Below are 40,469 nucleotides of genomic sequence, written 5' to 3'. Positions count from 1 at the left end.
GTTCATGCGCATCGGGCCTGCGCGGCGAGCTGGGCGCAGGCCCGATGCGCATGAACCGCTCGGTCGTCATCCGCGCGGCGGCGGGCCTCGCCGCGTACCTGAGGAAGAACGACCAGACCGGCGGCCTCGTCGTCGTCGGCTACGACGCCCGCCACAAGTCCGCCGACTTCGCCCGCGACACCGCCGCCGTGATGACGGGCGCGGGCCTGCGCGCGGCCGTCCTGCCCCGCCCCCTCCCCACCCCCGTCCTCGCCTACGCCATACGGCACCTGGGCGCGGTCGCCGGTGTGGAGGTCACCGCCAGCCACAACCCGCCCCGCGACAACGGCTACAAGGTGTACCTCGGCGACGGCTCGCAGATCGTCCCGCCGGCGGACGCGGAGATCGCGGCCGAGATCGACGCGATCGCCGCCCTCGCCGATGTCCCCCGCCCCGACTCCGGCTGGCAGACGCTCGACGACGCCGTCCTCGACGCCTATCTCGCCCGCACGGACGCCGTCCTGACCGCCGGTTCCCCGCGCACCGCCCGCACCGTCTACACGGCGATGCACGGCGTCGGCAAGGACGTCCTGCTGGCCGCGTTCGCCCGCGCCGGCTTCCCCCAGCCGGTGCTCGTCGCCGAGCAGGCCGAGCCCGACCCGGACTTCCCGACCGTCGCCTTCCCCAACCCGGAAGAGCCCGGCGCGATGGACCTGGCCTTCGCCAAGGCCCGCGAGACCGAGCCGGACCTGATCATCGCCAACGACCCCGACGCCGACCGCTGCGCGGTGGCCGTCAAGGACGGCGCCGACTGGCGCATGCTCCGCGGCGACGAGGTCGGCTCCCTCCTCGCCGCCCACCTCGTCCGACGCGGCGCACACGGCACGTTCGCCGAGTCGATCGTGTCGTCGTCCCTGCTCGGGCGGATCGCCGAGAAGGCGGGACTGCCGTACGAGGAGACGCTCACCGGCTTCAAGTGGATCGCCCGCGTGGACGGTCTGCGCTACGGCTACGAAGAGGCCCTCGGCTACTGCGTCGACCCCGACGGCGTACGCGACAAGGACGGCATCACCGCGGCCCTCCTGATCACCGAGCTGGCGTCCGAGCTGAAGGAGCAGGGCCGCACGCTCCTGGACCTGCTCGACGACCTCGCCGTGGAGCACGGCCTGCATGCCACCGACCAGCTCTCCGTCCGCGTGGAGGACCTGTCGGTCATCGCGGACGCCATGCGGCGCCTGCGTGAGCAGCCGCCGACCGAGCTGGCGGGACTGGCCATCACCGACGCCGAGGACCTGACGCGGGGCACGGACAGGCTGCCGCCCACGGACGGCCTGCGCTACACGCTCGACGGCGCCCGGGTCGTCGTACGCCCCAGCGGCACGGAGCCGAAGCTGAAGTGCTACCTGGAGGTCGTGGTGCCGGTCGCCGCGCACGACGGGCTGCCTGCGGCACGCGCGACGGCCGCCGAGCTGCTGGCCGCGATCAAGCGGGACCTTTCCGCGGCGGCCGGCATCTGAGCCGTAGACACCCCTGGTTCACCGGGAGTTGGGCTGTCGCTTGCTCCTCGGATGCCCGCTGAGGCAGCAGTCGCCGCAGGCTGTAACCGCGGTATGGATGCTCTCCTACCCCCTTGGAGGCATCCGCCCCCAGGCGTTCCGCCGCCCCCAACACACAGGCGGGACTCCGACATACCGCGTATCAGGGCCCGGCACGGGGTTCAGACCCACATGAGTCAGCTGAACCCCGTGCCGGGTCCCAAGGTCACGTCTCCACCCGCGTGAGATAGCTGAAGCCCGTGTTCGGGCCGACGCAGGACTGGAGCGTCAGGTCGCCCCAGTAGAGGCCGTGGGAGGGGGTACCGCGGCCGGGGGAGACGTAGGTGGCGTAGACGCGGTACTTGAAGGTGCCGCGCGGGGTCGTGGCGGTGACCGTCGTGCCCACCGGCAGCTTGGCGAACTGCGCGAAGCCGCAGTAGTCGTGGCCGACGATCACGGCGGTGCGCAGCGCAGGCCCGTCCTCCGTCCCCAGGTCGGGTCCGGTCCACTGCACGGCGTCGTGGCAGGCGTCCACCGCGTCCTGCCCGCCGCGGACGACCTCGGTGGACCAGGAGCCCACCCGCAGGGTGGTCGAGCCGTCCTCGCTGCGCCCGCCGAACGCCTCCGCGCGGGGCATGGCGGAGGGCTTCGGCGAGGGCTTCGCGGGCGTGCTGCGGGGGTGGGAGGGGGCGGACGGGGGTGCTGTGGCGGACAGGTCCGGGAGCTTCGCCTTCGGGGAGGCGGAGGGCTTGCCGGGGGACGGTGAGAGGTGGGGGGTGGATGCCGTGGGAGCGGGTTCAGGCGTGGCCGTCGGGGTCGGGGTGCCGTGGCGGGTCGGCTCGGTCGGGGCCGCTGGCACCTGATCGGGAGACGGGACGGTGGCCGGGGCGCTCGCGGGCGGACCCGCCAACGGCTTGTCGTCGACACCGGGAGCGGCACATCCCGCCAGGGCGGCGGACGCGACCACGGCCAGGGTCATGAGGGCGGTGGTACGGGCGCACGTACGGCCGGATCGTCCCGTGGTCGTCACGCTCAGAACCTCCTGTTTCAGGGCCGCTCCCTCAGCCGAAGCGGCCGTTCACGTAGTCCGTGGTGCGCGGGTCCTGCGGGCTGTTGAACATCGCGTCCGTGGTGCCGTGTTCGACGATCACGCCGGGGGTGCCCTGTTCGGCGAGGAAGAAGGCGCACTGGTGGGAGACGCGGGCCGCCTGCTGCATGTTGTGAGTGACGATGACGATGGTGACCTCGCCGGAGAGCTCGTGGATCGTCTCCTCGATGCGTCGCGTGGAGGTCGGGTCCAGGGCGGAGCACGGTTCGTCCATCAGCAGGACCCTCGGCCGTACCGCCAGCGAGCGCGCGATGCACAGGCGTTGCTGCTGGCCGCCGGAGAGTGCGCCGCCGGGCTGGCGGAGGCGGTCGCGGACCTCCTTCCAGAGGCCCGCCTTGGTGAGGCACTCCTCGACCAGCCAGTCCTTGTCCTCGCGGCCCGCCTTGATGCCGGCGAGCTTCAGGCCGGCGGTGACGTTGTCGTAGATCGACATCGCGGGGAAGGGGTTGGGCTTCTGGAAGACCATGCCGATCTGGCGGCGGGCGTGGGTGATGCGGCGGCCACGGTCGTAGATGTCGTCGCCGTCGAGGAGCACCCGGCCGGCGAGGGAGGCGGAACCGACCAGTTCGTGCATGCGGTTGAGGATCCGCAGGAACGTCGACTTGCCGCAGCCGGACGGGCCGATGAGCGCGGTGACCTTGCGGGCCGGCATGGTGAGGGAGACCTGTTCGAGGACCTTGTGGTTGCCGAACCAGGCCGAGATGGCGTCGGCCTCAAGGGTGGCCGGGTTGCTGTCCGCGGTGGCCGCGCCGAGCTCGGGCGGCCTGACGGCCGTCATCTTCCTCGTCGGGTCGAGGATCTCGTCGACGAGGGTGTTGTTCGTGTCGGTGGTGTCGGACATGGTGCTGAACTCCTCGTCGGTCAGAGCAGGTTGGGCAGCAGGCGGGTGGCGGCGCTGGAGACGGCGAGGCCGAAGGCGGCCAGTACGGGTACGCCGACGATCCACGTCTGCCAGCGGCCCCACGCGCGGTACGCGGCCATGGTGAGCAGGGCCGCCAGGAGCAGCCCCTGCGACCAGAGGAAGACCGGGAGCCAGGCGCCGTCCTCACCGCCCAGGGACTGCTCGGAGTCGTCGATCCAGCCGGGTGCGAGCGGGCGCGGCGGGGCGGGCTGTGCGTCGCTGGTCAGCGTCGCGTCGACGCGGATCGTGCCGGAGGGGGTGTACGGCCTGCCCTCGGCGGTGATGAGCGTGAGCCTGCCCTCGTTCTCCTTCAGGACGGGCGGCAGCGGGTCGCCCTCGCGACGGATGGCCGTGACCTCGTAGGTGGCCGTGCCCTGACCGGTCGTCACCCGGATCTCGGTACCTACGGGCAGCTCGTGCAGGCTGTTGAACGGACTGCCGTATCCCCACTGACGGCCCATGATCACGCTGGTGCCGGCCTGTCCCGGCAGCGGGGTGTCCCGGCGGTGGCCGGGGCCCGACATCAGCACACCGGAGGTCGTGCCCTCCGCCACGACCTCCTTGAAGCCCAGCGCCGGAATGCGCAGCAGCGCGACGGGCGCGCCCGGATCCAGCAGCTTGCCGTCGTACGTCTGCTGGCCCACCGGCGCGATACCGAGGGCGAGTTGACGGCGGAACTCGTCGTACGCGGTCTGCTGGTCGCGGGAGTGCTGGAGGTGGCCGACGATCGTGAGATTGGCGGCGAAGCCGAGCAGCAGGGCGGCGAGCACGCACAGCGCGGCCCCGGCGAACGCGAAGCCGGCGCGTTCCGCCCGCGGCGCCCCGGAGCTGGGCTCGGGCTCGGGTGAAGGCTCCGGCGCCGGCGGCGCCACGGCCGGCGGGGGCGGGGACAGCACGGTCACGGGGTGCGCTCCTGTGGAGAAGGGTGGGGTGGAGAAACGGGGGCGCGGGCGGCGGGGTGGGGCCCGCCGCCCGTGCTCCGTCGGCGTGTTACGCGTTCGGGTCGCCGAAGTTCAGCAGCCCGTTGCGGCGGCCGTAGCGCACGAAGGCGATGCCGGCGGCGGTGAGGACGATGGCGCCGATGCCGGAGAAGAGGGCGATCTGGCTGCCGGTGGAGGCGAGGCCGCCCTGCGGGGACGTGCCACCGGAGTCGCCGCCGGTGCCGCTGCTGTCGCCTGCGGTGGTGCCGGAGGTGGTGCCTGAGGTGTCGCCCGACGGGTCGTCGGTCGGGTCACCGGACGGGTCGTCCGAGGGGGCACCCGAGGGGTCGTCGGTCGGGTCACCGGAGGGGTCGTCCGTGGGGTCTCCACTGGGAGAACCGGAGGGCTCGGGGATCGTGAAGTTGATCTGGCCTTGTGCTCCGGGTGCCAGGCAGTCCGGATCCCAGTCCCACGCGGTGGCCCCTGCCACGGCGTCCTCGGGCACGGTCAGCTTGGGCCAGGTCACCGTGCCGTCCCCGTCAGCCTTGGCATCAGGGAATTCGGAGTCGTTGTTCTTCATGGTCATCGAGTGGGTGGAACCAGGCTCACATCCGCGGACGATGACCGAGACCGTCTGGCCGCGCTGCAACTCGGGGGTGCCGGTGAGCAGCTGCCCCGACTCGTCCCGTATCTCCTGACGGGCCGACTGCACGGTCACCGTGAAGGGCTCGGATTCCGAGGCCGTGAACTTCGTGTCGTTCTCCGGAGTGAAACGGGCGGTGAAACTGTGCTGCCCCACGGCCAGGGTCGGCGTCGTGAGCTCGGCCTTCCCCTCGGCGGCCGGGGCCTTGCCCAGCTCCGTCGCACCCTCGAAGAACGTGACCGTACCGGTCGCGTTCCCCGGCGACACCGTCGCGGTCAGCTTGGCCGTCTTGTCGGGCTCGATCACCGGGGGTTCGGCGATGAGGCTGGTGCTGGTGACCTCGGCGCCGTTTCCGATCACCCACTTGGTGCCGGTGACGGTGACGGTCTGGGTCCAGTAGTTACCGGCCGGGTGCTCGCCCCCGAAGTCGTCGTAGCACTTCAGCCTGAGTTCGTAGGTGCCGTCGGCCGTGAAGACCTTGGTCAGGTCCTGAGTGACCAGATCGGGATTGTCCGCCTTGGTCAGGGAAACCGTCTTGGCCGCATTGAACGGCGACCCGTTCGTGATCGAACCAAGCACTGGCTGGACCCCGCTTCCGGGCGTGAACACCGAAAGGTCCAGCATGTAGTTGATGGGGATCGAGTTGAAGTCGGGGCAGGCCGCCGGGGTGGTGAGGGAGGCCCCGAAGGGTTCCGGGTCGGTCAGGCTGCCGCTGGTGGCCGAGAAGGTGAACTCGCCGATGGATTCCGCCGCCCGGGCAGGCTGGGACTGGGACGCGACGAGGGCCACGAGACCCGCGGCGATTGCGGCAAGAGCGGCCACGAGCGCGAACACTCTTCGTATCGGTTGATGCAACGTCATTTCTGCTGCCCCCCGGGGGACGGTCGATGGACTGGTACTGGCTCAGCACGTGGGGCCGGGCACCTGGGGTGCCCGGCCTTTACGCGGGTTTCAGTGACGGACCAGCGATTTAGCGCTCGCCCTTGAGCGTGGTGTCACCGCAGTTGTTGATCACACCGAAGCCGTAGGTCGAGACGACGGTGTCACCCGCGGCGCCGCACACCTTCGAAGTGGCACCGACGAAGGTGTCGGCGATCACCGCGTTGGTGAGCTGGGTGCTGCGGACGACGTTGTAGACGTCACGGGTGAACTCGGTGACGAAGTTCGGGTTGAGCGCGAGCGCGGAGCCCGAGCCCGTGGTGGGGGCCACGCTGTTGATGCTGCGCAGACGGGTCTCGCCACGGCGGTTCGGGACGCCCGGGAGGCTCTTGCCCTGGGAGATCCACTGAGCGACCGAGTACGGCATGAGCTGGTTGGGCTCGGTGATCCCGGCGCCGTTGTGCTCCTGGACGCCCTGGACGACACAGCTGCCGACCTGCGCCTCGGTGATGCCGAGAGCCGTCAGCCAGAACGACCGGGTGCCGGAGTTGGCCTGCGGCAGCAGCGGCTCGATGCCCGGGAGGCGGTCGGTGTCACAGGTGTAGAGGTCGATCAGCTGCTGCTTCGTCAGGTTCGTCGGCACGGTGGACTCGGTGCCCAGGTCGGTGGCGTACGTGACGGCGTCCTTGGCGAACGGGATCCAGGTCAGGTCCGCCGTGGTGGTGTTCGCCGGCTTGCGCGAGGAGCGGGCGAAGTCGAGGCAGCCCGCGGTGTCGGCGTTCAGGGCGTCGATACCGGCCGAGGAGCCGTTCGGCCGGGTGATGCTGCAGCCGTTGGCCTTGGTCTTGATCGTGGTGGTGGAGCCCTCCGGCGGGAGGGCGTCCCACGACGCGATGATCTTGCCATTGGCGTTCGTGAGGTCACCCAGGCCGTTCACGACGTACTGGGTGGTGTCCGAGCCGACACCCGCCAGCTGACGGTAGTCGGTGGCGGGGACCGGGTCGGCCGACGCGGGGGCGGCCAGGATGCCGAGACCGAGAGCCGCGGCACCGAAAGCAGCACCGACCTTGGCGTAAGACTTGACGTTCACTTCTGAACCCCTTGTTTTCTGGATTTTCGAAGGCTGGACGTTCAAGCTGAATCCGGATTTTCGCGCTGCCGACCCGTCGGCCGGCCACCGCATACACTTCCAGCATTTCCGCGCGGTGACCAACGAATTCCCAACGAGGGAAAGGTTACGGGCAGGCTTCCTAGGCGTCTCCTAGGGAGTCCGCCGATGCGCGAACCGAAGCATCGCGGGACCCGCCAATCCTGCCGCCCCGCCCATGAATAGGACGGCGAGAAGAACCCATCGGATGATTCCGAGAATATCTCCGGGAGTAATACCTCCCTTGGCTTCCGCAACATTCTGCACGGGCCCTGAGGAAGGAGGCGGCGACCCATTCGGACCGGGAGATTCCGATGCCGACGTATCGGTGCCGCCGGTGTCGCCGCCCGCTGCACCACCGGATGCTCCGCCGCCGTCCGAACCGGAGGAGGTTCCCCCGGAGTCGGCTCCGCCCGCGAGTCCTCCCCCGGAACCGTTCCGCTCCGGATCGGGCGAGGGATTCTGCCCGGGGACGCCCCGCTCCAGGGCTGCGGCGGCGTTCCGGGCCTGGGTACGCAGCTTCGCCGGCAACGGCGCGTAGCCGGGCGGGAGTTCGCCCGCCGACAGGCCAGGGGTCTGGCCCGGTCCCGACGCGTACCGGATGAACTGCGCGTAAGCCTTCCGGGCCGCCGCGTCCTGGTTCACGGAGGCCATGGCGTAGGTGACGGCGGTCAGCGGGTACGCCTGTCCCTTCGCCCGCGCCGGGTCGGCCTTGAGCACCGATGCCTCGCCGGACCACGGCCGCATCGCCTCGACGCCCTTCAGCATCGTGCTCGTCGACGGCTTCACGAACTTGCCGTCCGCGTTGCGCAGAGCCGCTGTCTGCAGTCCGTAACGCACGGCCGACGCGGCGTCGACGACTGCCATCACGGTACGTTGGCCCGCCGTGGGCGCGATGTTGACGAGCTTGCGCTGATTGGTATTGGCGTCAACACCCTCGAAAGTGGTGCTGCCGTTGTTGCCTCGGCGGGCTTTCACAGCCCCGTCGTGCAGGTCGGTGCTGTAGGGGTCCAGGTCGGTCAGCGTGTAGGTGAGAGGGTTGTCACCCGCGGCGCCAATGGCCCTGGTCGTCGTCGGATCCACCTTGGGGAAGTCGGTCAGGGTGGAATTCTCCGCGAGATCCAGGTCCTGGAAGTAGGGATTGACCCGCATACCAAAGGGATCCGGCTTACCCGAGAGGAAATCCCGTGCCTCCCGGTCCGACTGCAGCCAATTCCAGATCACCCGCGTCGTGTCCGAAGTTGTGATCGGGACCATGAGGCTCATCGGCTGCTGTCCCCCGGGCAACTGCTCAAAATCCGGGTTGAGTGCCAGAAATTCCGGATCCTTGGTGTAGTAGAGCGGATTCCCCTTGAGGTGCTCAGCCGTGCATGACTCCCCCTGAACATTGCAGATATTCGACCACGGAACGTCTCTCACATACGAATGGGTGAGCATCTTCGCGACCAGCCGTGGGGTCAGTTTCATATCCTGGATCACGCCGGACGGGCTTTCCACGAAGAAGGCGATCGCGAGCCCGGACACCGCCACGGGCGCGTGCACGACCTTTGCTCCGCCTTCCTGCTCGACGACCGGGTCGACGGTGAAGCCCATCAGGGGGCGAGTCTGCCGTCGTGCTCTCCACCTGAGTCCGGGCCTCTCCCTCTCCGCCCTGGGTGAAACTGAACTGGCTGCCGGTCTCGGTACACAGCTTCGGCTGCCACGAGGTCACCGCATCCGTCGTGAGTTCGGAGCCGACCGTGGGCCGCTCGGTTCGGCCCTCCGGGCAGAACTCGTCGACCGTGAGGAAGTCCAGCCGGACGACCAGCCGCTGGGCCCAGTTCGTGGCGGAAAGGGGCGACGAAAGCATCTGCTCCACCCCGCCCGCAGCGGGAATGTCCGTACCGTCGGCCTCGTGACTGCCGCGCGGCACGATGACCAGCCAGCACGACCGCGGTTTGGGCGTGCTCCCGGCAGGCGCCGTGTTCATTCCGCAGCCGAGATGCGGCGCCGCCAGTCCGTCCTGCACCTCGAAGGTCGTCTCGCCCGTACCGTTGTCGAAGGTCCGGCTGGCCGGTTGCTCGTTCGTGTCCAGTGGGCCGAAGTAGGTGGGGTCCTTCACGGAACTGGTGGGCGGAAGGCCACCGACGGGCTGGAAGGGAACAAAGGCGTTCTCTCCCGTGTACTTCGTTTCTCCCGGGTCGTGTCCGTTGGCGCCGTCACGAATGACGGCCCTCGAAGACGCTTGGGGCAGGTATGACGCGTCCGCCCCGCCGAACACACACTGCTCACGATCCGGGCCCGACGAATCGTCCCCCCAACACTGCATGATCTGCAGGAAGTCGTAGTCCCAACGGCCGTCCGGCGTCGGCGCACCCCCCTTCCAGCTCACCCGCACACCCTGGGACCGCAGATTCCTCGTCTGCGCGACGGTCACCTTCAGGCCGGAGAAGTCGTCGTACTTCCCCTGCTTCCCCGTCACGGTCACCGCGGAGTCGTCACCGTCCGCCGCCGCCGCGGGAGTTGTCGGCGGCAGCGGCAGCAGCGCCACCACGAGCGCCGCCAGCAGCGACCCCACGGCGATGAGGATCCGCGGCCGGGTCCGTCTCAGCGCCGTCGTCATGCCGCACTCCCCTTGCGCCGCGTCCGGTTGTTCATGAGGCGGGCCACGGCCGGCGGCCCGATGACCACGCCGACCAGCAGCACCGCCGACAGCGCCATCAGCGCCGTACGCAGACCGAGGGCGTCGTCGGCGCCCAGGGAGACCGGGCTGGCCGCGACGTTGGCGTCGCCCGTGGCCTGGTCGCCGCTGAGGATCTCGCCGGTGTCGGGGTCGACGACCGTTCCCGCGGTCGCTGAGCCCGTGCCGCCGGTGCTGCCCGCCGTATCACCGCCGGAGCCGCCCGTCGCACCCCCCGAGCCGGTGGAACCCGAGCCGCCCGTCGCGCCCGAGCCACCGGTCGAGCCGGCGCCACCCGAGCCGGAACCGCCCGAACCCGAGCCGCCCGAGCCGCCGTTGACCGTCGTGGGCGTCTTGTTGCCGCCCGTACCGGTCGCGCACTGGTCCGGGCCCTTCTTGTCACAGGCCTGCGGATACGGGGCGTTCTCGATCAGCGTGTTCCTGCCGCCGGAGAACGTCGGGTTGTTGCACTTGTTGATGTCGATGTCGGCCCCGAAGGCACCGGGGATCTTCCGCGTCTGGTCCATGGCGGCTTCCACCAGGTTCTTCGGCAGCGGCGAATATCCGAGCCGGTCGGCCTGCTGCTGGCCCTCACAGAGGAAGTAGTTGTTGAACGCGCTCAGCGTCTTCCCCTTGGCCTTGGTGAAGCCCGCCTCCTCCTTGGTGGGGATGATCATGTAGCTGTAGCTGGAGAGCGGATAGGTGCGCCGGTCGCCGAACGTGTAGACGTTGTCCAGCCTCTGGGTCAGGTAGTTCGCGGAGCGCGGGTCGTTGTTGATCTGGGCCCTGGTCAGGGCGACCGCCACGCTGGAGGCGGTCGGCTCGACGTAGTAGCCGGACTTGTTGAGGACCTTGACCACGGGGAAGCCCGCGTTCCTGGCGTACGAGTACTCGACGTAGGTGATGGCACCCTCGGCCTGGGGCTGCTTGGTGTAGCCCGCGACGCCCAGCGAACTGGACTGGGCGACGAAGCCGGAGCCAGGGATCACCGGGAAGTACGACGTCAGGCCGCACGGCGTCTGCTTGCCCGCCCGGCGGCAGTAGTCGTTCCACAGGGAGCCGTACTGCTTGGACATCCACAGGGTGAACTGCGCGGTCGTACCGGAGCCGTCGGAGCGGACCACCGGGACGATACGGCGGGCCGGCAGGACCAGCTTGGGGTTGTCCCGCTTGATGTCCGGCGCGTTCCACATCGTCAGCTTGCCGGTGAAGATCTTGGTGAGGACGTCGCCGGACAGCCGCAGGTTGGTGACCTGCTTGCCGCCGATCTTCAGGTTGTACATGAACGACGTGCCGCCGGCCACGATCGGCATGTAGGCGTACTTGCGGGTGGGCGGCGGGTCGGCCTGGCCGAGGTCGTTGAGTCCGTAGGGAATCTCGGACACACCGAAGTCGGAGGTGCCGTTCTTGAACTGCTGACGGCCCACCGACGAGCCGACCGACGAGTAGTTCACGGTCATGCCCTGCTGGCGGACGTTGCGGCGCCACTGCTCGATGGCGTTGGCGCTCCAGGTCGAGCCGGAGCCGCTGATCTTCGTGTAGGTGGCCGCGAAGGCGTCCGGCGGGTGGATGGCCAGCAGCGCGCAGACCGCGGCGACGATCAGCGCCAGCGCCTGGTACACGCGCGTAGCGCGTGGACGTCGGACAGGTGCGGGTATCACGGGGTGCTCCTCGTCGGTGCGGGACTGTCTGACGGCTGGTCGGCGGGGGCGTACGTCGCGAAGCGCTTCGCGTCTCGGCGGGAGGCCTTCATCCGGCGGTGTTCCTGGCGGCGCGTCAGCTGGCCCGGTCCGCGGCCGCCGAGGATGCGGGCCAGGACGAACAGGGCGAGCACCAGCACGAGGAGCACCGCCGCGGTCCCGAAGCCGCGGGCGATGTAGGTGGGCTCGGGGGACTTGACGAGTTCGAAGGTCGCCAGGGGCAGCGACACCATGGGGCCGTGGAGCGGGTCGGCGTTGAGTTCCGCCGTGTAGCCGGCGGTCAGCAGGACCGGCGAGGTCTCGCCCACGCCCCGGGCCGTGCCCAGGATGATCGCCGTGGTCAGACCGGAGCGGGAGGTCGGCAGCACCACGTGCCAGACCGTGCGCCAGCGTGAGGTGCCGAGCGCGTACGACGCCTCCCGCAGCGTGCCCGGGACCAGCCGGATCACCACGTCCGCGGCGCGGATGATGATCGGCAGCATCATCACGGAGATCGCGAGGGCGGCGGCGAAGCCGGAGCGGTCGAAGCCCAGCGCGAGGATGAAGGTCGCGTAGATGAACAGTCCGGCGACGATGGACGGCAACGCTGTCATCGCCTCGACGATGGTGCGCACGAACCGGCTGAAGGCGCCGGGGACTTCGTTGAGGAAGACCGCGCAGACCAGCCCGGCCGGGATGCAGATCAGCAGCGCGATGGAGATCTGCCACAGCGTGCCGACGATCGCGTGCAGGACGCCGCCGACGTCGAGCGGTTCGAGCGGGCCGGCGTCGGCCATCGACTCGGTGTAGAAGTTCAGGTGCGGAAGCGCCTCGCGGCCCTCCCAGAGGGTGTAGACGACCACGAACGCCAGCACGGCCAGCATCACGATGCCGAGGCTCTGGACGACGGCGGCGGCCACTCGGTCGCGTACCGCGGGGCCGTCCTCGTCGAAGGAGACCAGCAGCGCGTACAGGCCGATGAAGAGCGCGTAGGCGATGGCGACGAAGCCCAGGGCGCCGTTGAAGGGCAGCATCCGGTCGAACATCAGCCAGGTGACGCAGAGAGCCGCGGCGGCGGCGCCGAGCAGGGCGTACACATCGCTGGCGCGCAGCGTGGCCAGGTTGCGGCGGGACTCGGTGCGCGCCTTTCGGCGTGCGGGCAGGGTGGTGCCCGGCGCCGGCGGTGTGCCGAGGCTCGTCTGCGGCCCCTGGTCGCCGGGCGGGCTCTGTGCGGTGGTGACGGTCATCGGGCTCGGTCTCCTCAGGCGTCGCTCGACGCGCCGGAACGGCTGCGGGCGACGATCGACGACGCGACGAAGTTGACGACGAGGGTCATCAGGAACAGCGCGAGGCCCGCGGCCATCAGCGCCGACATGCCGATCTCGCTCGCCTCGCCGTAGCGCAGGGCGATCAGCGACGACACCGAGCTGGTGCCGTTCTGCAGGATGTGCGGCTGGATCACGAACAACGGCGAGATGATCAGGTACACGGCGATCGTCTCGCCGAGCGCCCGGCCCAGGCCCAGCATGGTGCCGCCGATCATGCCGCCCTTGCCGAAGGGCAGGACGACGCTGCGGATCATGCCCCAGCGGTTCGCGCCGAGCGCGTAGGCACCCTCCCGCTCACCGACCGGAGCCTGCGAGAACACCTCCCGCACCACCGAGCAGATGATCGGCGCGACCATCAGCGACACGACGATGCCGGCGATGAAGGTGGAGGACGTGAAGACGGTGGCGGTGGCGAGCGGGTCCCGCGGATCGGCTCCGTCGACCTTGAAGCCCGGAATCCAGCCGAAGTAGGTGGCGAGCCAGCGCGACAGGGTGACCACATGCCCCTGGAAGAAGAACAGACCCCACAGGCCGTAGACCACCGACGGCACGGCGGCCATCAGGTCCACGACACTGATGAGGGTCTGGCGGATCCTCGGCGGGGCGTACTCGGAGATGTAGAGCGCCGTGCCGAGTGCCAAGGGCACGGCGAACACGATGGCCACGAGCGCGATGAGGACCGTGCCGACGAGTACGGCCGCGATACCGAAGTTGCCGCCGTCGGGCTCCCAGCTCTCGGTGGTGATGAAACCCCACTTCGCGACCGAGAGGGCTTCCCAGGCCCGGTACGTCAGAAATCCGCCGACGAGCAGCATGATGGCGAGGACGAAGGCGCCGCCCCCACGCAGGACGCCTCGGAAAACGCGGTCGGGCACGCCCGTGTCGGCGTGCAGGCGTCTCGGAGGGTCGTCCGCCGGAGCCACAGGTCGCTCATGCATTCGCGTCGTCACATGTGTCGACGCTCCTGAGGCCTGGTGGACTTCTGCGCACACGGACGTGAACGAGACGACCCCGAGAGGCAACATCCGGGATTGACGTGAACGCGGCGACACAGGAACACAAAACGGGAGCACAAAAGGGGCCGGGACCCGCCTTCTCGGCGGGCCCCGGCCCCTCCAGTGAATCGCCGAACCCCTGGCTCGGCCGGCTCAGTCCATGTCGTCCCACGCGATCACGCCCCCCGAACCGAGATCGCCCAGAAGCGCCCGGAACCGCTCATACGCGGCCTGGCACGTCGAGTGCCGCTCATAAGAACGCGACGACACCGCCAGCGCGCCGCCGGCGGGTTCACGAAGTCGCCAGACCCAGCCGTTTCCTTCGGAGGTGTGGTGCACGCCCCCCGGTAAACCCTCGATCGCCGCGCACATTTCCTCGAACGCCGCTCTGCACTCGGCGTAGCTGCGGTACGTCAGGGCCGCTACGGCGACCACCCGCCCGTTCGTGGCGGTGAGTCGCCACAGGTAACTGCCGTCTGCGGATATGTCTATTTGGCAGCGCGTGCCGGGTACGGCCGCGCCCCCCTGTCTTGCCGCCATCCATCCCCACCCCTGCGGATCCCGTCTTCAGGAAGGCCGCATGCGCCGACGACGGTTCGCCGTTCATGCGGCACCCGCAGGGTAGTGAGACGCGAGTGACAACGTTCGCCCTGCCTTAAGCGCACCCGGCATGCTTCATTCGAAAGTTGCCCCTCGTTCACACAGCGGCCCCATGGCGGGCGCGAGAGGGGAACGAGGGCCTCCGGCAGCCGTCGTGGGGCGGCCGCCGGAGGCGCGGTACGCGTAGGTGGTCGCCAGGTCCGCTGAAATTCCGGTTGAGTTTTCCCTTCGGTTTTCCATGGAATCGGCGCACCCGATATTCGGCCGCACTTGCTTTCTCGAAAAATCGGCAACCCTCTTCACTCGACCGCCAAAAACGTTCCGAAATCTCCACAGCGTGAGTACGCTGCACACGTCAATTCGGGCCCGCCGAACGGGGATTGGCGGGTCGTGGCATTCAAACTTGGGGAATTCGGATGCGCATTTACTCTGCTGCCGTCGCCGCGTGCGGCGTCATAGCCCTGTCCGCACTCGCCGTTCCGGCCGCCCAGGCGGACGAGCAGTTCGGCGACACCGAGATCACCGGCGTCGTCGTCAACGAGGGCAACCCGGTCGTCGTCGGTACGAGCGCGAGAACCGTCTCCGTCAACGTGACGGCGACCGACCCGGCCGGTCTCGAGCAGATCAACGCCACGCTGTACCACGGCTCGATCAACGCCCCGGACAGCCGGGTGCGCTCGACGGGGGGCTGCGTGCTGACGGCGGCCGACACCACCGGCACCTGCACCCTGACCTTCACCATCACCCCGGGCACCGCCCCGGCCACCGGCTCGCTCGCCGGCGCCTGGAACGTCCAGGCGTTCGCGATCGGCGCCGACAGCGACGCGGTCTCCCGGGACACCGCGGGCACGTTCACCATGCAGCGTGAGACCCGGCTCACCGTCGACGCCCCCCCCGAGCCGGTCAAGTGGGGCAAGACCCTCACGGTCAAGGGCGGCGTGCAGCAGGCCGACTGGGCGACCGGCACGTTCGCCGCGGCGGCGGCCGACCAGCCCGTGGCGCTGCAGTTCCGCCCGAAGGGCTGCGCCACCTACACCACCGTCAAGACCGTCAAGACCGCCGCCGACGGCGCCCTCTCCACCACCGTCCGCGCGTACGCCGACGGTGACTACCGCTGGTCCTACGCCGGCACGGACGCGACCGCGGCCGCGGTGTCCGAGGGCGACTTCGTGGACGTGCGCTGACCCTGAGAACGACGTGCGCTCAACCCTGAGAAAGCGGTGCCGGGCGGCCCACACGGGCGGCCCGGCATCGATCCGGCAGGCGGGGATCGCCGGTCAGCCCACCGCGAACAGAATCGCCAGCAGCACCGCGCCCGCCGCCGCGGGGCCCACGATCTCGTACGCCCAGCGCACGACCACCCCCTCGCCCTGCGCGGTCTCCACCGCCCCCCGGGCCTCCTGCAGCTCACGCAGATCGTCCATGGCCTGGTCACTCGCCGCCCGGGTCGGACCGTCCGGCACGTTCCGGAGGCCGCCCTGCACGAGGCCGCGCGTGGTGTCCTCGCCGCTCGCCATCGCGCGTGCCTCGCGCCGGGCCGCCCTCTTGCGGGCGCGCAGCGACACCGGGATGGCCCAGAGCTGGAACTTCTTGCCGGACCGGTCGACGACCTCGTTGGAGTAGCCCGACCGCAACGAGGCGACCTGCCCCCACGGCAGCACGATCACGCGGAAGGGGTTGCGGATGCGGAGGCGGTCCTCGTTCGCGTACACGGCGGGGCGCACGGTGAAGGCGACGATCAGCGGGACGACGAGGATCATCGCGGCGAGGGCCAGCCAGGGGGTGCGGCCGTTGCCCTGGAACAGGGCGTCGATGCCGAGCCAGGCGACGAGGCCCAGCAGGAGGACGCCGCCTGCGATGCCGCCTGAGGATCGGAAGACGCGGTCCTTGGAGTCTGCGGTTGGCTGGGGGTCCGGGGTGGTCATGACCCCGATTCTGCCGTATGCCTGCGGCGGCTTGGCGGTGCGCCTGGGCGCCGTGCAGGGACCTGTGCCGTGCGCGGCTGCGGGTCCGTTGTGGCTGGTCGCGCAGTTCCCCGCGCCCCTATAGGTCGGCCATCTCCCCTTCCTGACAAGGAATCCCTTCTCGTTCCTGGCAAGGAACCCCTTCCCGGGGTGTACAGCCGCTACGCGCGTAGATATGCTCGTCTGGTGACCATGCCCACCACTGCACACACCCTCATGGACGTGGCGGCCTCCGAGAGCACGCTGCGCCGCTTCCTCCATGGGCTGCCCGGCGTCGACGCGGTCGGCCTGGAGGCGCGTGCCGCCTCGCTCGGTACCCGTTCCATCAAGACGACCGCGAAGGCGTACGCCATCGACCTCGCCATCTCGATGGTCGACCTGACGACGCTGGAAGGCGCGGACACTCCGGGCAAGGTCCGGGCGCTCGGCGCCAAGGCGGTCCGCCCCGACCCGACCGACCGTACGACTCCCGCCACGGCCGCGGTCTGTGTCTACCCCGACATGGTGCCCGCCGCGAAGGAGGCCGTCGCCGGCTCCACGGTCAAGGTCGCCTCGGTCGCCACCGCCTTCCCGGCAGGCCGCGCGCCGATCGCCGTCAAGCTGGCCGACGTGCGGGAAGCCGTCGCCGCGGGCGCCGACGAGATCGACATGGTCATCGACCGCGGGGCCTTCCTCGCGGGGAACTACATGAAGGTGCACGACGAGATCGTCGCCGTGAAGGAGGCCTGCGGGGCGAGTGCCCGCCTGAAGGTCATCTTCGAGACCGGCGAGCTGTCGACGTACGACAACATCCGGCGTGCGAGCTGGCTCGGCATGCTGGCCGGCGCCGACTTCATCAAGACCTCGACCGGCAAGGTCGCCGTCAACGCCACTCCCGCGAACACGCTCCTCATGCTGGAGGCCGTGCGCGACTTCCGTGCCCAGACCGGCGTGCAGGTGGGCGTGAAGCCCGCCGGAGGCATCCGTACCTCCAAGGACGCGATCAAGTTTCTCGTTCTGGTCAACGAGACCGCCGGGGAGGACTGGCTGGACAACCACTGGTTCCGCTTCGGCGCGTCCTCGCTCCTGAACGACCTGCTGATGCAGCGTCAGAAGCTGACCACCGGCCGCTACTCCGGTCCCGACTACGTGACGGTGGACTGATCCATCATGGCTTTTGAGTACGCACCCGCACCCGAGTCCCGCTCGATCGTCGACATCGCCCCGTCCTACGGCCTGTTCATCGACGGCGAGTTCGTGGAGGCGGCCGACGGCAAGGTCTTCAAGACGGTCTCGCCGTCCACCGAAGAGGTCCTCTCCGAGGTCGCCCAGGCCGGCACCGAGGACATCGACCGCGCGGTGAAGGCCGCCCGCAAGGCGTTCGAGAAGTGGTCGGCGCTGCCCGGCTCCGAGCGCGCCAAGTACCTGTTCCGTATCGCCCGGATCATCCAGGAGCGCGCCCGCGAGCTCGCCGTCCTGGAAACCCTGGACAACGGCAAGCCCATCAAGGAGACGAGGGACGCCGACCTTCCCCTCGTAGCGGCGCACTTCTTCTACTACGCGGGCTGGGCGGACAAGCTGGAGCACGCCGGCTTCGGTGCCGCCCCCCGGCCGCTGGGCGTCGCCGGCCAGGTCATCCCCTGGAACTTCCCGCTCCTGATGCTGGCGTGGAAGATCGCCCCGGCGCTGGCGACGGGCAACACGGTGGTGCTGAAGCCCGCCGAGACGACCCCGCTCTCCGCCCTGTTCTTCGCGGACATCTGCCGCCAGGCCGGTCTGCCCAAGGGCGTCGTCAACATCCTTCCCGGTTACGGCGACACGGGCGCGTCCCTGGTGGCCCACCCGGACGTGAACAAGGTGGCCTTCACCGGCTCCACCGCGGTCGGCAAGGAGATCGCCCGCACGGTCGCCGGCTCGAAGAAGAAGCTCACCCTCGAACTCGGCGGCAAGGGCGCGAACATCGTCTTCGACGACGCCCCGATCGACCAGGCGGTGGAGGGGATCGTCAGCGGGATCTTCTTCAACCAGGGCCAGGTGTGCTGCGCGGGCAGCCGGCTGCTGGTGCAGGAGTCCATCCAGGACGAGCTGCTGGCCTCGCTGAAGCGCCGTCTGTCGACGCTGCGCCTCGGTGACCCGCTGGACAAGAACACGGACATCGGCGCGATCAACTCGGCCGAACAGCTCTCGCGCATCACGTCCCTCGTCGAGCAGGGCGAGGCGGAGGGGGTCGAGCGCTGGTCCGCGCCGTGCGAACTCCCCTCCTCCGGCTACTGGTTCGCCCCGACGCTCTTCACGAACGTCACCCAGGCCCACACCGTCGCCCGCGACGAGATCTTCGGCCCGGTGCTGTCCGTCCTCACCTTCCGCACCCCGGACGAGGCGGTGGCCAAGGCCAACAACACGCCGTACGGGCTGTCGGCGGGCATCTGGACCGAGAAGGGTTCGCGGATCCTGGCGGTGGCGAACAAGCTCCGCGCGGGCGTGATCTGGTCCAACACGTTCAACAAGTTCGACCCGACCTCGCCCTTCGGCGGCTACAAGGAGTCGGGCTTCGGCCGCGAGGGCGGCCGCCACGGCCTGGAGGCGTACCTCGATGTCTGAGAAGTCCGAGCAGCAGCGACTCAGTGTCTTCAAGACCTACAAGCTGTACGTCGGCGGGAAGTTCCCGCGTTCCGAGAGCGGCCGGGTGTACGAGGTGACCGACTCCAAGGGCAAGTGGCTGGCGAACGTACCCCTGTCGTCCCGCAAGGACGCGCGTGACGCGGTCGTCGCCGCCCGCAAGGCCTTCGGCGGCTGGTCCGGCGCGACCGCGTACAACCGCGGCCAGATCCTCTACCGCATCGCGGAGATGCTGGAGGGCCGCCGCGAGCAGTTCACGCGGGAAGTGGCTGACGCCGAAGGACTCTCCAAGTCCAAGGCGGCCGTGGTCGTGGACGCCACGATCGACCGCTGGGTCTGGTACGCGGGCTGGACCGACAAGATCGCCCAGGTGGTCGGCGGCGGCAACCCGGTCGCGGGCCCGTTCTTCAACCTCTCCTCGCCCGAGCCGACGGGCGTCGTCGCCGTCCTCGCCCCCCAGGAGTCGTCCTTCCTGGGCCTGGTCTCGGTCGTCGCCCCGGTGATCGCGACCGGCAACACGGCGATCGTGGTGGCGAGCGAGAAGTCCCCGCTGCCCGCCCTGTCGCTGGGCGAAGTACTGGCCACCTCCGACCTGCCCGGCGGTGTCGTCAACGTCCTCTCCGGCCGTACGGCGGAGATCGCGGCGCCCCTGGCCGCGCACCAGGACGTCAACGCGATCGACCTCGCGGGCGCCGGCACCGACGATGGCCTGGCGAAGGAACTGGAGATCGCGGCGGCCGACAACCTCAAGCGCGTCCTGCGTCCACAGCCTGTGGATTACACCCAGACTCCGGGCACCGAGCGCCTGACGGCATTCCTGGAGACGAAGACGGTCTGGCACCCGACGGGCTCGCTGGGCGCGTCCGGCTCGTCGTATTAGAGGTACTTGAGGTACTGGAGCCAACCGATACCGGAGAGCCGCGCTTCCCCTCCGTCCAGGGAAAGCGCGGCTCTCTGTGATTGCTCGCTGTGATGCGCACTTCAAAGCCGACCCACGGCTTCGATGAACGGCAAGTGAATGCCACACTGGTGTCCCGTGAGTTCCCAACCGGCCATACCGACGCGAGTCGTGCTGCTCTGCGGCCCCTCCGGCTCCGGCAAGTCCACGCTCGCCGCCCGCTCCGGTCTTCCGGTGCTGCGGCTCGACGACTTCTACAAGGAGGGCGACGACCCGACGCTGCCGCAGGTCCTCGGGAGCTCCGACATCGACTGGGACCACCCCGACTCCTGGGACGCGGACACCGCCGTCGCCGCCATCACGCAGCTGTGCCGCACGGGTCGTACGGACGTCCCGATCTACGACATCTCCCGCAGCGCCCGCACCGGCGCGGAGACCGTCGACATCGGGCGCACCCCGGTGTTCATCGCGGAGGGCATCTTCGCCGCGGAGATCGTCACGCGCTGCCGTGAGCTCGGCGTCCTGGCCGACGCGCTGTGCCTGAGCCGCGGACCGGTGCGTACCTTCCTCGGCCGTTTCCTGCGGGACCTGAAGGAGGGGCGCAAATCCGTGCCGTTCCTGCTGCGGCGGGGCTGGCGGCTGATGCGCGCCGAGCGGTCCATCGTGGCCCGACAGGCCGCGCTGGGCGCACACGCCTGCAACCGCGCCGAGGCGATGGGGCGACTGGCGGACGCGGCGGCCGGGCGGTGCGCGAAGGCGCGTACGGCGGTCTAGGCGTCGTACCGCACGCACAAAAGCGGGACTGGACGGACCCCCCGGCCCTCCAGTCCCGCTCCTTTTGTGCTCCCCCGTGTTCCCCGTGGTGCTTCCCCCGTGGTCCCCCGTGACCCCGTTGGTTCCCCCCGGTACCGCTCCCCCGTACTTCCCCGTGCTCCCCCGTTACCTACTTCCCCCCAGACCTTCAGGCGACAAGCTCCCCGAAGGACTCCTCCTCGTCACGGCCGAAGCTGAGGACCTCGTCCTCGCGCAGCCGGCGCAGGGAGCGCCAGATGCTGGACTTCACCGTGCCGACACTGATGTCGAGGATCTCCGCGATCTCCGGGTCGGTGCGGCCCTCGTAGTAACGGAGGACCAGCATCGTCCGCTGGAGTTCGGGCAGCCGGGCCAGCGCCTGCCACAGGACCGCGCGCAGTTCGGTGCCGCGCATCGCGTCCGTGTCGCCGGGCGTCTCCGGCAGTTCCTCGGTCGGGTATTCGTTCAGCTTGCGGCGCCGCCAGGCGCTGATGTGCAGGTTGGTCATCGTCCGCCGCAGGTATCCCCCGACGGCCGCCTTGTCACTGATCCGGTCCCACGCCCTGTACGTCGAGAACAGTGCGCTCTGCAGCAGGTCCTCGGCCTCGAAGCGGTCGCCGGTGAGGTGGTAGGCGGTTGCGTACAGGGAGGCGCGGCGCTCCTGGACGTAGGCGGTGAACTCCGCCTCCGACAGCGAGCGCTCCCCCGTGTCCTCCCTGTACGCGGCTCCCCCGTGCGGTTCCCCCGTGAAACCGTCAACCACCGTCATGTACGCGGTGTGCTGACGCCCGGTGCCGCGAGCGCACCCCCGCCCGCTTGCGGCACCGGACTTCTCGGAACCCCGGGTGACGTCGTGCAGACGCGTGACAACTGCGCTTGCGCTCGTGCTGTGCAGCGTGTTCATCTCGCGCCCCCCGTCGTGGACTTCCCGGTGTTCGTTCTCGCTCGGCCTGGTCTCCGGCCTCGCTTCCTTGCCTGTGCCCAAAAGCTTGCCGAGCCGACTTCATGGCCGTGTCCGTCGACTGTCACAGACCTGTCACAGGGGCCTGTGACAGGTACCTCACAGTCCGATCACGGAAAACAGCGCTACGTGCACGGACCCGTACAAGTGTCGAAACCCCACCCCGGCATGGGCCAGAATGAGCCCGTGCCTTCCCTGTTGCTGATCGAGGACGACGACGCCATCCGTACGGCCCTGGAGCTGTCACTGACGCGCCAGGGACATCGGGTTGCCACCGCTGCCACCGGTGAGGACGGTCTGAAGCTCTTGCGCGAGCAGCGGCCGGACCTGATCGTGCTGGACGTGATGCTGCCCGGCATCGACGGCTTCGAGGTGTGCCGGCGCATCCGGCGCACGGACCAGCTGCCGATCATTCTGCTGACCGCGCGGAGTGACGACATCGATGTGGTCGTCGGTCTCGAGTCCGGTGCCGATGACTATGTCGTCAAGCCCGTGCAGGGACGGGTGCTCGACGCCCGGATCCGGGCCGTGCTGCGGCGCGGGGAGCGGGAGGCGAACGATGCGGCTACCTTCGGCAGCCTGGTGATCGACCGCGCGGCGATGACCGTGACGAAGAACGGCGAGGATCTTCAGCTCACGCCGACCGAGCTGCGGCTGCTGCTCGAGCTGAGCCGGCGGCCCGGTCAGGCGCTGTCCCGGCAGCAGCTGCTGCGGCTGGTGTGGGAGCACGACTACCTCGGTGACTCACGGCTGGTGGACGCCTGTGTGCAGCGGCTGCGGGCGAAGGTGGAGGACGTGCCGTCGTCCCCGACGCTGATCCGGACGGTGCGCGGCGTCGGCTACCGGCTGGACAGTCCTCAGTGACACCAGCGCAAGGGGGCTTCCGCGGCTGGGCCGCGGCGCGTGTGGGACAGGTGGCTCGGCTGCGCTTCACCAGCCTGCGGCTCCGGCTGGTCGTCGTCTTCGGGCTGGTCGCGCTGACCGCCGCGGTGTCCGCGTCCGCGATCGCGTACTGGCTCAACCGCGAGGCCGTGCTCACCCGCACCCAGGACGCCGTGCTGGCCGACTTCCAGCAGGAGATGCAGAACCGCGCGGGCGCCCTGCCCGAGCACCCCACCCAGGACGAACTGCAGCACACCGCGGGCCAGATGGCGAACAGCAGCCAGCGCTTCAGCGTGCTGCTCGTCGCCCAGGACGACAGCGGCCGGACCGTCTACGGCAACTCCGGCGCCCTGGACGGCTTCGCGCTCCAGGACGTGCCCAAGTCGCTGCGTACGGCGGTGAACAAGGAGCAGGAGGTCAACGCGAACAACAAGTACGCGTACCACCTGTACTGGCAGCGCACCGTCGAGGACGGCACCCCTTATCTGGTGGCCGGCACGAAGGTGATCGGCGGCGGGCCGACCGGCTACATGCTCAAGTCGCTGGAGCCGGAGGCGAAGGACCTCAACTCCCTTGCCTGGTCGCTGGGGATCGCCACGGGCCTGGCGCTGATCGGCTCCGCGCTGCTCGCGCAGGCCGCCGCCACGACCGTACTCAAGCCCGTACACCGGCTCGGGGTCGCTGCCCGGCGGCTCGGCGAGGGCAAGCTGGACACCCGGCTGAGGGTGTCCGGGACCGATGAACTGGCCGATCTGTCAAGGACGTTCAACGACGCGGCCCAGGCGCTGGAGAAGCGGGTCGCCGACATGGCCGCACGGGAGGACGCGTCCCGGCGGTTCGTCGCGGACATGAGCCATGAACTCCGTACGCCGCTCACCGCGATCACCGCCGTGACGGAGATCCTGGAGGAGGAGCTGGAGGCGGAGTCCGGGTCGATGGACCCGATGATCGAGCCCGCAGTACGGCTCGTCGTCAGCGAGACGCGGCGGCTGAACGACCTGGTCGAGAATCTGATGGAGGTCACCCGCTTCGACGCGGGCACCGCGCGGCTCGTCCTGGACGACGTCGACATCGCCGACCAGATCACCGCCTGCATCGACGCGCGGGCCTGGCTGGACGCGGTGGAGCTGAACGCCGAGCGCGGTATCCACGCCCGGCTCGACCCGCGCCGTCTGGACGTGATCATGGCGAACCTGATCGGCAACGCGCTCAAGCACGGCGGGTCGCCGGTGCAGGTGTCGGTGCGTGAGGCGGTCGAGGACGTCGTCATCGAGGTGCGCGACCACGGCCCCGGCATCCCCGAGGACGTCCTGCCGCACGTCTTCGACCGCTTCTACAAGGCGAGCGCCTCCCGCCCGCGCTCCGAGGGCAGCGGGCTGGGCCTGTCCATCGCCATGGAGAGCGCACATATCCACGGCGGCGAGATCACCGCCGCCAACTCCCCCGAGGGCGGTGCGGTGTTCACGCTGTCGCTGCCGCGGGACGCGTCGGAGCTGACGGCGCAGGAGACCGACGAGAAGAACGGCAAGCGCGCGGAGGGCGAGGCCTGATGACCGTACGCCGATGGGCGGCCGTTCCCGTGCTCGCCGTGCTGCTGGCCGGGTGCGGGATCCGGGCCACCGAGGTGCCGACGGACTTCGGGCCCGCGCCGTCGCGCGTGCAGTGCGCGCAGACCGAGCAGGACGTCTCGCCGCAGGCCTCGCGCGGGCTGCCGGTCCAGGTGTTCCTGCTGTGCCGGTCGTCGCTGGTGGCCGTCGACCGGGCGGTACGGGTGCCCGACGGCGCCGTGGACTCCGAGCGGCGGGTGCTGGTGGCGCAGGGACTCCTCGACGAGCTGGCGGAGACTCCGTCGGCGGCCGAGAAGGAGGCCGGGTACACCACGGATGTACGCGGCGGCATGACCGTCGGCGGCCCGCGCCCCGGCGACCCCGAGGACGCGCTGCGGCTGAGCACCCCGCCCGAGGACCTCACCTCCTACGCCCTCGCCCAGATCGTCTGCACCCTCTCCGACTCGGCCGCGGCCGAGGGCGACGGCTCGGTCATCCTCGGCGGCCCGGACACCGAGCCCGTGCAGCGCTACGAGTGCACCGACGAGGTCCGCTCCAGGCCGGGGACGCAGGCCCCGCCGTCGACCGGGGTCACGGGCGGCTGACCTCGGTTCGAGCCTTGTGGCGTGTGCCTCACATCTGTGTGTCGACATTGCGGAACCGATCGTGCCGAGGGCCGCGTCTAGGGGGGCGTGCAGCGTGAAGGCTCCATCGGCGGCGGCGCCGCGATTCGCATCCGTGTGGCAGGGGGTGTCCTCCTCGCCGCACATCTCGCGCTCGTCGCCTGGCTCACGCTGCGTCCGCTGGACGTCCCCTGGGTGATGCCCGCCAATCTGCGTCCGTTCGCCGGTATCCGGGCCGACCTGGCACTGGGCTGGCCGGAGGCGGCCCGGCGCATCGGCGAGGGACTCGCGCTCCTCGCGCCGCTGGGCGTACTGCTCCCGCTGGCCCACGGCAGACTCCTCGCCTCCCCGCTCGGCTCCCTGGTCCGTACGATCGCCGCGGGCGCCCTGATCTCACTGGGCATCGAACTCCTGCAGACCGGTGTGCCCGGCCAGGTCGTCGACGTCGACTCGCTCCTGCTGAACACGGTGGGCGTGGCCCTCGCCCATCTGGCGCTGGTCCCGGCGGGCCGCTTCGCGCTCCGCCGCAGGACCGAGCGCAAGCGGCGTACGACCGTCCGCCAGGAGGAGCCGGCTCAGGGTCGCACCCCGACGATTCCCAGGGTCGGGATCGCACCGTAGAGCGACGCTTTGCCCCCTTCGTCTCCGTAGCGTTGAAGACAGATGAGGCCACCACAGAGGAGGCCTCGCACCGACGCTCACGAAGGAGCCGATGAAGATGACCGCCCTTGCCCGCCCCACCAACGGCCGCATGATCGGCGGAGTGTGCGCAGCGCTGGCGCGGCGCTTCGGCACCTCCGCGACCACGATGCGCGTGATCTTCGTCCTGTCCTGTCTGCTGCCGGGGCCGCAGTTCCTGCTCTACATCGCGCTGTGGATCTTCCTGCCCTCGGAGGAGAAGGCGCGTACGTCCTGGTAGGTCCCCGCGTACCGGTAAGTGCCGTGCGCATCAACGCCGATGGGGCGCACCCCGTGACTCGGGGTGCGCCCCATCGGCGCGCTTCGAGGGCTTCGCTCAGCCCACCGGCACCGCCTGGACCGGCACGGCCTGCACCGGCATCCCGCCGAGCAGCAGGGAGGCCGGGGCGGTGAGGCCCTGGGCCAGGGCCCAACCGGCGAGGGTGGGGCCGGTGACCGGGGTGAGCACGTACGGCCCCTCGACGGCGCGCTCCTTCTCGCCGGCCGGCAGCGTCTTGGAGACGTCCTCCGCCGGCAGCGCCGCGGTGACCATCTTGGCGGTGTTCACCACCGACCCGGTGTCCGGAACGACGGCCGGGGCGGCGTGCGCGGCGCCGGTTCCGGCTGCGGCGAAGGCGGCACCGAGCGCGGCGACACCGAGGGTCTTGGCAGCAGACTGCTTCATCGTGAATGCGTCCTTGAATAGGGCCGACGGGGATATGTTCACAACCGTAAACATTCCCCGCCGCCCACCGCAAATACCGAAATGCGGGCGCGTTGTGAATGCCGTCAGAATTTCGTGTGCGCTGACGCCCCGGAGCAGCCCCGAATCAGCCGCCGATCAGCCCTCGGATGCCGCAGAACCGCTGGTGGAAGCGTTCTCGCGGAACAGCCATTCGGACTTCAGCTCGGCGTATCCCGGCTTGATGACGTCATTGATCATCGCCAGCCGTTCATCGAAAGGAATGAATGCTGACTTCATAGCATTGACCGAGAACCATTGCATGTCGTCAAGGGTGTACTCGAATGCCTCGACTAGGTGCTCGAATTCCCGGCTCATAGTGGTGTGGGACATCAGCCTATTGTCGGTGTTCACAGTGGCCCGGAAATGCAGCCGCCGCAGCAGCCCGATCGGGTGCTCGGCGTACGAGGCCGCCGCGCCGGTCTGCAGATTGGAGCTGGGGCACAGCTCCAGCGGGATGCGCTTGTCCCGTACGTACGAGGCGAGCCGCCCGAGCTTCACCGAGCCGTCGGCGTGCACCTGGATGTCGTCGATGATGCGCACCCCGTGCCCGAGCCGGTCGGCGCCGCACCACTGGAGGGCCTGCCAGATGGACGGCAGCCCGAAGGCCTCGCCGGCGTGGATGGTGAAGTGGTTGTTCTCGCGCTTGAGGTACTCGAAGGCGTCGAGGTGCCGGGTGGGCGGGTAGCCGGCCTCGGCGCCGGCGATGTCGAAGCCGACGACGCCCAAGTCGCGGTAACGGTTGGCGAGTTCGGCGATCTCCAGGGCGCGGGCCGCGTGCCGCATGGCGGTGAGCAGGGCGCCGACGCGGATGCGGTGGCCGTTCGCGCGGGCGATCCGCTCGCCTTCCCGGAAGCCCTCGTTGACGGCCTCGACGACCTCTTCGAGGGTGAGCCCGCCTTCGAGGTGCTGCTCGGGCGCGTACCGCACCTCCGCGTACACGACGCCGTCCTCGGCGAGGTCCTCGGCGCACTCGGCGGCGACCCGGACGAGCGCCTCACGGGTCTGCATGACGCCGACGGTGTGGGAGAAGGTCTCCAAGTACCGCTCCAGGGAACCGGAGTCGGCGGATTCCCGGAACCAGACGCCGAGCTTGTCCGGGTCGGTCTCGGGAAGCTGGGAATAGCCCGTCGCGCGGGCGAGGTCGACGATCGTGCCGGGGCGCAGCCCGCCGTCGAGGTGGTCGTGCAGCAGAACCTTGGGTGCCCGGCGGATCTGGTCCGAGCTCGGTGTGTTTCCCATCGGGGCAGTCTGGCTCGTCATTTTCGCACTCTAACTCCTACGCGCGTAGATCGCGCGTTGGGTGAATCCGTCGATACGCAACGGTGACCGTGCGGCAGGGTCGCGTACACCCCCACTTCTGACACTGTTCTGTCATGGCACAGCAAGCGACGCCGGTTCGCACGGCCCGGCTGGGGAGGACGCTCGGCCCGGAGCCGACGGCGGTCAGCGGGGCGGTGCTGCTGCTCCCCGGCGGCGACGAGGTCTCCGGCCGCCGGCCCTCCCCGATGCTGGCAGCCGCGTCCGTACGGGCGTTGGGCCGCCGTCTGGCGCGCGCGGGCCGCGACGAGGGGCTGGTGACCCACGTCGTGCACTACCGCTACCGCGGCTGGAACGGCAGCGAGGCGCATCTCGCCCGCGACGCGTCCTGGGCGGCCAGCGAGGTCGTACGACGCTATGGCGACGTCCCCGTCTGCCTCGCCGGCGTCGACATGGGCGGCCGGGCGGCCCTGCGCGCGGCCGGGCACGACGCCGTCAACTCCGTGCTGGCGCTCGGCCCTTGGCTGCCGGAGGACGACGTGGCCGCGCCGCCCGAACCGGTGAAGCAGCTCGCCGGGCGGCGGGTGATGATCGTGCACGGCACGAACGACGAGCGCACCGACCCGGAGTTGTCGTTCCGGCTCGCGGAGCGTGCGAAGAAGTCCAACCGGAACGTGTGCCGGTTCGAGGTTCACTCCGACCGGCATGGCTTGCAGCAGCATCGTGATGAAGTCCTGTCTCTTGCGGAGGACTTCGTCATGGGGGTGTTGTTCGGGCGGGCGTTTTCGCGGCCGGTGGAGGACGCGTTTGCGGCTCCGCCGCCTTTGGGGTTGCGGATGCCGCTTGCCTCCGGCTTCGGGCGGTCCCTTCGCCGTTGAGCCTTGGGTTCGGTGAGGTGTGCGGGTGCGTTGTGGCTGGTCGCGCAGTTCCCCGCGCCCCTGAGGGCGATGCAGCTAGGTCGGGAGCAAGTTCCCTCTCTTTGACAGCAGGAACTTCTTGAAGGCTGCCACTGGGGGTGTGTCCGGGTGGCCGTCGAGCCACGCGACTCCGATTTCTCGTGCCGCTCTTGGTGCTGTGACCGTCAGTTCGACTACGCCCGGACGGGCCACCGCGGGCGGCGGCAGGAGGGCCACGCCGAGCCCTGCCGCGACCAGGCCCCGCAGGGTTTCCGCCTCCTCTCCCTCGAAGGCGATGCGGGGTCTGAAGCCGGCCTCCTTGCAGAGGTCGTCGGTGATGCGGCGGAGGCCGTAGCCGGGTTCGAGGGTCACGAAGGTTTCGTCGGCGGCCTCGGCGAGGCGGATGCGTTTGCGGGCGGCGAGGCGGTGGTCGGCGGGGACGACGAGGCGGAGCTTCTGCTCGTCGAGGCGCCGGGCGACGAGGTCCGGGGCGTCGGGGACGGGTGAGGTGAGACAGAGGTCCAGCTCTCCCGCGCGCAGCCGCTCGATCATCGCCTCGCCGTAGTTCTGGACGAGGCTGAACCGGACGCGCGGATGGTCGGCGCGGAAGGCGCTGATGAGGCCGGGGACGGTCTCCCACCCCATGGTGTGCAGAAACCCGAACGCGACCTTGCCGGCGGCCGGATCGGCGTCGGCGCGCACCTCGTCGGCGGCACGCTCGATCTCGGCGAGGGCGCGCTCGACGGAGGTGAGGAAGGTGCGCCCGGCGGGGGTCAGGGACACCGTACGGCCGCGGCGGGCGAACAGGTCGACGCCCAGGTCCTGTTCGAGGCGGACCATGGCACGGGAGAGGGTCGACTGCGGGACGTTCATCTCCTGCGCGGCCCGGGTCACATGCTCGGTGCGCGCGACGCCGGCGAAGTAGGCGAGGCGGGGAGCGAGCAACATCGTCATGGCTGTCATGTCTTCTGTGTCACTGGACGGTGACAGGCGGGCCTGTGACCTCTGCTGATGCACCATGGGAACGATTATGCCGATTCCATGCATTGGACGGATGAGTGCGGGCTCTTTACCTTCGAAGCATGCCTGCTGCCAGTACCGAGGCGTCCACCACCGTGGGCGCCGACTCCGCCGTTCCCACCCTCTCCTCCGACTCCCGTATGACCCCGGGTGGTCCCGGCTACCGCCGGATGAGCTTCGCCCTGTTCCTCGCGGGTGTGGCGACCTTCGCGCTGCTGTACTCCACCCAGGCCCTCCTCCCCCTGATCTCCGGCGAGTTCGGCGTGACGGCGAGTGACGCGAGCTGGACGGTGGCGGCGGCGACGGGTGGTCTGGCGCTGTTCGTCCTTCCGATGAGCGCGCTGTCGGAGCGTTATGGCCGTCGTACGGTGATGACGGCGTCGCTGGTGGTGGCGGTGACGGTCGGGATGCTGGTCCCGTTCGCCCCCTCGCTGCCCGCGCTGGTCGCGCTGCGGGCGTTGCAGGGCGCGGCGCTGGCGGGGCTTCCGGCCTCCGCGACGGCGTATCTGGCGGAGGAGGTCCGGCCCAAGGCGCTGGTGACCGCCATCGGCCTGTTCGTCGCGGGCAACAGCGTCGGCGGGATGAGCGGCCGGGTCATCACCGGGTGGGTCGCGCAGGAGTGGGGCTGGCGGGTCGCGGTGGGCGTGATCGGCGCGATCGCCGTGGCCTGCGCGGTGGCGTTCCGCCTGCTGCTGCCCTCCCCGAAGCACTTCAGGCCGGGCTCGCCGCGGCCTCGCGTGCTGGTCCGCACGGTGCGTGACCACCTCGCCAACCCGCTGCTGCGCCGTCTGTACGCGATCGGTGCGCTGTTCATGACCATCTTCGGCGGCGTGTACACGGTGATCGGCTACCGCCTGACCGAGGAGCCGTTCAGCCTCCCGCAGGGCATCGTCGGCTCCATCTTCCTCGTCTACCTGGTCGGCACGGTGTCGGCGTCCACGGCCGGGCGCCTGGTGGGCCGACTGGGCCGCAGAGGTGCGCTGTACCTGGCCGGCGGCACGACGGCGACGGGCCTCCTGTTGTCCATCGCGGACTCGCTCCCCCTGGTCCTGCTCGGCCTGATCCTCATCACGGCGGGCTTCTTCGCGGGTCACGCGGTGGCGTCCTCGGCGGTCAGCAAGACGGCGACGACGGGCCGCGCCCAGGCTTCGGCGCTGTACCAGTCGGCGTACTACGTCGGCTCCAGCGCGGGCAGCACGGCGGGCGCGGTGGCGTTCCACGCCGGGGGCTGGGCCGGGACGGTGGGGGTCGGTCTGCTGGCGGTGCTGGGCGTGGTGACGATCACGGTGTTCGGATCCGTGGCAGCGGCACGGGTCGCTGCGCGGCGGGGGCGAGAGAGTTCTGACCTGCACGTTCATCCACTCGGCACGCCATTGTCAGTGGGCTGCTGTAGCTTCCGAAGTGCTGGACGCAATGAGGCGTACGACACAGGAACGGCCACAGGGGTGGGTGGACGATCGATGACCAACAGCACGGCGACGACAACAGACCTGGACACCAAGCTCGAAGCACACCGGGTCGAGCTGACCGGCTACTGCTACCGCATGCTCGGCTCGAGCTTCGAGGCGGAGGACGCGGTGCAGGACACCCTCGTCCGAGCCTGGCGCAGCTACGACAAGTTCGAAGGCCGCGCCAGCCTCCGCTCCTGGCTCTACAGAATCGCGACGAACGTCTGCCTGGACATGCTGACCGCAGGCAACAAACGCGCCCGGCCGATGGACCTCACCGACTCCACCCCCCTCGCCCAGGCCGCCCTCTCCCCCCGCCCGGACAACACCTGGCTGGAGCCGATGCCGGACGCCCGCGTGCTCCCCACCCCCGCCGACCCGGCGGAGGCGGCCGTCGCCAAGGAGTCCGTGCGGCTCGCCTTCATGGCCGCCCTCCAGCAGCTCCCGCCCAAGCAGCGCGCGGTGCTGATCCTGCGCGAGGTCCTGGCCTGGAAGGCGAGCGAGGTCGCCGAACTGCTCGGCACGACGGTCGCGTCGGTCAACAGCGCACTGCAGCGGGCGCGCGCCACGCTCGCGGAGCGGGAGCAGCCGGGCGCAGATGCCACCGTCTCCGACCCGCTGGACGAGGAGCAGCAGAAGCTCCTGGAGCGCTATGTCGCGGCGTTCGAGGGCTATGACATGACGGCCCTGACGGCGTTGCTGCACGAGGACGCGATCATGACGATGCCGCCGTTCGACCTGTGGCTGACCGGCGTCAAGGACATCACCGGCTTCATGACGACGCTCGGCGCCCCGTGCGCCGGCTCGCATCTGATGCCGGTCCAGGTCAACGGCCTGCCGGGCTTCGCCCAGTACAAGCCGGACCCGGAGAAGGGCGGCTTCACCCCGTGGGCGGTGCAGGTCCTGGAGATTTCAGACGGCCGGATCACCGGGTTCCACTGCTTCCTGGACACCGAACGCTGGTTCCCGCTGTTCGGGCTGCCCCTCCATATCGAAGCGGAGGCCGACCAGGTCGAGGAGGGCGTGTAGGGCGGGGTCCGGATCGCGGAGCCGGATCCGGCCCCCGGCCCGCCGGGCGGCGAGTTCCAGCCGTGCCAGCAGGTCGACAGTGCCGAGCCCCGGCGGTCCGAGCCCGCCGACGTCGCACACCACGACTCCCGCCCCTGTCGCCTCCAGCAGCGCCCGCACGTCGTCGCACAGCCCTGCCACCTCGTCCCTGGTGACGGGGCCGGTCAGCACGAGTACTGCGGGTGTCATGGCGTCCACGAGCGGTAGACCGGACGGGCGGGCGTAACTCATCGGGGCGCCGCGCTCAACGTGCCGTACACCCACACCGCAGGCTGCCGTACACCCGCGCGCGGCCCGCGAAGGATCACATTGACCTGCGTCCTGCCTTCCCCGGAGGGTTGGGTGCATGCCCCATGAATCTTCACCTCCGGCGATACCCCACGGCTTCCTCACCGCTGAGGAGGCGTTGTGCAGGGGGTGCTGACGGGCTTCGCGGTGATCGCGGTCGTCATCGCGGTGGGCTATGTAATCGGCCGCCGCGGCCACCTCGGCGAACACGGCCGCGAGGTACTGACCAAGCTGGCCTTCCACGTGGCGTCCCCGGCGTTGCTGTTCACCACCCTCGCGCAGGCCGACCTGTCGGTGATCTTCTCCAGTCGGCTGCTGGTGACCGCGCTGAGCACGGCAGCGGCGGCGGGCGTCTTCATCGCGGTGGGTGCCGTACGCGGCTGGGGTCTGGGCCGTACGACGATCGGCGCGCTGTGCTCCAGCTACGTCAACTCGGGCAACCTCGGCATCCCGATCGCGGTGTACGTCCTGGGCGACGCCTCGCTGGTGGCGCCGGTGCTGCTGTTCCAGCTCCTGCTGCTGACGCCGGTCGCGCTGACGGTGCTGGACCTCTCGACCGCCCGGGACGGCAAGGAGCCGCTGTGGCTGAGACTCCTGACGCCGCTGCGCAATCCGATCGCCCTGGGCTCACTGGCCGGCGTCGCGGTCTCGGCGACCGGCCTCCACGTCCCGGCACCCGTCATGGACCCCGTGACCCTGATCGGCAACATGTCGGTCCCCGCCGTCCTGCTCGCCTTCGGCATCTCCCTGTGCGGCAGCACGATGCCCGGCCGGGGCCCGGACCGGCAGCTGGTCCTGCTGTCGGTGGCGCTGAAGTCGGTGGGTCAGCCCGCGGCGGCCTGGGCACTCGCGGCCGGTGTCTTCGGCCTCCACGGCGCCCAGCTCCTCGACGTGGTGGTGACGTCGGCGCTCCCGGCCGCGCAGAACCTCTTCACCTACGCATCGAGATACCGGGTGGCCGAGCGGCTCGCGCGCGACTCGATCCTGCTGTCGACGGTGCTCTCGGTGCCGGTCCTGGTGGTCGTCGCGACCCTGCTCGGCTGAACCCCTCCTGATAGGCGAATCCTGGTATGCGTAAGGGGCCGGAACCCGAAGGCCCGGCCCCTTGCGAAAGCGTCAGGCAATACGCTCCAGCACCACCGGCGACGCCTTGAAGTCCGTCCCCGCCGCCGCGACGTCGTACGAACCCTCCACCGCCTCCAGGGCGTACGCGAACCGCTCCGGCGTGTCCGTGTGCAGCGTCAGCAGGGGCTGGCCCTCGGTCACCGTGTCCCCCGGCTTGGCGTGCAGCTCCACGCCCGCGCCCGCCTGGACCGGGTCCTCCTTGCGGGCACGCCCCGCGCCGAGGCGCCAGGCGGCGACGCCGACGGCGTAGGCGTCCAGGCGGGTCAGGACGCCGGAGGCGCTCGCCTTCACCACGTGCTGCTCGCGCGCCACCGGCAGTTCCGCGTCCGGGTCGCCGCCCTGCGCCGCGATCATGCGCCGCCAGACGTCCATCGCGGAGCCGTCGGCCAGGGCCTTCGCCGGGTCGGTGTCGCGGATGCCCGCCGCGTCCAGCATTTCGCGGGCCAGGGCGATCGTCAGCTCCACGACGTCCGACGGGCCGCCGCCCGCCAGGACCTCCACCGACTCCCGGACCTCAAGGGCGTTACCGGCCGTCAGGCCCAGCGGGGTCGACATGTCCGTCAGGAGCGCGACCGTCTTGACGCCGTGGTCCGTGCCCAGGCCCACCATCGTCGACGCCAGTTCCCGCGCGTCCTCGATCGTCTTCATGAACGCGCCCGTGCCGACCTTGACGTCCAGGACCAGCGAGCCCGTGCCCTCCGCGATCTTCTTGGACATGATCGAGGAGGCGATCAGGGGGATGGCCTCGACCGTGCCGGTCACATCACGCAGGGCGTACAGCTTCTTGTCCGCGGGGGCCAGACCGTCGCCCGCCGCGCAGATCACCGCGCCGACACCGTCCAGCACGGACAGCATCTCCTCGTTCGAGAGCAGGGCCCGCCAGCCGGGGATCGACTCCAGCTTGTCCAGCGTGCCGCCGGTGTGGCCGAGGCCGCGGCCCGACAGCTGCGGAACGGCGGCCCCGCACGCCGCCACCAGCGGAGCGAGCGGCAGCGTGATCTTGTCACCCACCCCACCCGTCGAGTGCTTGTCGGCCGTCGGACGGGACAGCGACGAGAAGTCCATGCGCTCGCCGGAGGCGATCATCGCGGCCGTCCAGCGGGCGATCTCCCGGCGGTTCATGCCGTTGAGCAGGATCGCCATCGCGAGCGCGGACATCTGCTCGTCGGCGACCTCCCCGCGGGTGTACGCGTCGATGACCCAGTCGATCTGTACGTCGCTGAGCTCGCCGCGGTCCCGCTTGGTGCGGATGACGGAGATGGCGTCCATGGCGTTCCTTCCGAAAGATCAAGAAAGTGCGCGGCCCCTCTGAGCCGGTTCAGAGGGGCCGCACGGGAGTTACTTGGTGAGGTGCCCCGGCCCGAAGGCCTGCGGCAGCATCTCCGACAGCGACAGGATTCCCGCCGGTGTCTCCAGCAGCAGGTCCGGCCCGCCGAACTCGTACAGCAGCTGCCGGCAGCGGCCGCACGGGACGAGGATGTCGCCCTTGCCGTCGACGCAGGTGAAGTGCGTCAGCCGGCCGCCGCCGGTGCGCTGCAGCTCCGAGACCAGCCCGCACTCGGCGCACAGCCCGAGCCCGTAGGAGGCGTTCTCGACATTGCAGCCGGAGACCGTGCGGCCGTCGTCGACCAGGGCGGCGACCCCGACCGGGTAGCCCGAGTAGGGGGCGTAGGCATGGGACATGGCGTCCCTCGCCACCGCCCGCAGGGCAGCCCAGTCGACGGTCACTTGCCTTGTCCCTTCCGGTACGGCAGGCCGTCCGCCTTCGGCATCCTGAGGCGCTGGGCCGACAGGGCGAGGACGATCAGCGTGATGACGTACGGCGTGGCGGAGACCACCTGGTTGGGAACCTCGTTGGTGCCGGCGTACCAGGTGAACACCAGGCCGCCGACGAGCAGGGTGATCGCGGACGACGTGTACTTCTTCCGGAACGCCAGCCAGATCGCGCCGATGACCAGCAGCAGCGCGCCGAGCAGCAGCAGCGCGTGGACGTTCTCGGAGCCGCCGCGCAGGTTGAGGCTGTCGGTGTAGCCGAACAGGCCCGCGCCGATGGCGAGTCCGCCCGGCATCCAGTTGCCGAAGATCATCGCGGCGAGGCCGATGTAGCCGCGACCGCTGACCTGGCCCTCCAGGTAGAAGGGGTTGGCGACGGTGGCGAGGAACACGCCACCGAGGCCCGCCAGGCCGCCGGAAATGATGACGGCCAGGTACTTGTACTTGTAGACGTTCACGCCGAGCGACTCGGCCGCGACCGGGTTCTCACCGCAGGACCGCAGCCGCAGACCGAACGCCGTACGCCACAGGATCCACCACGTGGCGGGGATCAGCGCGACGGCGATCAGGGTCAGCCAGGAGACGTTGGTGATCAGGCCGCCGAGCAGTCCGGCGACGTCGGAGATGAAGAACCAGCCCTTTTCGTTGAGGTCCCGCAGGCCGTCGGACAGACCCGGCACCGTGAAGTTGCCGAGCGAGTCGACCGCCGGGGACTGCTTGGCGGAGCCGCCCTCGTGGCCCTCGAAGGCGAGGGGCGCGAGATAGCGGGTGGCGCCCAGGGCGAGGATGTTGATGGCCACACCGGAGACGATGTGGTTGACGTTGAAGGTGACGGTGACGAGGGCGTGCAGCAGACCGCCGACGCAGCCGCCGATGATGCCGACGAGGACACCGGTCCACGGGCCCCACTGGAATCCGGCCCAGGCACCGAACCAGGTGCCGAGGATCATCATGCCCTCGAGGCCGATGTTGACGACGCCCGCGCGCTCGGCCCACAGACCGCCGAGACCGGCGAGGCCGATCGGCACGGCGAGCTGGAGCGCGGTGGACATCTGGCTGACGTTGGTGATGCCGTCGGCGCCGGTGATGATGCGGACGATCGAGGTCAGCGCCAGCGCTCCGGCGATGACCAGCAGCAGGACGGGCCACGACAGGCGGCGACCGGTCGGCGCCGCGGGCTGCAGCGTGGGCTGGTTGACGTCGGTCGCCGAGATGGGGGCGGTCATCGGCCAGCCACCTCCTTCGTGGTGTTGTGGGCGCCGAGGACGTGACCGGCGGCCAGTTCAGCGCCGACCCGGCGCTGCTGGCGGCGCAGACCCCATTCGCGTACGGCCTCATAGGAGACGACGACCGAGAGCACGATCAGGCCCTGCATGATGACCGCGATCTCCTTGTCGTAGTCGTGGAAGTCCAGCTCGGGCGACGCCTTGTCGAGCCAGGCCCACAGCAGGGCGGCGAACGCGATGCCGACGGGGCTGTTACGGCCGAGCAGGGCGATGCCGATACCGAGGAAGCCGATGCCGGTGGGGAAGTTGAGGTTGTAGGTGTGGGCGTCGCCGAGCAGGATCGGCAGACCCGCGAGTCCGGCGAGGCCACCGGAGAGCAGCATGGCGGTGAGCACCATGCGCTTGGGGTCGACACCGCTGGCCGCGGCGGCGGTCTCCGAGGCGCCGGAGGCGCGCAGGTCGAAGCCGAACCGGGTGCGGTTGAGGGTGACCCAGAAGGCGATGCCGAGCACCACGGCGAGGATCACCAGGCCGTAGATCTCGCCCGCGTCACCCATGTCGATGCCCGGCACCCAGCCGGACTCGTGCATCTCGCCGGTGGTGTTGTTGTTGCCGACCTTCACGCCGAAGACGTTCGGCAGCCACAGGTAGGCGATGACGGAGGTGGCGATCGCGTTCAGCATGATCGTCGCGACGACCTCGCTGACCCCTCGGGTGACCTTGAGGACACCGGCGATACCGGACCAGAAGGCGCCGGTGCAGACGGCGGTCAGGAGGAGCAGCGGCACCTGGAGGACGGCCGGCAGATTGGCGTGGGCGCCCACGATCGCGGCCATCATGGCGGCGAGCTGGTACTGGCCGTCGACGCCGATGTTGAACAGGTTCATCCGGAAGCCGATGGCCACCGCGAGCGCCGCGATGTAGTACATCGAGGCCTGGTTGATGATCAGGACCTGGATGTCGGAGAACCCGAGCTGCTCGAACATGATCGTGAACGGCTCGACCGGGTTCTTGCCCGAGGCGAGCAGCACGATCGAGCTCAGCGCGAAGGCCACGGCGAGCGCGATGACCGGTCCGGCCACCGCGAGGAGCACCCGCTCCTTGTCGAACTTCTTCATCAGCGGGCCTCGTCTTCGCCGGGCTCGGGGGCGTCTTCGGGGGTTTCTTCGTGTTCCAGGTGGCCGGTCGCGGCACCGGTCATCGCCGAGCCCAGCTCCTCCGGGGTGATCGTGGCCGGGTCGGCGTCCGCGACCAGCTTGCCGTTGTAGATCACGCGGAGGGTGTCGGACAGGCCGATCAGCTCGTCCAGGTCGGCGGAGATCAGCAGCACGGCCAGGCCCTCGCGGCGGGCCTCACGGATGTGGTCCCAGATGGCCGCCTGCGCACCGACGTCCACACCGCGAGTGGGGTGGGAGGCGATGAGGAAGCGCGGCTTGTGGGTCATCTCGCGGCCGACGATCAGCTTCTGCTGGTTGCCGCCGGACAGGGAGGAGGCGGTGACGTCGATGCCGGGGGTGCGGACGTCGTACGCCTCGACGATCCGGCGCGTGTCCTCCTGCGCGGCCTTCGGATCGAGCCATACGCCCTTGGCGTTCGGCTTCTCGGTGACGTGCCCGAGGATGCGGTTCTCCCAGAGGGGGGCCTCCAGAAGCAGTCCATGACGATGGCGGTCCTCGGGGATGTACCCAATCCCCTGCTCACGGCGCTTACGCGTGTTCCAGCCGGTGATCTCCTCCTCGGCCAGCGTGATGGTGCCGGAGTCGGCGGCCTTGAGCCCGATGAGCGCATCGACCAGCTCGGTCTGCCCGTTGCCCTCGACACCGGCGATACCCAGCACCTCACCGGCGTGAATGGTGAAGGTGATGTCGTCGAGCAGCGCCTTGCCCCCGAACGCCTCCAGCCGCAGCTTCTCCACGCCGATGACCGGACGATCGGTGACCGTCGACTCGGCGGTCTCCGGCGTGGGCAGCTCACTGCCGACCATCATCTCGGCGAGCTGACGCGAGGTGGTCTCGGCAGGAACGGCGGTCCCCACGGTGGTCCCCCGCCGAATGACGGTGATCTCGTCGGCGACCGACAACACCTCGCCCAGCTTGTGCGAGATGAAGATGACCGACAGCCCTTCGGCCCGCAGCTCACGCAGGTTGTCGAACAGCGCGTCGACTTCCTGCGGCACGAGCACAGCCGTCGGCTCATCCAGAATCAGAGTGGTCGCACCCCGATACAGAACCTTCAGAATCTCCACCCGCTGCCGGGCGGCGACACCGAGCTCCTCAACCAGCACATCGGGCCGCACCCCCAGCCCGTACCGCTCGGAGATCTCCTTGATCTTCTTCCGGGCCCTGCCCCCGATGCCGTACAGCTTCTCGCTGCCCAGCACGACGTTCTCAAGGACCGTCAGATTGTCGGCGAGCATGAAGTGCTGATGCACCATGCCGATGCCGCGGGCGATGGCGTCGGCGGGACTGCCGAAGCTGACCTGCCGTCCGTCGATCGCGATGGTGCCCTCGTCCGGCTTCTGCATGCCGTAGAGGATCTTCATCAGCGTCGACTTGCCGGCGCCGTTCTCTCCGACGAGGGCGTGGACGGTGCCCTTGCGGACCGTGAGGTGGATGTCGTGGTTGGCCACGACGCCCGGGAAACGCTTTGTGATCCCGGCGAGCTCGACGGCGGTCACCTGACCGTTGACCGCCGCGCCGGCCGGAGGGCTGCTGGACGCGTTGATGGCGCACTCTCCTGGGGACGGGGGTCGTCTACGCGCGTAGCGCCCCTACGGCATTCAAAGGGGCCGACGCATCGCTGACAACGGGGTACGGGGAGAAGCCTCCCCGCACCCCGTTGAGCGGACGTAACCCCGCGGTTACACGCTGCTCAGGGTCTCGATATTCAGCTGGACTTGACCTTGATCTCGCCGCTGATGATCTTCTCCTTGGCCGTCTCGATGGCTTCCTGGAGGGCAGCGTCGTCCGCGAACTTCGGGTTGGAGTCCGCGAGACCGACCTCGCCGCTCTTCAGATCGCCACGAACGATACCGGTCTCGGGCTTACCGTCCTCGACCGACTTCGCCAGGTTGTAGACCGCCTTGGCGACGTCCTTCGTCGCCGAGGTCAGGATGGATTCCTTGTACGTGGCGAGCGCTGCCTGCTTGTACTGGTCGGAGTCGACACCGATCGCCCACACCTTGTTGGCGGCGGCAGCCTCGATGACACCCTGACCCGACAGACCGGCCGCCGCGTACACGACGTCGGCCTTCTTCTCGATCTGCCCCTCGGCGGCCGACTTGCCCTTGTCGGGGCTGGAGAAGCCGCCTTCTTCCGCGGTCTGCGTCAGATACTGCGACAGGACCTTGACCTTCGAGTTGGTGTCCTTGACACCCTGCTCGAAGCCGGCCTGGAACTTGTGAATCAACGGGATATCCACACCGCCGACAAAGCCCACGGTGTTGGTCTTGGTGCTCTTGGCGGCCGCCACACCGGCGAGGTAGGAGGCCTCCTCCTCGGAGAACACCAGGTCGGCCACGTTGTCCGCCTGGACCTGGGAGTCGTCGACGATGCCGAAGGTGGTGTCCGGGTACTTCTCCGCGACCTCCTTGACGGCCGGCGCGTACGCGTAGCCGACGCCGATCACCGGGTTGTAGCCCTGCTTCGCCAGCGAGGCCAGCCGCTGAGCCTTGTCGGCGTCCGTTTCCCCGTCGGTGGGCTCGACGTCGTCCGTCTCGTACCCGAACTCCTTCTTCGCCTGCTCCAGCCCCGCGAAGGCGGCGTCGTTGAAGGACTGGTCGCCCTTGCCGCCGACGTCGTACGCGATGGCGAGGCCCTTGTCGCCGTCCGACTCCGACGAGGCGGAGGTGGACGTACCGCCGCAGGCGGACAGAACGAGGGCGAGGGAGGCGGTCGCTGCGCCCGCGACCGCGAGGCGGGAAACCCGGCGCATGTTGTGGTGCTCCTGTCGTACGAGCGCCGGACGGTTCAGCTACGGCGCTGGCTTCGCCGCAGATTAACGCGCGTAGACAAGCCTGAAAACCCCTTCTGTCCACCTTGTTATCCGCCCGTGCCCTGCGCTTCGCGGAGCCCGGCGCTGATCAGGTGCCGCGGGTTGGTGCCGCCCGGGGGTGGGTCACGCGGCCCGGCGCTGACGGGGTGCCGCCTGCGCCCACCCGTGCCGCCCCAGGCGGCACGCATGCCCGCAGCTTGGCGGGACGGCAGCCTGCCGCCGGCTGGGTGGGCACCGCCCCCGCGGCACGCATGCCCGCAGCCGGGCGGGACGGCGGCGCGCAGCTACGGCGAGGGCGGCGCGCCACCGCGCTC

General features: G+C 69.7%; 36 protein-coding genes and 1 pseudogene. 15 read left to right on the top strand and 22 right to left on the bottom strand.

The features are described 5' to 3' along the window. The coding region (locus tag ACTWQO_RS43725; RefSeq protein WP_443242951.1) for a phospho-sugar mutase at positions 1–1,496 on the top strand (1,496 nt) is incomplete at its 5' end. Between the two features lie 244 nt (positions 1,497–1,740). On the opposite strand, the gene ACTWQO_RS43720 is transcribed toward ACTWQO_RS43725, so the two are convergent. From ACTWQO_RS43720 to ACTWQO_RS43675, 10 genes are all read right to left on the bottom strand, one after another. After that, entirely contained in the window at positions 1,741–2,544 is an 804-nt protein-coding gene (locus tag ACTWQO_RS43720; protein WP_443242950.1) for a hypothetical protein, read from the bottom strand. A 31-nt stretch (positions 2,545–2,575) separates the two neighbouring features. Continuing rightward, entirely contained in the window at positions 2,576–3,400 is an 825-nt protein-coding gene (locus ACTWQO_RS43715) for a phosphate ABC transporter ATP-binding protein (protein ID WP_443242953.1), read from the bottom strand. An 83-nt stretch (positions 3,401–3,483) separates the two neighbouring features. Further along, positions 3,484–4,425 (bottom strand): sortase, encoded by a 942-nt coding sequence (locus ACTWQO_RS43710; RefSeq protein WP_443242949.1) that lies wholly within the window; start codon positions 4,423–4,425, stop codon positions 3,484–3,486. 88 nt (positions 4,426–4,513) lie between these two features. After that, a complete protein-coding gene (locus ACTWQO_RS43705; RefSeq protein ID WP_443242948.1) occupies positions 4,514–5,908 on the bottom strand; it encodes an Ig-like domain repeat protein in 1,395 nt (464 codons plus the stop codon). 148 nt (positions 5,909–6,056) lie between these two features. Continuing rightward, positions 6,057–7,055: a hypothetical protein gene (locus ACTWQO_RS43700; RefSeq protein WP_443242947.1), complete on the bottom strand. Its 999-nt coding sequence runs from the start codon at positions 7,053–7,055 to the stop codon at positions 6,057–6,059. A 171-nt stretch (positions 7,056–7,226) separates the two neighbouring features. Beyond that, the gene (locus ACTWQO_RS43695) at positions 7,227–8,705 is read right to left on the bottom strand and encodes a hypothetical protein (protein WP_443242946.1); all 1,479 of its coding nucleotides are present in this window, start codon (positions 8,703–8,705) and stop codon (positions 7,227–7,229) included. Positions 8,706–9,710: 1,005 nt separating this feature from the next. Next, the gene (gene pstS / locus ACTWQO_RS43690; RefSeq protein ID WP_443242945.1) at positions 9,711–11,393 is read right to left on the bottom strand and encodes a phosphate ABC transporter substrate-binding protein PstS; all 1,683 of its coding nucleotides are present in this window, start codon (positions 11,391–11,393) and stop codon (positions 9,711–9,713) included. Between the two features lie 35 nt (positions 11,394–11,428). Then, complete coding sequence (gene pstA, locus ACTWQO_RS43685) at positions 11,429–12,697, bottom strand: phosphate ABC transporter permease PstA (RefSeq protein ID WP_443242944.1); 1,269 nt, start codon at positions 12,695–12,697, stop codon at positions 11,429–11,431. Between the two features lie 14 nt (positions 12,698–12,711). Continuing rightward, on the bottom strand, positions 12,712–13,653 hold the full coding sequence (gene pstC, locus ACTWQO_RS43680) for a phosphate ABC transporter permease subunit PstC (RefSeq protein ID WP_443242943.1): 942 nt from the start codon (positions 13,651–13,653) through the stop codon (positions 12,712–12,714). A gap of 273 nt (positions 13,654–13,926) precedes the next feature. After that, positions 13,927–14,208, bottom strand: coding sequence for a hypothetical protein (locus ACTWQO_RS43675; RefSeq protein WP_443242942.1), 282 nt, complete (start codon positions 14,206–14,208; stop codon positions 13,927–13,929). A 581-nt stretch (positions 14,209–14,789) separates the two neighbouring features. Between ACTWQO_RS43675 and ACTWQO_RS43670 the strand changes: the two genes are divergently transcribed. Continuing rightward, positions 14,790–15,557, top strand: coding sequence for a calcium-binding protein (locus ACTWQO_RS43670; RefSeq protein ID WP_443242941.1), 768 nt, complete (start codon positions 14,790–14,792; stop codon positions 15,555–15,557). A gap of 93 nt (positions 15,558–15,650) precedes the next feature. Here the strand turns inward: ACTWQO_RS43670 and ACTWQO_RS43665 are convergent, their stop codons facing one another. Continuing rightward, positions 15,651–16,298, bottom strand: a complete 648-nt coding sequence (locus tag ACTWQO_RS43665) for a PH domain-containing protein (RefSeq protein WP_443242940.1) — start codon at positions 16,296–16,298, stop codon at positions 15,651–15,653. A gap of 225 nt (positions 16,299–16,523) precedes the next feature. On the opposite strand from ACTWQO_RS43665, the gene deoC reads away from it, so the two are divergent. From deoC to ACTWQO_RS43645, 4 genes are all read left to right on the top strand, one after another. Continuing rightward, the gene (gene deoC / locus ACTWQO_RS43660; protein WP_443242939.1) at positions 16,524–17,480 is read left to right on the top strand and encodes a deoxyribose-phosphate aldolase; all 957 of its coding nucleotides are present in this window, start codon (positions 16,524–16,526) and stop codon (positions 17,478–17,480) included. 6 nt (positions 17,481–17,486) lie between these two features. After that, positions 17,487–18,917: an aldehyde dehydrogenase family protein gene (locus ACTWQO_RS43655; protein WP_443242938.1), complete on the top strand. Its 1,431-nt coding sequence runs from the start codon at positions 17,487–17,489 to the stop codon at positions 18,915–18,917. Next, positions 18,910–19,815 carry an aldehyde dehydrogenase family protein gene (locus tag ACTWQO_RS43650; protein ID WP_443242937.1) on the top strand — a complete coding sequence of 302 codons (906 nt, stop codon included), beginning with the start codon at positions 18,910–18,912 and terminating at the stop codon, positions 19,813–19,815. The genes ACTWQO_RS43655 and ACTWQO_RS43650 overlap by 8 nt, the downstream gene beginning before the upstream one ends. A 138-nt stretch (positions 19,816–19,953) precedes the next feature. Further along, entirely contained in the window at positions 19,954–20,607 is a 654-nt protein-coding gene (locus ACTWQO_RS43645) for a uridine kinase family protein (RefSeq protein ID WP_443242936.1), read from the top strand. A gap of 187 nt (positions 20,608–20,794) precedes the next feature. Here the strand turns inward: ACTWQO_RS43645 and ACTWQO_RS43640 are convergent, their stop codons facing one another. Then, on the bottom strand, positions 20,795–21,529 hold the full coding sequence (locus ACTWQO_RS43640) for a SigE family RNA polymerase sigma factor (RefSeq protein WP_443242935.1): 735 nt from the start codon (positions 21,527–21,529) through the stop codon (positions 20,795–20,797). A gap of 243 nt (positions 21,530–21,772) precedes the next feature. On the opposite strand from ACTWQO_RS43640, the gene afsQ1 reads away from it, so the two are divergent. The 5 genes from afsQ1 (at position 21,773) to ACTWQO_RS43615 (ending at position 25,557) form a co-directional block, all read left to right on the top strand. Beyond that, on the top strand, positions 21,773–22,450 hold the full coding sequence (afsQ1, locus tag ACTWQO_RS43635; protein ID WP_055611283.1) for a two-component system response regulator AfsQ1: 678 nt from the start codon (positions 21,773–21,775) through the stop codon (positions 22,448–22,450). Further along, positions 22,447–24,018 (top strand): ATP-binding protein, encoded by a 1,572-nt coding sequence (locus ACTWQO_RS43630; protein WP_443242934.1) that lies wholly within the window; start codon positions 22,447–22,449, stop codon positions 24,016–24,018. Before afsQ1 ends, ACTWQO_RS43630 begins: the two co-directional genes overlap by 4 nt. Beyond that, positions 24,018–24,620 carry a hypothetical protein gene (locus ACTWQO_RS43625; protein WP_443242933.1) on the top strand — a complete coding sequence of 201 codons (603 nt, stop codon included), beginning with the start codon at positions 24,018–24,020 and terminating at the stop codon, positions 24,618–24,620. The genes ACTWQO_RS43630 and ACTWQO_RS43625 overlap by 1 nt, the downstream gene beginning before the upstream one ends. A gap of 87 nt (positions 24,621–24,707) precedes the next feature. Beyond that, complete coding sequence (locus ACTWQO_RS43620; protein ID WP_443242932.1) at positions 24,708–25,259, top strand: VanZ family protein; 552 nt, start codon at positions 24,708–24,710, stop codon at positions 25,257–25,259. A 97-nt stretch (positions 25,260–25,356) separates the two neighbouring features. Further along, the gene (locus ACTWQO_RS43615) at positions 25,357–25,557 is read left to right on the top strand and encodes a PspC domain-containing protein (RefSeq protein WP_328358183.1); all 201 of its coding nucleotides are present in this window, start codon (positions 25,357–25,359) and stop codon (positions 25,555–25,557) included. A gap of 96 nt (positions 25,558–25,653) precedes the next feature. Here ACTWQO_RS43615 and ACTWQO_RS43610 read toward each other — a convergent pair whose 3' ends face one another. Both ACTWQO_RS43610 and ACTWQO_RS43605 read right to left on the bottom strand, forming a co-directional pair. Next, positions 25,654–26,001, bottom strand: coding sequence for an ATP-binding protein (locus ACTWQO_RS43610; protein ID WP_443242931.1), 348 nt, complete (start codon positions 25,999–26,001; stop codon positions 25,654–25,656). Positions 26,002–26,157: 156 nt separating this feature from the next. Next, positions 26,158–27,321, bottom strand: coding sequence for an adenosine deaminase (locus tag ACTWQO_RS43605; protein WP_443242930.1), 1,164 nt, complete (start codon positions 27,319–27,321; stop codon positions 26,158–26,160). Between the two features lie 113 nt (positions 27,322–27,434). Between ACTWQO_RS43605 and ACTWQO_RS43600 the strand changes: the two genes are divergently transcribed. Further along, positions 27,435–28,196: an alpha/beta hydrolase gene (locus ACTWQO_RS43600; RefSeq protein WP_443242929.1), complete on the top strand. Its 762-nt coding sequence runs from the start codon at positions 27,435–27,437 to the stop codon at positions 28,194–28,196. Positions 28,197–28,271: 75 nt separating this feature from the next. Here ACTWQO_RS43600 and ACTWQO_RS43595 read toward each other — a convergent pair whose 3' ends face one another. Continuing rightward, positions 28,272–29,234, bottom strand: a complete 963-nt coding sequence (locus ACTWQO_RS43595) for a LysR substrate-binding domain-containing protein (RefSeq protein ID WP_443242928.1) — start codon at positions 29,232–29,234, stop codon at positions 28,272–28,274. 62 nt (positions 29,235–29,296) lie between these two features. Between ACTWQO_RS43595 and ACTWQO_RS43590 the strand changes: the two are divergent. Together ACTWQO_RS43590 and ACTWQO_RS43585 are read left to right on the top strand one after the other, a co-directional pair. Then, a pseudogene (locus ACTWQO_RS43590) lies at positions 29,297–30,556 on the top strand (MFS transporter); the annotation flags it as partial. A gap of 138 nt (positions 30,557–30,694) precedes the next feature. Beyond that, positions 30,695–31,711 carry a sigma-70 family RNA polymerase sigma factor gene (locus ACTWQO_RS43585; RefSeq protein WP_443242952.1) on the top strand — a complete coding sequence of 339 codons (1,017 nt, stop codon included), beginning with the start codon at positions 30,695–30,697 and terminating at the stop codon, positions 31,709–31,711. Here the strand turns inward: ACTWQO_RS43585 and ACTWQO_RS43580 are convergent. Continuing rightward, positions 31,595–31,939, bottom strand: coding sequence for an STAS domain-containing protein (locus tag ACTWQO_RS43580; protein WP_443242927.1), 345 nt, complete (start codon positions 31,937–31,939; stop codon positions 31,595–31,597). The two genes, ACTWQO_RS43585 and ACTWQO_RS43580, sit on opposite strands and share 117 nt — an antisense overlap. 219 nt (positions 31,940–32,158) lie before the next feature. Here ACTWQO_RS43580 and ACTWQO_RS43575 point away from each other — a divergent pair, with 219 nt between their 5' ends. Beyond that, complete coding sequence (locus ACTWQO_RS43575) at positions 32,159–33,082, top strand: AEC family transporter (protein ID WP_443242926.1); 924 nt, start codon at positions 32,159–32,161, stop codon at positions 33,080–33,082. Positions 33,083–33,154: 72 nt separating this feature from the next. Here ACTWQO_RS43575 and ACTWQO_RS43570 read toward each other — a convergent pair whose 3' ends face one another. The 6 genes from ACTWQO_RS43570 to ACTWQO_RS43545 form a co-directional block, all read right to left on the bottom strand. Beyond that, positions 33,155–34,432 (bottom strand): thymidine phosphorylase, encoded by a 1,278-nt coding sequence (locus ACTWQO_RS43570; RefSeq protein WP_443242925.1) that lies wholly within the window; start codon positions 34,430–34,432, stop codon positions 33,155–33,157. Positions 34,433–34,501: 69 nt separating this feature from the next. After that, positions 34,502–34,891 (bottom strand): cytidine deaminase, encoded by a 390-nt coding sequence (locus tag ACTWQO_RS43565; protein WP_443242924.1) that lies wholly within the window; start codon positions 34,889–34,891, stop codon positions 34,502–34,504. Then, positions 34,888–36,162: an ABC transporter permease gene (locus tag ACTWQO_RS43560; RefSeq protein ID WP_443242923.1), complete on the bottom strand. Its 1,275-nt coding sequence runs from the start codon at positions 36,160–36,162 to the stop codon at positions 34,888–34,890. Before ACTWQO_RS43560 ends, ACTWQO_RS43565 begins: the two co-directional genes overlap by 4 nt. Then, the gene (locus ACTWQO_RS43555) at positions 36,159–37,280 is read right to left on the bottom strand and encodes an ABC transporter permease (RefSeq protein ID WP_443242922.1); all 1,122 of its coding nucleotides are present in this window, start codon (positions 37,278–37,280) and stop codon (positions 36,159–36,161) included. Before ACTWQO_RS43555 ends, ACTWQO_RS43560 begins: the two co-directional genes overlap by 4 nt. Beyond that, a complete protein-coding gene (locus ACTWQO_RS43550) occupies positions 37,280–38,839 on the bottom strand; it encodes an ABC transporter ATP-binding protein (RefSeq protein WP_443242921.1) in 1,560 nt (519 codons plus the stop codon). The genes ACTWQO_RS43555 and ACTWQO_RS43550 overlap by 1 nt, the downstream gene beginning before the upstream one ends. A 209-nt stretch (positions 38,840–39,048) precedes the next feature. Then, positions 39,049–40,095 carry a BMP family lipoprotein gene (locus ACTWQO_RS43545; protein ID WP_443242920.1) on the bottom strand — a complete coding sequence of 349 codons (1,047 nt, stop codon included), beginning with the start codon at positions 40,093–40,095 and terminating at the stop codon, positions 39,049–39,051. Positions 40,096–40,469 lie beyond the last annotated feature (374 nt).

It is taken from the genome of Streptomyces sp. 4N124, assembly GCF_052245395.1.
Lineage (GTDB): Bacteria > Actinomycetota > Actinomycetes > Streptomycetales > Streptomycetaceae > Streptomyces.
This window is presented reverse-complemented; position numbering and strand designations above follow the sequence as displayed.

What these genes read in the sequence shown, in the direction of transcription:
- ACTWQO_RS43715 (WP_443242953.1), bottom strand. Translation starts at nt 3,400, where the DNA reads ATGACGGCCGTCAGGCCGCCCGAGCTCGGCGCGGCCACCGCGGACAGC.
- ACTWQO_RS43695 (WP_443242946.1), bottom strand. Translation starts at nt 8,705, where the DNA reads ATGGGCTTCACCGTCGACCCGGTCGTCGAGCAGGAAGGCGGAGCAAAG.
- pstA (WP_443242944.1), bottom strand. Translation starts at nt 12,697, where the DNA reads ATGACCGTCACCACCGCACAGAGCCCGCCCGGCGACCAGGGGCCGCAG.
- ACTWQO_RS43670 (WP_443242941.1), top strand. Translation starts at nt 14,790, where the DNA reads ATGCGCATTTACTCTGCTGCCGTCGCCGCGTGCGGCGTCATAGCCCTG.
- ACTWQO_RS43665 (WP_443242940.1), bottom strand. Translation starts at nt 16,298, where the DNA reads ATGACCACCCCGGACCCCCAGCCAACCGCAGACTCCAAGGACCGCGTC.
- ACTWQO_RS43655 (WP_443242938.1), top strand. Translation starts at nt 17,487, where the DNA reads ATGGCTTTTGAGTACGCACCCGCACCCGAGTCCCGCTCGATCGTCGAC.
- ACTWQO_RS43650 (WP_443242937.1), top strand. Translation starts at nt 18,910, where the DNA reads ATGTCTGAGAAGTCCGAGCAGCAGCGACTCAGTGTCTTCAAGACCTAC.
- ACTWQO_RS43645 (WP_443242936.1), top strand. Translation starts at nt 19,954, where the DNA reads ATGCCACACTGGTGTCCCGTGAGTTCCCAACCGGCCATACCGACGCGA.
- ACTWQO_RS43640 (WP_443242935.1), bottom strand. Translation starts at nt 21,529, where the DNA reads ATGAACACGCTGCACAGCACGAGCGCAAGCGCAGTTGTCACGCGTCTG.
- ACTWQO_RS43625 (WP_443242933.1), top strand. Translation starts at nt 24,018, where the DNA reads ATGACCGTACGCCGATGGGCGGCCGTTCCCGTGCTCGCCGTGCTGCTG.
- ACTWQO_RS43615 (WP_328358183.1), top strand. Translation starts at nt 25,357, where the DNA reads ATGACCGCCCTTGCCCGCCCCACCAACGGCCGCATGATCGGCGGAGTG.
- ACTWQO_RS43610 (WP_443242931.1), bottom strand. Translation starts at nt 26,001, where the DNA reads ATGAAGCAGTCTGCTGCCAAGACCCTCGGTGTCGCCGCGCTCGGTGCC.
- ACTWQO_RS43605 (WP_443242930.1), bottom strand. Translation starts at nt 27,321, where the DNA reads ATGACGAGCCAGACTGCCCCGATGGGAAACACACCGAGCTCGGACCAG.
- ACTWQO_RS43600 (WP_443242929.1), top strand. Translation starts at nt 27,435, where the DNA reads ATGGCACAGCAAGCGACGCCGGTTCGCACGGCCCGGCTGGGGAGGACG.
- ACTWQO_RS43595 (WP_443242928.1), bottom strand. Translation starts at nt 29,234, where the DNA reads ATGGTGCATCAGCAGAGGTCACAGGCCCGCCTGTCACCGTCCAGTGAC.
- ACTWQO_RS43585 (WP_443242952.1), top strand. Translation starts at nt 30,695, where the DNA reads ATGACCAACAGCACGGCGACGACAACAGACCTGGACACCAAGCTCGAA.
- ACTWQO_RS43580 (WP_443242927.1), bottom strand. Translation starts at nt 31,939, where the DNA reads ATGACACCCGCAGTACTCGTGCTGACCGGCCCCGTCACCAGGGACGAG.
- ACTWQO_RS43570 (WP_443242925.1), bottom strand. Translation starts at nt 34,432, where the DNA reads ATGGACGCCATCTCCGTCATCCGCACCAAGCGGGACCGCGGCGAGCTC.
- ACTWQO_RS43560 (WP_443242923.1), bottom strand. Translation starts at nt 36,162, where the DNA reads ATGACCGCCCCCATCTCGGCGACCGACGTCAACCAGCCCACGCTGCAG.
- ACTWQO_RS43555 (WP_443242922.1), bottom strand. Translation starts at nt 37,280, where the DNA reads ATGAAGAAGTTCGACAAGGAGCGGGTGCTCCTCGCGGTGGCCGGACCG.
- ACTWQO_RS43545 (WP_443242920.1), bottom strand. Translation starts at nt 40,095, where the DNA reads ATGCGCCGGGTTTCCCGCCTCGCGGTCGCGGGCGCAGCGACCGCCTCC.